Source organism: Rubellimicrobium thermophilum DSM 16684 (genome assembly GCF_000442315.1).
Taxonomy (GTDB): domain Bacteria; phylum Pseudomonadota; class Alphaproteobacteria; order Rhodobacterales; family Rhodobacteraceae; genus Rubellimicrobium; species Rubellimicrobium thermophilum.
Map to the genome: position 1 here is coordinate 212447 of NZ_KE557322.1, position 53745 is coordinate 266191.

Annotated in this window: 57 protein-coding genes and 3 pseudogenes (1 of these 60 running past the window's edge); 31 read left to right on the forward strand and 29 right to left on the reverse strand. The window is 71.2% G+C overall.

Annotated features, from left to right (window positions below; translation table 11 throughout):
* The coding region (infB, locus tag RUTHE_RS10600; RefSeq protein ID WP_021098409.1) for a translation initiation factor IF-2 at window positions 1-1953 on the forward strand (1953 nt) is incomplete at its 5' end.
* A 272-nt stretch (window positions 1954-2225) separates the two neighbouring features.
* Here infB and RUTHE_RS16815 read toward each other — a convergent pair.
* From RUTHE_RS16815 to RUTHE_RS10615, 4 genes are all read right to left on the reverse strand, one after another.
* Window positions 2226-2372, reverse strand: coding sequence for a hypothetical protein (locus tag RUTHE_RS16815; protein ID WP_021098410.1), 147 nt, complete (start codon window positions 2370-2372; stop codon window positions 2226-2228).
* A 105-nt stretch (window positions 2373-2477) separates the two neighbouring features.
* Entirely contained in the window at window positions 2478-2930 is a 453-nt protein-coding gene (mutT, locus tag RUTHE_RS10605; protein ID WP_021098411.1) for an 8-oxo-dGTP diphosphatase MutT, read from the reverse strand.
* Window positions 2911-4125, reverse strand: coding sequence for a bifunctional glutamate N-acetyltransferase/amino-acid acetyltransferase ArgJ (gene argJ / locus RUTHE_RS10610; protein WP_021098412.1), 1215 nt, complete (start codon window positions 4123-4125; stop codon window positions 2911-2913). The genes mutT and argJ overlap by 20 nt, the downstream gene beginning before the upstream one ends.
* Window positions 4125-5099: a peptidylprolyl isomerase gene (locus RUTHE_RS10615; RefSeq protein WP_021098413.1), complete on the reverse strand. Its 975-nt coding sequence runs from the start codon at window positions 5097-5099 to the stop codon at window positions 4125-4127. Before RUTHE_RS10615 ends, argJ begins: the two co-directional genes overlap by 1 nt.
* 214 nt (window positions 5100-5313) lie before the next feature.
* On the opposite strand from RUTHE_RS10615, the gene secA reads away from it, so the two are divergent.
* The 3 genes from secA (at window position 5314) to RUTHE_RS10630 (ending at window position 9343) form a co-directional block, all read left to right on the forward strand.
* Entirely contained in the window at window positions 5314-8112 is a 2799-nt protein-coding gene (gene secA, locus RUTHE_RS10620; RefSeq protein WP_021098414.1) for a preprotein translocase subunit SecA, read from the forward strand.
* 153 nt (window positions 8113-8265) lie between these two features.
* The gene (locus tag RUTHE_RS10625; protein ID WP_021098415.1) at window positions 8266-8634 is read left to right on the forward strand and encodes a hypothetical protein; all 369 of its coding nucleotides are present in this window, start codon (window positions 8266-8268) and stop codon (window positions 8632-8634) included.
* A gap of 19 nt (window positions 8635-8653) precedes the next feature.
* Window positions 8654-9343 carry a hypothetical protein gene (locus RUTHE_RS10630; RefSeq protein ID WP_021098416.1) on the forward strand — a complete coding sequence of 230 codons (690 nt, stop codon included), beginning with the start codon at window positions 8654-8656 and terminating at the stop codon, window positions 9341-9343.
* A 32-nt stretch (window positions 9344-9375) separates the two neighbouring features.
* On the opposite strand, the gene radC is transcribed toward RUTHE_RS10630, so the two are convergent.
* Window positions 9376-10146: a RadC family protein gene (radC, locus tag RUTHE_RS10635; protein WP_021098417.1), complete on the reverse strand. Its 771-nt coding sequence runs from the start codon at window positions 10144-10146 to the stop codon at window positions 9376-9378.
* A 183-nt stretch (window positions 10147-10329) separates the two neighbouring features.
* Between radC and RUTHE_RS10640 the strand changes: the two genes are divergently transcribed.
* The 4 genes from RUTHE_RS10640 to RUTHE_RS10660 all read left to right on the forward strand — a co-directional run bounded on the left by RUTHE_RS10640 (window position 10330) and on the right by RUTHE_RS10660 (window position 13724).
* Window positions 10330-10779 (forward strand): DUF1810 domain-containing protein, encoded by a 450-nt coding sequence (locus RUTHE_RS10640; RefSeq protein WP_021098418.1) that lies wholly within the window; start codon window positions 10330-10332, stop codon window positions 10777-10779.
* Window positions 10776-11699 (forward strand): SDR family oxidoreductase, encoded by a 924-nt coding sequence (locus tag RUTHE_RS10645; RefSeq protein ID WP_021098419.1) that lies wholly within the window; start codon window positions 10776-10778, stop codon window positions 11697-11699. Before RUTHE_RS10640 ends, RUTHE_RS10645 begins: the two co-directional genes overlap by 4 nt.
* 168 nt (window positions 11700-11867) lie before the next feature.
* On the forward strand, window positions 11868-12875 hold the full coding sequence (locus tag RUTHE_RS10655) for a TerC family protein (RefSeq protein WP_021098420.1): 1008 nt from the start codon (window positions 11868-11870) through the stop codon (window positions 12873-12875).
* Window positions 12876-12902: 27 nt separating this feature from the next.
* Window positions 12903-13724, forward strand: a complete 822-nt coding sequence (locus tag RUTHE_RS10660) for an ion transporter (protein ID WP_021098421.1) — start codon at window positions 12903-12905, stop codon at window positions 13722-13724.
* 32 nt (window positions 13725-13756) lie between these two features.
* On the opposite strand, the pseudogene dxs reads toward RUTHE_RS10660, so the two are convergent.
* The 4 genes and pseudogenes from dxs to RUTHE_RS10680 all read right to left on the reverse strand — a co-directional run bounded on the left by dxs (window position 13757) and on the right by RUTHE_RS10680 (window position 17755).
* Window positions 13757-15692, reverse strand: a pseudogene (gene dxs, locus RUTHE_RS10665) (1-deoxy-D-xylulose-5-phosphate synthase).
* A gap of 12 nt (window positions 15693-15704) precedes the next feature.
* Window positions 15705-16574, reverse strand: a complete 870-nt coding sequence (locus tag RUTHE_RS10670) for a polyprenyl synthetase family protein (RefSeq protein ID WP_021098423.1) — start codon at window positions 16572-16574, stop codon at window positions 15705-15707.
* 6 nt (window positions 16575-16580) lie between these two features.
* The gene (locus tag RUTHE_RS10675; RefSeq protein WP_021098424.1) at window positions 16581-16844 is read right to left on the reverse strand and encodes an exodeoxyribonuclease VII small subunit; all 264 of its coding nucleotides are present in this window, start codon (window positions 16842-16844) and stop codon (window positions 16581-16583) included.
* A complete protein-coding gene (locus tag RUTHE_RS10680; RefSeq protein ID WP_021098425.1) occupies window positions 16841-17755 on the reverse strand; it encodes a histone deacetylase family protein in 915 nt (304 codons plus the stop codon). Before RUTHE_RS10680 ends, RUTHE_RS10675 begins: the two co-directional genes overlap by 4 nt.
* A 182-nt stretch (window positions 17756-17937) precedes the next feature.
* Between RUTHE_RS10680 and RUTHE_RS10685 the strand changes: the two genes are divergently transcribed.
* Window positions 17938-19197, forward strand: a complete 1260-nt coding sequence (locus RUTHE_RS10685) for an argininosuccinate synthase (RefSeq protein WP_021098426.1) — start codon at window positions 17938-17940, stop codon at window positions 19195-19197.
* On the opposite strand, the gene RUTHE_RS10690 is transcribed toward RUTHE_RS10685, so the two are convergent.
* From RUTHE_RS10690 to RUTHE_RS10700, 3 genes are read right to left on the reverse strand one after another with little or no spacing between them, the layout of a single operon-like run.
* Complete coding sequence (locus tag RUTHE_RS10690; RefSeq protein ID WP_021098427.1) at window positions 19194-19910, reverse strand: sulfotransferase-like domain-containing protein; 717 nt, start codon at window positions 19908-19910, stop codon at window positions 19194-19196. The genes RUTHE_RS10685 and RUTHE_RS10690 overlap by 4 nt on opposite strands.
* Window positions 19907-20809, reverse strand: coding sequence for a D-amino acid aminotransferase (locus RUTHE_RS10695; protein WP_021098428.1), 903 nt, complete (start codon window positions 20807-20809; stop codon window positions 19907-19909). Before RUTHE_RS10695 ends, RUTHE_RS10690 begins: the two co-directional genes overlap by 4 nt.
* On the reverse strand, window positions 20802-21668 hold the full coding sequence (locus tag RUTHE_RS10700; RefSeq protein ID WP_021098429.1) for a ribokinase: 867 nt from the start codon (window positions 21666-21668) through the stop codon (window positions 20802-20804). The genes RUTHE_RS10695 and RUTHE_RS10700 overlap by 8 nt, the downstream gene beginning before the upstream one ends.
* Before the next feature lie 144 nt (window positions 21669-21812).
* Between RUTHE_RS10700 and mutS the strand changes: the two are divergent.
* Window positions 21813-24472: pseudogene (mutS, locus tag RUTHE_RS10705) on the forward strand (DNA mismatch repair protein MutS).
* Window positions 24473-24575: 103 nt separating this feature from the next.
* Here mutS and RUTHE_RS10710 read toward each other — a convergent pair.
* Both RUTHE_RS10710 and hrcA read right to left on the reverse strand, forming a co-directional pair.
* Window positions 24576-25142, reverse strand: a complete 567-nt coding sequence (locus RUTHE_RS10710; RefSeq protein ID WP_021098432.1) for a nucleotide exchange factor GrpE — start codon at window positions 25140-25142, stop codon at window positions 24576-24578.
* A gap of 10 nt (window positions 25143-25152) precedes the next feature.
* Entirely contained in the window at window positions 25153-26247 is a 1095-nt protein-coding gene (gene hrcA, locus RUTHE_RS10715; RefSeq protein WP_021098433.1) for a heat-inducible transcriptional repressor HrcA, read from the reverse strand.
* A 248-nt stretch (window positions 26248-26495) separates the two neighbouring features.
* Between hrcA and rph the strand changes: the two genes are divergently transcribed.
* From rph to hemW, 3 genes are all read left to right on the forward strand, one after another.
* Window positions 26496-27206 (forward strand): ribonuclease PH, encoded by a 711-nt coding sequence (rph, locus tag RUTHE_RS10720; RefSeq protein WP_021098434.1) that lies wholly within the window; start codon window positions 26496-26498, stop codon window positions 27204-27206.
* A complete protein-coding gene (gene rdgB / locus RUTHE_RS10725) occupies window positions 27203-27844 on the forward strand; it encodes an RdgB/HAM1 family non-canonical purine NTP pyrophosphatase (RefSeq protein ID WP_021098435.1) in 642 nt (213 codons plus the stop codon). Before rph ends, rdgB begins: the two co-directional genes overlap by 4 nt.
* A 126-nt stretch (window positions 27845-27970) precedes the next feature.
* Entirely contained in the window at window positions 27971-29173 is a 1203-nt protein-coding gene (gene hemW, locus RUTHE_RS10730; protein ID WP_021098436.1) for a radical SAM family heme chaperone HemW, read from the forward strand.
* Between the two features lie 27 nt (window positions 29174-29200).
* On the opposite strand, the gene RUTHE_RS10735 is transcribed toward hemW, so the two are convergent.
* The gene (locus RUTHE_RS10735) at window positions 29201-29866 is read right to left on the reverse strand and encodes a flagellar hook capping FlgD N-terminal domain-containing protein (RefSeq protein ID WP_021098437.1); all 666 of its coding nucleotides are present in this window, start codon (window positions 29864-29866) and stop codon (window positions 29201-29203) included.
* Window positions 29867-29875: 9 nt separating this feature from the next.
* Window positions 29876-30097, reverse strand: a complete 222-nt coding sequence (locus RUTHE_RS17055; protein ID WP_051150441.1) for a hypothetical protein — start codon at window positions 30095-30097, stop codon at window positions 29876-29878.
* A 1520-nt stretch (window positions 30098-31617) separates the two neighbouring features.
* Here RUTHE_RS17055 and RUTHE_RS10745 point away from each other — a divergent pair.
* The 6 genes from RUTHE_RS10745 (at window position 31618) to RUTHE_RS10770 (ending at window position 35369) form a co-directional block, all read left to right on the forward strand.
* Window positions 31618-31896: an asparagine synthetase A gene (locus RUTHE_RS10745; RefSeq protein ID WP_021098439.1), complete on the forward strand. Its 279-nt coding sequence runs from the start codon at window positions 31618-31620 to the stop codon at window positions 31894-31896.
* A gap of 30 nt (window positions 31897-31926) precedes the next feature.
* Entirely contained in the window at window positions 31927-32250 is a 324-nt protein-coding gene (locus RUTHE_RS15540) for a hypothetical protein (protein WP_021098440.1), read from the forward strand.
* A 225-nt stretch (window positions 32251-32475) separates the two neighbouring features.
* The gene (locus RUTHE_RS10755; protein WP_021098441.1) at window positions 32476-33675 is read left to right on the forward strand and encodes a flagellin N-terminal helical domain-containing protein; all 1200 of its coding nucleotides are present in this window, start codon (window positions 32476-32478) and stop codon (window positions 33673-33675) included.
* Window positions 33676-33778: 103 nt separating this feature from the next.
* Window positions 33779-34159 carry a flagellar biosynthesis regulator FlaF gene (gene flaF, locus RUTHE_RS10760; protein ID WP_245542230.1) on the forward strand — a complete coding sequence of 127 codons (381 nt, stop codon included), beginning with the start codon at window positions 33779-33781 and terminating at the stop codon, window positions 34157-34159.
* Window positions 34156-34596, forward strand: a complete 441-nt coding sequence (flbT, locus tag RUTHE_RS10765) for a flagellar biosynthesis repressor FlbT (protein ID WP_021098443.1) — start codon at window positions 34156-34158, stop codon at window positions 34594-34596. Before flaF ends, flbT begins: the two co-directional genes overlap by 4 nt.
* Before the next feature lie 71 nt (window positions 34597-34667).
* Complete coding sequence (locus RUTHE_RS10770; RefSeq protein ID WP_425413943.1) at window positions 34668-35369, forward strand: DUF1217 domain-containing protein; 702 nt, start codon at window positions 34668-34670, stop codon at window positions 35367-35369.
* Window positions 35370-35429: 60 nt separating this feature from the next.
* Here RUTHE_RS10770 and RUTHE_RS10775 read toward each other — a convergent pair whose 3' ends face one another.
* On the reverse strand, window positions 35430-36797 hold the full coding sequence (locus RUTHE_RS10775; RefSeq protein WP_021098445.1) for a FliI/YscN family ATPase: 1368 nt from the start codon (window positions 36795-36797) through the stop codon (window positions 35430-35432).
* Window positions 36798-36897: 100 nt separating this feature from the next.
* Here RUTHE_RS10775 and RUTHE_RS10780 point away from each other — a divergent pair, with 100 nt between their 5' ends.
* The 9 genes from RUTHE_RS10780 to RUTHE_RS10820 all read left to right on the forward strand — a co-directional run bounded on the left by RUTHE_RS10780 (window position 36898) and on the right by RUTHE_RS10820 (window position 41464).
* Window positions 36898-37281 carry a FlgB family protein gene (locus RUTHE_RS10780; protein WP_021098446.1) on the forward strand — a complete coding sequence of 128 codons (384 nt, stop codon included), beginning with the start codon at window positions 36898-36900 and terminating at the stop codon, window positions 37279-37281.
* 3 nt (window positions 37282-37284) lie between these two features.
* Window positions 37285-37665 carry a flagellar basal body rod protein FlgC gene (gene flgC / locus RUTHE_RS10785; protein ID WP_021098447.1) on the forward strand — a complete coding sequence of 127 codons (381 nt, stop codon included), beginning with the start codon at window positions 37285-37287 and terminating at the stop codon, window positions 37663-37665.
* 18 nt (window positions 37666-37683) lie between these two features.
* Window positions 37684-37962 (forward strand): flagellar hook-basal body complex protein FliE, encoded by a 279-nt coding sequence (fliE, locus tag RUTHE_RS10790; protein ID WP_021098448.1) that lies wholly within the window; start codon window positions 37684-37686, stop codon window positions 37960-37962.
* 4 nt (window positions 37963-37966) lie between these two features.
* A complete protein-coding gene (locus RUTHE_RS10795) occupies window positions 37967-38245 on the forward strand; it encodes a flagellar biosynthetic protein FliQ (protein WP_021098449.1) in 279 nt (92 codons plus the stop codon).
* A gap of 4 nt (window positions 38246-38249) precedes the next feature.
* Window positions 38250-38963 carry a flagellar hook-basal body complex protein gene (locus tag RUTHE_RS10800; protein ID WP_021098450.1) on the forward strand — a complete coding sequence of 238 codons (714 nt, stop codon included), beginning with the start codon at window positions 38250-38252 and terminating at the stop codon, window positions 38961-38963.
* 12 nt (window positions 38964-38975) lie between these two features.
* Entirely contained in the window at window positions 38976-39761 is a 786-nt protein-coding gene (gene flgG, locus RUTHE_RS10805; RefSeq protein WP_021098451.1) for a flagellar basal-body rod protein FlgG, read from the forward strand.
* Window positions 39762-40197: 436 nt separating this feature from the next.
* Window positions 40198-40473: a hypothetical protein gene (locus tag RUTHE_RS18645; RefSeq protein WP_021098453.1), complete on the forward strand. Its 276-nt coding sequence runs from the start codon at window positions 40198-40200 to the stop codon at window positions 40471-40473.
* On the forward strand, window positions 40457-40930 hold the full coding sequence (locus RUTHE_RS18650) for a flagellar basal body L-ring protein FlgH (protein ID WP_425413941.1): 474 nt from the start codon (window positions 40457-40459) through the stop codon (window positions 40928-40930). The genes RUTHE_RS18645 and RUTHE_RS18650 overlap by 17 nt, the downstream gene beginning before the upstream one ends.
* 12 nt (window positions 40931-40942) lie before the next feature.
* Window positions 40943-41464, forward strand: a complete 522-nt coding sequence (locus tag RUTHE_RS10820) for a flagellar basal body-associated FliL family protein (protein WP_021098455.1) — start codon at window positions 40943-40945, stop codon at window positions 41462-41464.
* 122 nt (window positions 41465-41586) lie between these two features.
* Here the strand turns inward: RUTHE_RS10820 and RUTHE_RS10825 are convergent, their stop codons facing one another.
* The 12 genes and pseudogenes from RUTHE_RS10825 to RUTHE_RS18360 all read right to left on the reverse strand — a co-directional run bounded on the left by RUTHE_RS10825 (window position 41587) and on the right by RUTHE_RS18360 (window position 51016).
* Window positions 41587-41970, reverse strand: a complete 384-nt coding sequence (locus RUTHE_RS10825) for a hypothetical protein (RefSeq protein ID WP_021098456.1) — start codon at window positions 41968-41970, stop codon at window positions 41587-41589.
* On the reverse strand, window positions 41967-43055 hold the full coding sequence (locus tag RUTHE_RS10830; protein WP_021098457.1) for an EscU/YscU/HrcU family type III secretion system export apparatus switch protein: 1089 nt from the start codon (window positions 43053-43055) through the stop codon (window positions 41967-41969). The genes RUTHE_RS10825 and RUTHE_RS10830 overlap by 4 nt, the downstream gene beginning before the upstream one ends.
* Complete coding sequence (locus RUTHE_RS18350) at window positions 43052-43297, reverse strand: flagellar biosynthetic protein FliR (RefSeq protein WP_342662235.1); 246 nt, start codon at window positions 43295-43297, stop codon at window positions 43052-43054. The genes RUTHE_RS10830 and RUTHE_RS18350 overlap by 4 nt, the downstream gene beginning before the upstream one ends.
* A gap of 97 nt (window positions 43298-43394) precedes the next feature.
* Window positions 43395-43844, reverse strand: a pseudogene (locus RUTHE_RS18355) (flagellar biosynthetic protein FliR); the annotation flags it as partial.
* Window positions 43841-45919, reverse strand: coding sequence for a flagellar biosynthesis protein FlhA (gene flhA / locus RUTHE_RS10840; RefSeq protein WP_021098459.1), 2079 nt, complete (start codon window positions 45917-45919; stop codon window positions 43841-43843). The pseudogene RUTHE_RS18355 and the gene flhA, both read right to left, overlap by 4 nt.
* Before the next feature lie 6 nt (window positions 45920-45925).
* Window positions 45926-46627 (reverse strand): lysozyme family protein, encoded by a 702-nt coding sequence (locus RUTHE_RS10845; protein ID WP_021098460.1) that lies wholly within the window; start codon window positions 46625-46627, stop codon window positions 45926-45928.
* Window positions 46628-47046: 419 nt separating this feature from the next.
* Window positions 47047-47499 (reverse strand): hypothetical protein, encoded by a 453-nt coding sequence (locus RUTHE_RS10850; protein ID WP_021098461.1) that lies wholly within the window; start codon window positions 47497-47499, stop codon window positions 47047-47049.
* Complete coding sequence (locus RUTHE_RS10855) at window positions 47439-48914, reverse strand: hypothetical protein (protein ID WP_211217749.1); 1476 nt, start codon at window positions 48912-48914, stop codon at window positions 47439-47441. Before RUTHE_RS10855 ends, RUTHE_RS10850 begins: the two co-directional genes overlap by 61 nt.
* 5 nt (window positions 48915-48919) lie before the next feature.
* Complete coding sequence (motA, locus tag RUTHE_RS10860; protein WP_021098463.1) at window positions 48920-49786, reverse strand: flagellar motor stator protein MotA; 867 nt, start codon at window positions 49784-49786, stop codon at window positions 48920-48922.
* A gap of 58 nt (window positions 49787-49844) precedes the next feature.
* A complete protein-coding gene (locus RUTHE_RS10865) occupies window positions 49845-50408 on the reverse strand; it encodes a MotE family protein (protein ID WP_021098464.1) in 564 nt (187 codons plus the stop codon).
* The gene (locus RUTHE_RS10870; protein ID WP_021098465.1) at window positions 50405-50785 is read right to left on the reverse strand and encodes a hypothetical protein; all 381 of its coding nucleotides are present in this window, start codon (window positions 50783-50785) and stop codon (window positions 50405-50407) included. The genes RUTHE_RS10865 and RUTHE_RS10870 overlap by 4 nt, the downstream gene beginning before the upstream one ends.
* A 15-nt stretch (window positions 50786-50800) precedes the next feature.
* A complete protein-coding gene (locus tag RUTHE_RS18360) occupies window positions 50801-51016 on the reverse strand; it encodes a flagellar basal body-associated FliL family protein (RefSeq protein ID WP_021098466.1) in 216 nt (71 codons plus the stop codon).
* A 529-nt stretch (window positions 51017-51545) separates the two neighbouring features.
* On the opposite strand from RUTHE_RS18360, the gene fliF reads away from it, so the two are divergent.
* The 3 genes in view from fliF to RUTHE_RS10890 are tightly spaced (at most 1 nt apart) and all read left to right on the forward strand, a layout consistent with a single transcriptional unit that may run on beyond the window.
* Window positions 51546-52961, forward strand: a complete 1416-nt coding sequence (gene fliF / locus RUTHE_RS10880) for a flagellar basal-body MS-ring/collar protein FliF (protein ID WP_021098467.1) — start codon at window positions 51546-51548, stop codon at window positions 52959-52961.
* Window position 52962: 1 nt separating this feature from the next.
* Entirely contained in the window at window positions 52963-53547 is a 585-nt protein-coding gene (locus RUTHE_RS15545; RefSeq protein WP_021098468.1) for a FliH/SctL family protein, read from the forward strand.
* Window positions 53540-53745 carry the 5' portion of a FliM/FliN family flagellar motor switch protein gene (locus tag RUTHE_RS10890; RefSeq protein ID WP_021098469.1) on the forward strand. Its footprint extends 61 nt past the window's final position, so the window shows 206 of its 267 coding nt (coding positions 1-206); it begins with the start codon at window positions 53540-53542; its stop codon lies beyond the right edge, outside the window. The genes RUTHE_RS15545 and RUTHE_RS10890 overlap by 8 nt, the downstream gene beginning before the upstream one ends.

Below are 53745 nucleotides of genomic sequence, written 5' to 3' on the forward strand. Positions count from 1 at the left end.
GAGAAGTCGGGTGGTCGCGACGCCGACAAGAAGGTCAAGCCTGTCCGCGAGCTCGAGGAGCGCCGGGGCGGCAAGCTCAGCCTGTCGCAGGTCCTCGATGCCGAAGGCCGTCAGCGCAGCCTGGCCGCGATCCGCCGCAAGCAGGAGCGCGCCCGCCAGAAGGGCATGGCCCAGTCCGGCGAGCGGGAGAAGGTCGTGCGGGATGTCCAGATCCCCGAGGCGATCACCGTGGGCGAACTGGCCAACCGCATGGCCGAGCGTGTCGCCGACGTCATCAAGGCGCTGATGCGCATGGGCGTCATGGCGACCCAGAACCAGACCATCGATGCCGACACCGCCGAGCTGATCGTCACCGAATTCGGCCATCGCGTCGTCCGCGTCTCGGACGCGGATGTGGAACATGCCATCGACACGGTGCCCGACCGGCCCGAGGATCTGCGCCCGCGTCCGCCCATCGTCACCATCATGGGCCATGTGGACCACGGCAAGACCTCGCTGCTCGATGCGATCCGCAAGACCAATGTGGCCGAGGGCGAGGCCGGGGGCATCACCCAGCATATCGGCGCCTATCAGGTGACCACCGAATCGGGGGCGGTGCTGACCTTCCTCGATACGCCGGGCCATGCCGCCTTCACCGCGATGCGCGCCCGCGGCGCGCAGGTGACGGATATCGTCGTGCTGGTGGTCGCCGCCGATGATTCGGTCATGCCCCAGACCGTGGAGGCCATCAATCACGCCAAGGCTGCCGGCGTGCCGCTGATCGTCGCCATCAACAAGATCGACAAGCCCGATGCCGATCCGCAGCGCGTGCGCACCGAACTTCTCCAGCACGAGGTCGTGGTCGAGAAGCTCTCGGGCGATGTCCAGGATGTGGAGGTCTCGGCCAAGACCGGACAGGGGCTTGACGACCTGCTCGAGGCGATTGCCCTGCAGGCCGAGATTCTCGAGCTCAAGGCCAATCCCGCGCGGGCCGCGATGGGCGCCGTGATCGAGGCCAAGCTCGATGTCGGGCGCGGGCCGGTGGCCACCGTGCTGGTCCAGAACGGCACGCTGCGCAAGGGCGATGTCTTTGTCGTGGGCGAGAAATGGGGCAAGGTGCGTGCCCTGATCAGCGACCGCGGCGAGACCGTGACCGAAGCCGGTCCCTCGGTCCCTGTCGAGGTGCTGGGCCTCAACGGCACGCCCGAGGCGGGCGATGTGCTCCATGTCGTGGAGACCGAAGCCCAGGCGCGCGAGATTGCCGCCTATCGCGAGAATCTCGCCCGCGAGAAGCGGGCCGCGGCCGGTGCGACGGCGACGCTCGAGCAGCTCATGGCCCGCGCCAAGGCCGACAAGGCCGTCGCCGAACTGCCGGTGGTGGTCAAGGCGGATGTGCAGGGCTCGGCCGAGGCGATCGTGCAGGCGCTCGAGAAGGTCGGCAACGAGGAGGTGCGTGTGCGCGTCCTCCATTCCGGCGTGGGTGCGATCACCGAATCCGATGTGGGCCTGGCCGAAGCCTCCAAGGCACCGGTGATCGGCTTCAATGTCCGCGCCAATGCCCCGGCCCGCGCCGCCGCCAACCAGAAGGGCGTGGAGATCCGCTACTACTCGATCATCTACGACCTGATCGACGACATCAAGGCGGCCGCCTCGGGCCTGCTCAAGGACGAGGTGCGCGAGAAGTTCATCGGCTATGCGAAGATCCTCGAGGTCTTCAAGGTGTCGAATGTCGGCAAGGTGGCCGGCTGCCTCGTCACCGAGGGGGTGGCGCGCAAATCTGCCGGGGTTCGTCTGCTGCGGGACAATGTCGTCGTCCACGAAGGCACGCTCAAGACGCTCCAGCGCTTCAAGGATCCGGTGCAGGAGGTCCAGTCCGGTCAGGAATGCGGCATGGCCTTCGACAATTACGACGATATCCGCCAGGGCGACGTCATCGAGATCTTCGAGCGCGAGACGGTCGAGCGCCGGCTGTAACCGCGGCCGGCCATCGCGCGCCCCATCGCCCGCCATGACAAAGGCCCCCCCTGCGGGGGCCTTTCGCATGGCCGGAGGGGGTTCGGACGGGGTGGCGCGGGCATTCGGGTCTCCTGTCTGGCGATGGGACCAGGATCCCGGACAGGAGTTAACAACGCGTAAACGCAACGCGCGCTGGTGTTGCGCTGCGCTGCGGCATCATAACATCATGGCAAACCGGAGGCTTGGCTGGAAAGCCCCCGCCAATCAGACCGAAAGCCCGAAAAAAGGGTTTACGCGGCGCGAATCAGCGCCCGTTCGACGGGCCAGCCTTCGTAGAGGCGTCCGTCCACGCGGATGACGATACGCCCCGCTTCGGCATCCCGGACATAGAGGCCCTGGACGAAGCTGCAGCTGCCGATCTGGATGGTGCGGAACATCGGATTCACCCCGGAAAGACTGCCGGGGGCGAGACTGCCACGAATCGAGGCAACAATGAACAGAAATGTGACGGGATTGTGGCGGATCCGGGTCCGCCCTTGGTATCAGAGCCAGTCGCGCAGGACGGGCAGCAGGGGCCGGTCCGCCGGGGGCATGGGATAGCGGGCCAGATCCCCCGGCCTCACCCAGGCCAGGTCCTGTCCTTCGCGCGGTTGCAGCACGCCCTGCCAGCGCCGACAGGCAAACAACGGCATGAGCAGGTGGAAATCGGGATAGGCATGGCTGGCGAAGGTCAGGGGGGCCAGACAGCTTTCCTGCGTGTCGATGCCGAGCTCCTCGCGCAGTTCGCGGATCAGGGCCGCTTCGGGCGTCTCGCCGGGCTCGACCTTGCCGCCGGGGAACTCCCACAGCCCGGCCATGGCCTTGCCTTCGGGACGGCGGGCCAGCAGCACGCGGCCGTCGCGGTCGATCAGCGCCACGGCCGCAACCAGGACGAGCCGGGGCGGATGCGCCCGCCCCGGATCCGCCGCGGCCGGTTCAGCTCCGGTAGTCGGCATTGATGGCGATGTAGCCATGGGTGAGATCGCAGGTCCACACGGTTGCCTGCCCCTCGCCGAGACCGAGATCGACGCCGAGCACCAGCTCCTGCCGTTTCATGTAGGCCGAGGCGGCCGCTTCGGAATAGTCGGGAACCCGTTCGCCATCGCGCGCGACCCAGAGATCGCCGAAGCGGATGGCAAGGCGGTCGCGGTCGGCCCGGGCGCCGGACTTGCCCACCGCCATGACGATGCGGCCCCAATTCGCGTCCTCGCCTGCACAGGCCGTCTTGACGAGCGGCGAATTGGCGATGGCAAAGGCCACGCGTGCCGCATCCGCCTCGGAGGCGGCCCCGGTCACCTGCACCTCGATGAGCTTGCTGGCGCCTTCCCCGTCGCGCACGACCTGCAGCGCCAGATCGCGGAAGACCGCCTCGAGCGCGGCGGCGAAGGCCGGTTCCCCGGCGGCATCCACGCCCGAAGCGCCCGTGGCCGCCACGAGCAGCGTGTCGGATGTCGAGGTGTCGCCATCCACGGTGATGCGGTTGAAGGTCCGCGCGCAGGCCGCCGAAACCAGCGTCTGCAGGGGCGCGCGGGCGATGCGGGCATCGGTCCAGACATAGACGAGCATGGTGGCCATGTCCGGCGCGATCATGCCCGACCCCTTGGCGATTCCGGCGATGTGCACCGTCCCGCCGGGGAGATCGACCACGGCCCCCGCTCCCTTGGGGAAGGTGTCGGTGGTCATGATGGCGCGGGCTGCCCCCTCGATATCCGGTCCGAGGCGATCCCGGAGCGTCGGCGGGACGGCGGCGATCCTCTCCCAGGGGAGGGGTTCGCCGATCACGCCGGTCGAGGCGGTGAAGATCCGTCCGCCCGGTATCCCGAGAAGGCCGGATGCGGCGGCGCAGAGGCCGGCCACGGCCGCCTCTCCCCGCCGTCCGGTGAAAGCATTGGAATTGCCCGAATTGACAAGGAAGGCGGCAGGGCCGCCTTCGGCGAGGGGCAGCTTGGCCTCGCAATCGCGCACGGGGGCCGATCGGGTGGCCGAACGGGTGAAGGTGCCCGCCACCGTGGCCTCCTCCATGACGGCGAGCATGACATCGGTGCGCCCCTTGTAGCGCACCCCGGCCTCGGCGGCGGCGAAGCGGACCCCCCGCACGGGCGGGAGATCCGGAAAGCGTGCCGGGGCAAGCGGCGAGACGGTCCCGGCCATCAGTCGTCGAGCAGGTCGGGATTCAGGGCCGTCGCCGGATCGAAGCTGCCCTCGGGGGCGCGTTCGACCGTGCCGGCTGCGGTCAGTTCGGCGATGCGCGCCTCGACCGCCTCGCGGCGGAGTTGCGCCTCGATCTCCTCGCGCACCTCCTCGAGGGTGGGGACGGGCTTGGGGCGCGTCTCCTCGAGCCGGATGACATGCCAGCCGAACTGGGACTGCACGGGGTCGGACAGCTCTCCCGGTTCGAGCGCGGCCACGCCCTGTTCGAATTCGGGGACCATCATGCCGGGGCCGAACCAGCCCAGATCGCCGCCCTGCGCGCCCGATCCGGTGTCGGTCGAGACCTCCTGCGCCACGGCGGCGAAATCCTCGCCGGCCTCGAGGCGGTCGAGAACGGCCTGGGCCTCCTCCTCGGTGGCCACGAGGATGTGCCGGGCGTGCCATTCCACGCCGGGTTCCTGCGAGCCGTATTGCGCATCATAGGCCGCCTGAACGGCCTCTTCGGAGAGGGGGGCGCTCATGAGGCTGTCGATCGCCTCGCCGGCGAGCAGGCTGCGCCGTTCCACCGCAAGGGCGAGGGCGGCGCGCGGGGTCAGTTCCGGTACGGTCTGGGCCAGCAGCTCCTGCTGGACGAGCTGATCGACGAGGCCGGGGAAGAGGATGTCGGGCGGCAGCATCTGATACTGTGCCGGCAGACGCGAAGCGGCGACCAGCACCTCGCCCAGGGTGATCGCCGTGCCGTTGACCGTCGCCACGACGCTGTCGCGCGTGGGGGCCGGCGCTTCGGCGGCGGCGTCCGCGGCAGGCGACTCGGCCGCGGGCGACTCGGCCGCGGGCGACTCGGCCGCGGGGGACTCGGGCGCGGGGGTCTCCGCAGCCTCCGGGGCCTCCTGGGGGGCCTCCTGGGCGGTCAGGGGCAGGGCAAGCGCCAGTGCGATCAGCGAGGCAGTCGTGGGAAGGAACCGTCGGGCCATGAAAACGAAGCCTTGATGAGGCGGGGCCGGATGGACCGGGGGCCTCCGCGTTGACAGCCGGTCCGCCCCCCCTTATCTCCGCGATCGGCCGGAGGGCGGCATGCGGCCCCCCCTTTAGGCCGCGCGCGCCCGGGCCACAAGGAACCTTCTCGGGAGCAGCCACGGGAAATGCGCGGGCGGGGCCGGCCGCCACCACGGGTTAAGGACGCGAAGCATGGGTCTCGGAACGCTGGCGCGCAAGGTCTTCGGCACCCCGAATGACCGCAAGATCAAGGCTGCGCGCCCCCTTGTCGCCGCCATCAATGCCAGGGAGGACTGGGCGAAGGCCCTGAGCGAGCAGGGCCTGAAGGACGAAACGGCCCGCCTTCGCGAACGCGCCCGGGCCGGCGAGCCGCTCGATGCGCTGCTGCCCGAATGCTTCGCCCTCGTGCGCGAGGCCGGGCGCCGCGCGCTCGGCCTGCGGGCCTTTGATGTTCAGCTCCTCGGCGGCATCTTCCTCCATCAGGGCAACATCGCCGAGATGAAGACCGGCGAGGGCAAGACGCTGGTCGCCACCTTCCCGGCCACGCTCAATGCGCTGGCGGGCAAGGGTGTGCATATCGTCACCGTCAACGATTATCTCGCCCGGCGCGATGCCGAATGGATGGGCAAGGTCTATGGCGCGCTGGGACTGACCACCGGCGTCGTTGTCCCCCATCAGCCCGAGGCCGAGAAGCGGGCCGCCTATCAGGCCGACATCACCTATGCCACCAACAACGAGCTGGGCTTCGACTATCTGCGCGACAACATGCGCTCGGACCTCGCCCAGATGGTCCAGCGCGGGCATCACTATGCCATCGTGGACGAGGTGGACTCGATTCTCATCGACGAGGCGCGCACCCCGCTCATCATCTCGGGGCCCTCGCAGGATCGGTCCCATCTCTACCGGGCGGTGGATGCCCTGATCCCCTCGCTGCCCGAGTCGGGCTACGAGGTGGACGAGAAGACCCGCAACGTCACCTTCACCGACGAGGGCAATGACGCGCTCGAGGCGGCGTTGCGTCAGGCCGGCCTGCTGCCCGAGGGGCAGTCGCTCTACGATCCCGAATCGACCACGCTCGTCCACCACGTCAACCAGGCGCTGCGGGCCCACAAGCTGTTCCACAGGGACAAGGAATACATCGTCCGCGACGGGCAGGTGGTCCTCATCGACGAGTTCACCGGGCGGATGATGATCGGTCGGCGACTGTCGGACGGCCTTCACCAGGCCATCGAGGCCAAGGAGGGCGTGGCCATCCAGCCGGAGAACGTCACCCTCGCCTCGATCACCTTCCAGAACTATTTCCGCCTCTATGAGAAGCTGGCCGGGATGACCGGCACCGCCCTGACCGAGGCCGACGAATTCCGCGAGATCTACGGCCTCGGCGTCGTCGAGATTCCCACCAACCGCCCCGTCGCCCGCATCGACGAGAACGATCAGGTCTATCGCACCGCGCGCGAGAAATATCAGGCCATCGTCGCCGCCATCCGCGACGCGCATGCCCGCGGCCAGCCGATCCTGGTGGGAACCACCTCGATCGAGAAGTCCGAGATGCTCTCGGCGCTGCTGCGCAAGGAGGGCATCCCGCACAATGTCCTCAATGCCCGCGAACATGCGCGCGAGGCGCAGATCGTGGCCGAGGCCGGCCAGCCCGGCGCCGTGACCATCGCCACCAACATGGCCGGACGGGGCACCGACATCCAGCTCGGCGGCAATGTGGAGATGCGCGTCCTCGAGGCGCTGTCCGCCGACCCGCAGGCCCATCCCGACGAGGTGCGCGCCCGCATCGAGGCCGAACATGCGGCCGACCGCCAGCGCGTGATCGAGGCGGGGGGGCTCTTCGTCCTGGCCACCGAACGCCACGAAAGCCGCCGCATCGACAACCAGCTGCGCGGCCGCTCGGGCCGGCAGGGAGATCCGGGCCGCTCGGCCTTCTTCCTGTCGCTCGAGGACGATCTCATGCGCATCTTCGGGTCTGAGCGGCTGGACAAGGTCCTCTCCACGCTCGGCATGAAGGAGGGGGAGGCGATCGTCCACCCCTGGGTCAACAAGTCGCTCGAACGCGCGCAGGCCAAGGTCGAGGCCCGCAACTTCGACATCCGCAAGCAGCTGCTGAAGTTCGACGATGTCATGAACGACCAGCGCAAGGTGATCTTCGCCCAGCGGCGCGAGATCATGGAGGCGCAGGATGTCACCGACATCGTCGCCGACATGCGCCATCAGGTCGTGGCCGACCTCGTGGACCGCTTCATGCCGCCCCGCAGCTATCCCGAACAATGGGATGTCGAGGGGCTGGCGCAGGCGGTGCGCACGACCCTGGGCCTTGATGCCGAGCGCGCCCCCGTGGCCGCCTGGGCCGCCGAGGAAGGCGTAGATCAGGACCGTCTGCGCGAGCGGCTCGAAGAGGCCGCGGACGCCCTCATGGCCGAGAAGGAGACGGCCTTCGGTCCCGAGGCGATGCGCTCGATCGAGAAGCAGCTCCTTCTGCAGACCATCGACGGCAAATGGCGCGAACATCTGTTGCGCCTCGAGCATCTGCGGTCGGTCGTGGGATTCCGCGGCTATGCCCAGCGCGATCCGCTCAACGAATACAAGACCGAGGCCTTCCAGCTCTTCGAGAGGCTGCTCGATGGCCTGCGCGAGGAGGTGACGCAGAAGCTCGCCCAGATCCGTCCCATGACCGCGGAGGAGAGCCAGGCGCTGCTCCAGCAGCTCCTGGCCCAGCGGCGCGCGCAGGGGGGCATGCAGGGGGGCGCGGCGATGCCCGCCGGGGCCATGCCGCCTGCGCCCGCGGGCGAGAGGACCGGCACGCCGGCACGGGTGGCGGCGCCCCTCCAGGTCACGGTCGGTGTGGAACAGCCCGCAGCCACGCCGGGAACCCCGCGCGAGGGGTTCCGCGAGGATGACCCCTCGACCTGGGGGAATCCGGGGCGCAACGATCCCTGTCCCTGCGGATCGGGCCGGAAGTTCAAGCACTGTCACGGCGCCTACTGAGGCGCGTCCGCCGCTCCCGGAGACGGCAGGAGCGGGGCAGGGCAGGCCGGCCTCGCCCCCAAGAGTTCATGCCGCCGCCGCCGGCCCGCCTCGGCAGGGCCGCAAATCCGGAGGAGGATGGCCTTCAGACCCCGATGGTCAGGAGGCTGCCCGATGTCCCGATCGCCATCCCGTCCGATTCCCCCGATCCGTCACGCCGTGGCGGCGCTGGGGGCCTTCGCCGTCACGCTGGCCGGTGGCCTGCTCTGGGAGAGTCGTGCGCGGCTGGCCGGATGGGCCGGGGACGCCATGCCCGTGCCGGTGACGGCTGCGCTGGCCGTGGTCGGGTTGCGTCCTGCCGTCCCGGCCGCCGAGGCTGCCGCCCCTGTCGTCCGGGGCGGCGCGATGCCGGCCGACGGGGCGACCCCCGCCGCCCTTGTCATGCCGGCCGCCCGCATCCTGCCGGGCGGGCCGGGGGGGCCTGCCGGGGGTGGGGCGTCGCTGGTCGCCCGGCTGACCGATGTCGCCCCGTGGCCTTCGTGATGCCCGAGGCGCGTCCCCCGTGGGCGGGGCGTGCGATCTGTCGCTCGGGCTGGAGGTCGAGCCGCTCGCCCTTGTCGCGGTGACGATCGAGGCGCCCTGTGCCGCCGGTGGGGCCGCCGTGCTGCATCATGAGGGGCTGGACGTCTCGGTGCTGCTCGATGCCGAGGGGCGGGCCGAGACGATCCTGCCGGCCCTGGCGGTGCAGGCGGCCATCCGGGCCGAGGCAGGGGGGCAGTCCGCCGCCGCGGCCGTGACCGTGCCCGAAGCGGCCCGGATCGACCGTGCGGTCCTGATGTGGCAGGGCGAGCGGGGGGCCGAGCTCCATGCGCGCGAGTTCGGGGCCGACTATGGCAGCCCCGGTCATGTCTGGGCCGGGGCGCCTGGCGATGTCGAGGCGGCTCTGCGCGGCGAGGGGGGCATGATGCTCTCGCTGGGCGATTCGCGCATTCCCGGTGCGCGGATGGCCGAGGTCTATACCTTCCCCACGGGGATGGCGGCGCGGTCCGGCGCGGTGGCCCTCAGCATCGAGACGCCGGTGGCCGCGACGACCTGTGGCCGCGTGATCGAGGCGCGGACGATCCAGATCTCGCCCGGCGTTCCGGCTCCTCTGACGCGCGATCTGTCCCTGCCCGTGCCGGGCTGCGAGATGGAGGGCGAATGGCTCGTGCTGTCGGACATGCTTCAGGGGCTGACGATCGCCGCGCGGTGATGTTTCACGTGAAACGCTCCCCCCCCCGCGCCTTACAGCAGGCCTTCGGCGCGGAAGCTGATCTCCCGTCCGCGGCCGATCACCAGGTGATCATGCAGCGAAAGGCCCAGCGCCTCGGCCCCTGTCTCGATCTGGCGGGTCATGGCGATGTCCGCCTCTGACGGGGTCGGGTCGCCCGAAGGATGGTTGTGCACGAGGATCAGGGCCGATGCCCCGAGCTCCAGCGCCCGGCGGAGAACCTCGCGCGGGTAGAGCGGAACATGGTCCACCGTGCCTTCGCCCTGTTCCTCGTCGGCGATGAGACGGTTCTTGCGGTCCAGATAGAGGACGCGAACCTGTTCGCGGTCGCGATGGGCCATGACGGTGCGGCAATATTCGAGAAGCTGCGCCCAGGAGGAGACCACGACCCGCCCCATGACACGCGCGCGCGCCATGCGATGGGCCACCGCCTCGGTGATCTTCAGCTCGAGCGCGATGGCGGGGCCGACGCCGGGAACCTCGACAAGGCGGGGAATCGGGGCCGCCAGCACCGAGGCGAGATCGCCGAAGGCATCAAGCAGGGCCCGCGCGACAGGCTTGACATCCTGCCGTTCCATGACGCGGAACAGCAGCAGTTCCAGCAGCTCGTAATCCGGCATCGCCTCTGCCCCGCCGTCCCGGAACCGCGCGCGCAGGCGGGCGCGATGGCCGGCAATGTAGGAAGGCAGCCGCCCCCCCGCCGGCAGCGGGACAGGGACGGCCTCATCCCCCGCCGGTTCTGGGGCAGGAAAGAGAGGAAGCGGTTCGGCAAGTTCCCGTGGCATGGGGGCAGTCTGCCAGGCGATGGTTAAGGAAACGTTAACGCCGGCGCGCTTCGCCACCGGATCCCGGGGGGACGATGCACCGGCGGCAAGGTCAGACGCCCTTCCCCCTGCCGGCGCAGGACGGCAGGATGGAGGGCACGGAGAGGGCCGGCCGGCCGGCCGCCGACGGAAGAAGGGGGCGGGATGGAACAGCGACCGCAGGAGCGGATGGAGGGGCTGGACCGCTTCGTCGCCGCACAGGAGAAGAGCTGGGAGACCGCGCTTGGAGAATTGCGCGCCGGGCAGAAGACAAGCCACTGGATGTGGTGGATCTTTCCCCAGCTCGCGGCGCTCGGCCGCTCGCCCACCGCGAAGGCCTTCGGCCTGACGGGGCTGGAGGAGGCACGGGAGTATCTGGCCCATCCGCTGCTGGGGCCGCGCCTTGTGGAGGCTGCGCGCGCCATGCTGGCCCATGCCGGCCGTCCGCCCGAGGCGATCCTGGGCGCGGTGGATGCGATGAAGCTGCGCTCCTCGGCGACGCTCTTTGCCGCCCTGCCGGACGCCCCGCCCGAGTTCCGCGCCCTGCTCGAGGCCTTCTGGGACGGACAGGGCGATCCGCTGACACGCGATCTGATCAGGCAGGCATCGTCATGACGGCGCCGGTCCTTCTCTCGCTCGGGCATGGCTATTCGGCCGCGGCGCTGGGGCGGCGGCTTCTGGCGCGGGGCTGGCGCGTGATCGGCACCGGGCGCAGCGCGGAGAGCCTGGCGCGGATCCGCGCGGCCGGGGCGGAGGCCGTGCCCTGGCCGGGCACGCCGCTGGGGCCGCTGCTGGCACAGGCCACGCATCTGCTGACCTCCATCGCCCCGGACGAGGAGGGTGATCCGGTGCTGCGCGCCGAAGGAGAGGCCGTCGCGCAGGCCGCGCCGCATCTGGCCTGGGCGGGCTATCTCTCCACCACCGGGGTCTATGGCGACCGCGGCGGCGGCTGGGTGGACGAGGAGAGCGAGCTGCGCCCCGCCACCGCCCGGGGGCGCGCGCGCGTCGCGGCCGAGGCCGCCTGGGCCGCGATCCCCGGCCTGCCGCTCCACATCTTCCGTCTGGCGGGCATCTACGGGCCGGGCCGCGGTCCCTTCGAGAAGGTCCGCCGCGGCACCGCCCGGCGCATCGTCAAGCCGGGGCAGGTCTTCTCGCGCATCCATGTGGAGGACATCGCCCAGGCGCTCGAGGCCTCGATCGCCCGGCCGCGGCCGGGGGCGATCTACAATCTCTGCGATGACGACCCCGCCCCGCCCGAAGCGGTGATCGCCCATGCCGCCCATCTGCTGGGGCTGCCCCCGCCGCCAGAGGAGGATTTCGAGACCGCTGCCATGACCCCCATGGCGCGCAGCTTCTATGCCGAATCGAAGAGGGTCTCGAATGCGCGGATGAAGGCGGAGCTGGGGGTGAGGCTGCTTTATCCGGGTTATCGCGAGGGGTTGGCCGCGCTTCTGGCCGCCGAGCGTGGCGCCGAGGCCACGGCGGCGCCGGGCGGGGACGGAAAAAGCCCGCCGACCGCTCACGGACAGGGTTGAAGCCCGCGCAGGAAGAGCCATATCGGGCCGTGCGGGACCGGGCCCCTCTGACGGTGCGCACAGCGCGTGCCGCCATGTCGGACCGCAACGAGTGCGCTCGATGCCCGGTCCGGGGCGTTGCCTCGCGGCCGTGCGGCGGGCGTTCCCCTGACGCCAAAGAGGCCTCGCATGGAATTCCTTCTCGCGCTGTGGCTGGGCAAGCCCGTCTGGATGTGGCTGCTCTTCCTTGCGCTCGTGCTTACGCTGCTGGTGCTCGATCTCGGCCTCCTCCACCGCGAGGACCGCGAGATCGGTGTCGCCCAGAGCCTGCGCATGTCGGCGATGTACATCCTGCTGGGCGTGGCCTTCGCGGGCTTCGTCTGGTGGCAGGTGGGGGCAGAGCCGGCCAAGCTCTATCTCACGGCCTTCGTCGTCGAGAAGACGCTGGCCATGGACAATGTCTTCGTCATCGCGCTGATCTTCAGCTATTTCGCCATCCCGCGGAAATACCAGCACCGGGTGCTGTTCTGGGGGATCCTGGGGGTCATCGTGCTGCGCGGGATCATGATCGGCCTCGGGGCCACGCTCGTCGCGCAGTATCACTGGGTGCTCTATCTCTTTGCGGTGTTCCTCATCTTCACCGGCATCAAGATGATGTTCGCCGGCGACGAGGAGATGGATGTCGCGCAGAACCCGGTCCTGCGGCTGCTCAAGCGGCGGCTGCGCGTCACCGAGGAGATGGAGGGCCATGCCTTCTTCGTGAAGCGCCCCGACGCCTCGGGGCGGCTGGTGCTCTTTGCCACGCCGCTCTTCCTGGCGCTGGTGCTGATCGAGATCGCCGATGTGATCTTCGCGGTCGATTCGGTTCCGGCAGTGTTCGCCATCACCACCGATCCCTACATCGTCTACACCTCGAACATCTTCGCCATCCTCGGGCTGCGGGCGCTCTACTTCGCGCTGGCGGCGATCATCCACCGCTTCCACTATCTCAAATACGCCCTGTCCATCCTGCTGATCTTCATCGGCTCCAAGATCTTCGTGGCCGATCTCATGGGCTGGGAGAAGTTCCCGGCGGGCTGGTCGCTGGGCATCACCTTCGCCATCCTCGGGGCCGGGGTGGCCTGGTCGCTGTGGATGACCCGCAAGACGCAGGAGCAAGCCGTTTCGGCGGAACAGCGCCTGCCCCTGCAGCCCTGAACGGAAGAGACGACCCGAGCAGACCCCATGACGTCCGATCCCGCCGCTGTCAGCCCGGTCCCCGGCCTGCGTGCCCGTCTGGCCCGGTGGATCGAAAGCCCCCCCGTTCGCCGGGCCATCATGGCCGTGATCCTGTTCAACGCAGGGCTTCTGGGGCTGGAGACCTCGCCGCGCGTCATGGCCGCGGCCGGGCCTCTGATCCTGGCGCTCGACCGGATCTGCCTGGCCATCTTCGTGGCCGAACTCGCGGTCAAGCTCTGCGCCTTTGGCGGGCGCTTCTTCCGGTCGGGCTGGAACCTGTTCGATGCCTTCGTGGTCGGGGTGTCGCTGGCGCCGGCGGGACAGGGGCTGTCGGTGTTGCGCGCGCTGCGCGTGTTGCGGGTGCTGCGGCTGATCTCGATCGCGCCCTCGCTGCGGCGCGTGGTGGACGGATTCGTGCGCGCTCTGCCGGGGATGGGGTCGGTCTTCCTGCTGATCCTGCTGATCTTCTATGTCGGCAGCGTGATGGCGACCAAGCTCTTTGCCGCGACCCATCCCGAATGGTTCGGCTCGATCGGCGCCTCGGCCTATACGCTGTTCCAGATCATGACGCTGGAGAGCTGGTCGATGGGCATCGTGCGCCCGGTGATGGAGGTGCATCCCTTCGCCTGGGCCTTCTTCCTGCCCTTCATCCTGGTGACGACCTTCGCGGTGCTCAACCTGCTCGTGGGTCTCGTCGTCAACGCCATGCAGGAGGCCGCGAGCGAGGAGAGCGCCGCCGCCGAGGACCGCTGGCGCGAGGAGGTGATCGAGCGGCTGCGTGCCATCGAGCGGCGGATGGAGACGCGCCAGGGAACAGAAGAGTCCTAGGGCCGCCCCCCGAGGGCGTTCTCGGCACCCCCTCAGGCCCGGCGGCTGATCGCCGTCACCCCCAGAAGCGTCAGCACCCGGGCCTCGATGCCGGCCGCGTCAAGCCCTGCCTCGGCATGCATCTCGGCCGGGCTGGCCTGCTCCTGGAAGCGGTCGGGGAGAGTGAGGCTGCGGAACTTCAGGCCGCCATCGAAGACCCCCTCTTCGGCCAGAAGATGCGCAACATGCGAGCCGAAGCCCCCCACCGCCCCTTCCTCGATCGTCAGCAGGGCCTCGTGCGTGGCGGCCAGATGCAGGATCAGATCGCGGTCGAGCGGCTTGGCAAAGCGGGCATCGGCGACCGTGGGCCGGATGCCGCGCGCGGCCAGCGCCTCGGCGGCCTGCAGCGCCGCCCCGAGCCGGGTGCCGTAGGACAAAAGGGCGACGCCCGACCCCTCGCGCACCACGCGGCCCCGCCCGATCTCGAGCGGGGGGGCGTCCCAGTCGATCTCGACCCCGACGCCTTCGCCGCGCGGAAAGCGGAAGGCGATGGGGCCGGCATCATGGGCGGCGGCCGTGGCGACCATCCGCGCCAGCTCGGCCTCGTCCGCGGCGGCCATGACCGTGAAGCCCGGCAGATTCGACAGATAGGCCACGTCGAAGGCGCCGGCATGCGTCGCCCCGTCCGCCCCCACCAGACCGGCCCGGTCGATGGCAAAGCGCACCGGCAGGCCCTGGATGGCCACGTCATGCACGACCTGGTCATAGCCGCGCTGCAGGAAGGTCGAATAGATCGCGCAGAAGGGGCGCAGCCCCCCCGCGGCCATGGCGGCGCAGAAGGTCACGGCATGCTGTTCGGCAATGCCGACATCGAAGCAGCGCCCCGGAAAGCGTTCGGCGAATTTCGACAGGCCCGTCCCGTCGGGCATGGCCGCGGTGACAGCGACGATGCGGGGGTCCCGCGCGGCGGCGCGGATCAGCGCCTCGGCGAAGACCGCCGTGTAGGACGGCGCATTGGAGGGCGCCTTGACCTGCTCCCCTGTCACCACATCGAAGCGGTTCACCCCATGGCCCTTGTCGCGGGCGCGTTCGGCGGGGGCATAGCCCTTGCCCTTCTTCGTCAGGACATGGATCAGCACCGGCCCGTCGGCGCGCGCCCGCACCGTGCGCAACACGGCCAGGAGACTGTCCATGTCATGCCCGTCGATCGGGCCGACATAGGAAAAGCCCAGCTCGTCGAAGAGCGTGCCATGCCCGATGGCAAGATGCTTGAGCGCGTCCTTGGCCCGCCGGGCCCCTTCGCGCAGGGGAGGGGGCAGAAGATGGGCCGCGGCCTTGGCGGCGGCCTTCAGGTCCTGGAAGGGCGCCCCCGCATAGAGGCGCGAGAGATAGGCCGACATCGCCCCCACCGGGGGGGCGATCGACATCTCGTTGTCGTTGAGGATCACGAAGAGCCGTCCGCCCCAGTGACCGGCATTGTTGAGCGCCTCATAGGCCTGGCCGGCGCTGATGGCGCCATCGCCGATCACCGCGATGCAGTCGCCGATGCCATGGCCGTCGGCCGGCTCTCCCCCCAGATCGCGTGCCGCCGCATAGCCCAGCGCCGCCGAGACAGAGGTCGAGGAATGGGCCGCGCCGAAGGGATCGTAGACGCTCTCGCTGCGCTTGGTGAAGCCGGACAGCCCCCCCTTCTGGCGCAGGGTGCGGATGCGGTCGCGTCGCCCGGTGAGGATCTTGTGGGGATAGGCCTGATGTCCGACATCCCAGATCAGCCGGTCGCGCGGCGTGTCGAACACGGCATGGAGCGCGACGGTCAGCTCCACCACGCCCAGGCCCGCCCCCAGACTGCCCCCCCGTGACCGAGACGGCCGAGATCGTCTCGGCCCGCAGCTCCTCCGCGAGCTGCTTCAGATCGACATCCGGCAGGCGGCGCAGGTCGGCTGGCTGGCGGATGCGGTCGAGCAGCGGGGTCGGGGGGGGTGTCGTCATCGGCTTGCGCCTCTACTTGCGGCGGCTGGCGGCGAAGCGGGCGGCCTCGCGCAGGGGATCGGCTTCGGGACCGAAGGCATCGAGGGCGGCCACGGCCTCTTCGGCAAGCAAGATGGCGCGCCGGCGCGCCGCCTCAAGACCCAGCAGCGCGACGAAGGTGGCCTTGCCGCGTGCCGCGTCCTTGCCGGTGGCCTTGCCGGTCTCGGCGGCGTCGCCTTCGGCATCGAGCAGATCATCGGCGATCTGGAAGGCCGCGCCCAGCGCCCGGCCATAGGCCAGGAAGGGGCGGACATCGCCCCCCGCCATGCGCGCCCCCGCCGCGGCCGACCATTCGAGCAGCGCGCCGGTCTTGCGGGCCTGAAGGCGCTCGATCTCGGCCAGGGTCAGGGGGTGTGGCGCCGTCTCGGCGGCCAGATCCGCAGCCTGCCCGCCGACCATCCCCGTCGCCCCGGCCGCGCGGGCCAGCGACAGGCCCAGATCCACCCGTGCCCGGGACGACAGATCCGCCGACAGCACCAGTTCGAAGGCGAGCGCCTGAAGCGCATCCCCGGCCAGGACGGCCGTCGCCTCGTCCCAGCGGCGATGCACCGTGGGCCGGCCCCGGCGCAGATCGTCGTCATCCATGCAGGGCAGATCGTCATGGACCAGCGAATAGGCATGCAGGGCCTCGATGGCGGCGGCGACGGGAAGCGCCGTCTCCTCCGGCAGGCCGTGGAGGCGCGCCGATTCGAGAACGAGGAAGGCGCGCAGCCCCTTGCCCCCCTCGACCGCCCAGGCCATCGCCTCGGCCAGCGGGCCTTCTGCCCCCCCGATCGCCAGCAGCAGACGGGCCTGCACCCGCGCCGAGGCCTGCGCCATGCGCCCGGCGAGATCGCCCCCCACCGCCGTCTACCTGTCCTCGAGGGGTTGCAGGCCCACGGGCTGTCCGTCCCGGAGCGTGATGCGCGAGACCCGCTCCTCGGCATCGGCGAGCTTCTTCTGGCAATGCGCCCGCAGGAGGGCCCCCCTCTCGTAGAGAGCGATGGACTCATCGAGGGCGACATCCCCGCGCTCCAGCCGTGTCACCACGGCTTCCAGCTCGGCCAGCGCCTCCTCGAAGCTGAGCGCCTCCACGGGGTTGCCGGCAGATGGGTCGGCGGGCGTGTCGGTCATGCCAGGGCCTCCAGATGTGCACGAACCCCTTCGCGCAGGGCATCGAGGTCATACCCCCCTTCGAGGCAGGAGACCACCCGTCCCTGGGCATGACGATCCGCCAGGAGGCGCAGCTCGCCCGTGATCCAGGCGAAATCCGATGTCTCCAGCCGCAGCCCGCCCAGCGGATCGTCGCGATGCGCATCGAATCCGGCCGAGATCAGGATCAGATCCGGGCGATGGGCGGCCACGCGCGGCAGGATCCGCTCGGCCACTGCGGCGCGGAAGCCGGCCCCGTCCGTGCCCGCCCGCAGGGGGACATTGACCACGGTGCCGTGCGGCCCCTCATGCGAGGCTGCGCCCGTGCCCGGCCAGAAGGGAAACTGATGGGTGGAGCAGAACAGGATGCGCGGGTCGTCCTCGACCAGCGCCTCGGTCCCGTTGCCGTGATGGACATCGAAATCGACGATGGCCACACGCCCCGCCCCGTGCCGGTCGAGCGCCGCCTTTGCGGCCAGGGCGATGTTGGCGAAGAGACAGAAGCCCATGGCCTGCGTGGCCAGCGCGTGATGCCCCGGCGGACGCATGGCGACAAAAGCCGCCCGCGTCCGACCCCCCATCACCGCGTCCACGGCGGCCAGCGCGCCCCCCGCGGCCCGCCGCGCCGCCTCCAGACTGCCGGGGGACAGCCAGGTGTCGGGATCGAGCGCCACCGCCCCCTGCGCCGGTTCGGCGGCCGTCAGCGCCTCGATCCAGGCCTGCGGATGGCAGGGGGCGAGATCGGCGTCCCCCGCTTCGGGCGCCTCGGTCACCGCAAGGCCCAGCCCCGTCACCGCGGCGAGGGCGGCCGCCTGCCGTTCGGGCCGTTCGGGATGGCCGGCCGGCGGGCGGTGGCGGGAGGCGGCAGGATGCGACAGCACGAGCAGGGACATGCGCCCAGCACATCCCGGATGGCCGTCGCATGCAAGGGGCCGGCGCATGCGAGCCGCCGCGGCCCTCTCGGCCTTTTCGGCCTTCCCGGTCCGCTCTCGGTCCGTTCCGTCCGCCGGCGCCGCCTTGCGGCAGGCGCCGGGCCGCGCTAGGCGGGCCGGGAATGCCCGCAGGGAGCCCGTCCATGCCTGCCAGACCCGCGCCGAAGAAGGTCGTCCTCGCCTATTCCGGGGGGCTCGACACCTCGATCATCCTCAAATGGCTGCAAACCGAATATGGCTGCGAGGTGGTGACCTTCACCGCCGATCTGGGCCAGGGAGAGGAGCTGGAGCCTGCGCGCGCCAAGGCGCAGATGCTCGGCATCCGCCCCGAGAACATCCGCATCGAGGACCTGCGCGAGACCTTCGTGCGCGACTATGTCTTTCCGATGTTCCGCGCCAATGCCGTCTATGAGGGGCTCTATCTGCTGGGCACCTCGATCGCCCGCCCTCTGATCGCCCGGCGCCTCGTGGAGATCGCCCGGGAGACGGGGGCGGACGCCGTGGCCCATGGCGCCACCGGCAAGGGTAATGACCAGGTCCGCTTCGAACTGTCCGTGGCGGCGCTCGACCCCTCGCTGCGGGTCATCGCGCCCTGGCGGCTGTGGGACCTGACGAGCCGCACGAAGCTTCTGGAATTCGCCGAGGCGCATCAGATCCCCGTGGCGAAGGACAAGCGCGGCGAAGCCCCCTTCTCGGTGGACGCCAACCTTTTGCACACCTCTTCGGAGGGCAAGGTGCTCGAGAACCCCGCCGAGCCGTTCCCCGATTACGTGCTTCAGCGCGTGACCCCGCCTGAACAGGCCCCCGACAGCCCCGAGATGGTCGAGATCACCTTCGAACGCGGCGATGCAGTGGCCGTGAACGGCGAGGCCCTCTCGCCCGCCACGCTGCTGGCGCGGCTCAACGAGCTGGGCAGCCGCCATGGCATCGGCATCCTCGATCTGGTGGAGAACCGCTTTGTCGGCATGAAGTCCCGCGGCGTCTACGAGACCCCCGGCGGCACGATCCTGCTTGAGGCGCATCGCGGCATCGAACAGATCACGCTGGATGCCGGGGCGGGCCATCTCAAGGACAGCCTGATGCCGCGCTATGCGGAGCTCATCTACAACGGCTTCTGGTTCTCGCCGGAGAGGGAGATGCTCCAGGCCCTGATCGACCGCAGCCAGGAACATGTCACCGGCACGGTGCGCCTGAAGCTCTACAAGGGCAGCGTCCGCACGGTGGCGCGCTGGTCGGATCATTCGCTCTACAGCGAACGGCATGTCACCTTCGAGGAGGATGCCGGCGCCTATGACCAGACCGATGCGCAGGGCTTCATCACGCTGAATGCCCTGCGGCTGCGGCTGATCGCGGCGCGGCGGGCCCGGCTGGGCGGGGGGCTGGGCGGGGGGCTGGGCGGTTAGATCGCCCGCGCCATCAGCCTCTCCCAGGGGGGCAGGCCTTCGGCCGCAAGCCGGGCATAGGCCCCCTCGAGCCGGGGGGGATCTCCCTCGGGCGGTTCGAAGCCCGTCGAGCGATGGACGGCGCCATACCAGTGCGGCGCCCAGACTCCGTCGAAGGGCTTCGGTCCGGCCGGCCAGGACAGCATCGCCTCGGTGAAGGGCAGGTCCAGCGCCGCGCAGAGACGCGACAGGGCGCCGCGCGGATCGGCCCGCACCGATTCGGCCGCAATGATCGGCGGAGGGCGGCCGGTCAGATCGGCGATCTCCTGCCACAGCCTCTCCTGCTGGAGAAAACCCAGATCGGCAGCGGTGGGGGATTCGCGCTTGCGGGCATAGCTGGCCACGACGCGGGCCGGATGACGGATCAGCAGCACGTGATCGCAGTCCCGCATCCAGCCGCGGGGGAAATGCGGCAGAAGATGCAGCACCATGTGCTTCTGATAGATCAGCGCCTCCGGCGCATCCGCGGCACAGGCCCGGGCGACGGCCTGCGGATCCGTGGGCTGGGAGGCCAGCACCGCCTCGCGCAGCGGATGATCAAGACCCGTGGCGGCGAGGTAGGCGGCATAGAAGGGCTCGTCCAGACAGGCGCAATCGCCCCGCGCGGCAAAGGCATACATCAGCGCCGTCGAGAGGTTGCGCGGCCCCGACCAGACGCAGAGCCGCCGGCTCATGCCCGCACCAGCGCCTGATAGAGCGCGCGCAGGCGCGCCGTCATCGGTCCCATGGCCCCCGTGCCGATCACCCGTCCGTCGATCATCCCCACCGGGGTCAGTCCCCCGAAGGTGCCGGTGAGGAAGGCTTCGTCGGCCGAATAGGTCTCCACCAGGGTGAAGTTCTTCTGGAAGACGGGGATGCCCTCGCGCCGGCAGAGCGCGATGACCTTGGCGCGGGTGATGCCGGGCATGCAGTAGTCGCCCGTGGAGGTCCAGACCTCGCCCTTGCGGACGATGAAGAAGTTGCAGGCATTGGTCGTGTTCACGAAGCCGTGGACATCGAGCATCAGCGCCTCGTCCGCGCCTGCCTTCTCGGCGGCGATGCAGGCGAGGATGCAGTTGAGCTTGCTGTGGGAGTTGAGCTTGGGATCCTGCGTCATCGGCAGGCCGCGCAGATGCGGCACGGTGGCGAGCCGGATGGGCCGCGGCGCGTTGGGACGCGAATGCTCCATGATGATGACCATGGTCGGCCCCGATCGCGACAGGCGCGGATGCTGGAAGGGGCGGGCCTTGACCCCGCGCGTGACCATCAGCCGCGCATGGACATCCGTCTGCATCCCGTTCGCGGCCTGGGTCTCGAACAGGGCAGCCTTCACCTCCTCGCGGCTGCGGCCGATCTCGAGATCGATCGCCTTCGCGGCCTCGAACAGACGGTCCAGGTGTTCGTCGAGAAAGGCCCAGCGCCCGTCGTGAAGGCGCAGGCCCTCCCATACGCCATCACCCAGCATGAAGCCCGAGTCATAGACCGAGACGACGGCCTCGGCCCGCGGCAGCAGGCGGCCGTTCACCCAGATGAGGATCGACGCGTTGCGGGGGTCCTCCTCGGCCTGATGGGTGCTCACAGGGGTGTCAGGCATCGAAGGCCTCCGCTTCGGCAAGGCTGGGGGTGGCGTCGGCAGCGCCCGGCCGCGTGACCTGAAGGGCGGCTGCCCGCAGCGCGAGCGACAGCGCATCCCCCATCGGCAGGCCGCGGTCGAGGCCGCCCAGCAGGAAACCGGTGAAGGCGTCGCCGGCCCCGGTCGTGTCCACCGCCTGCACGCGCGGCGCGGGCAGGCGCCGCTCTCCGTCGGCGCCGATCCACAGACAGCCCTCGGCCCCCAGCGTGACCACCACATCGGCAACCCCGAGCGCGCCCGGACCCCGTCCCGTGGCGGCGCGAAGCTGATCGGCCTCCACCGCATTGAGGATCAGCAGATCCGCAAAGGGGAGCATGGCCCGCACGGCCGCTGCCTCGAACGGGGCGGCGGCATAGGCGACGGACAGTCCTCGCTCGCGTGCCGCCCGGGCGGCCTCCTGTGTCCAGGCGGTCTCGTTCTGGGTCAGGAAGCGGTCGCCCGGCCGGGCGCGGGCCAGCGCCCCTTCGACCTTTGCCCAGGGCAGGGCACGATTGGCCCCGCCATGGATGACGATCAGGTTCTCGGCCGCATCGTCCACGAAGATGATGGCATGGCCGGTCGGGGCGTCCAGGACAGCCACCTCGGCGACATCGACGCCGAAGGCGGCCAGCCGGTCGCGGGCCCAGAGGCCGTCCGCCCCCACCGCCCCCACATGGCGCACATCGGCCCCGGCCCGGGCCAGTGCCGCAGACATGTTGGCCCCCTTGCCCCCGAGTCCCTGCGTGAGGCCCCGCGCGGCCAGCGTCTCGCCCGCCTGCGGCAGGCGGGGCAGTGCATAGACATGATCGATATTGATCGAGCCGAGATTCCAGACCGTCACGGGCTGCCCCCCCTGCACGCACGGATGCCCGCGGCACCATGCCCGGGCCAGGGCCGGCCTGCAACGGGGCCGGCCTGCAACGGGTCGTGACTCCGAGCGGCCAGGGGCTGGCCGGCAACCCGGCGGAGGGCTAGCCTGAGCGCCATGGCGGACGGATCGCAGCGGCGCGGAACACAGGGGCAGGGGGCAGGCGGGGACGGTGCGACCCCGATGATGGCGCAGTATCTGGCGCTCAAGGCCCGGCATCCCGATGCGCTCCTGTTCTATCGCATGGGCGACTTCTACGAGCTGTTCTTCGAGGATGCCGAACGGGCGGCGGCAGCGCTCGACATCGCGTTGACGAAGCGCGGTCAGCATCAGGGCCGCGATGTGCCGATGTGCGGGGTGCCCGTGGACCGGGCCGAGGGCTATCTGCTGTCCCTGATCCGGCAGGGCTTCCGCGTCGCGGTCGCCGAACAGATGGAGGATCCGGCCGAGGCCCGCCGCCGCGGCTCCCGGGCGTTGCTGCGGCGCGAGGTCGTCCGCCTTGTCACCCCCGGCACCCTGACCGAGGAGGGCCTGCTGGAGGCGCGCAGCGCCAACCGTCTGGCCGCCTGGGTGCGGGTGGGGGGCGATGGCGCGCTGGCCTGGGCCGACATTTCCACCGGCGAGTTCCGCGCCGCCCCCTGTGTGCCGGACGCGCTGCCGGCGCTGCTGGCCCGGCTGGCCCCGCGCGAGGTGCTGATGGCCGAGGAGGAGGAGCAGGGCAGCGCCGGCCGCACCGCGCGCGAGGCCGGGGCGGCCGTCACCCCGGTGACGATCGACCTGCGCGGAGCGGCGCGGCGGGTCTGCGACTGGTTCGGCCTGGCCACGCTCGATGGGCTGGGCGCCTTCGGCCGGGCCGAGACGGCCGCGCTGGCCGCGATCCTCTCCTATCTCGCTCTCACCCAGCGCGAGGCGCGGCCCCGTCTCGACCCCCCCTCGCGCGAGGCGACGGGCGAGACGATGATTCTCGATCCGGCGACCTGCGCCTCGCTCGAGATCCTGCGCGGATCGGGCGGCGGACGGGCCGGATCGCTGCTGGCCTGCATCGACCGCACCCTGACGCCGCCGGGGGGGCGTCTGCTGGAGGCGCGCCTCGCCGCCCCGTCCTGCCGGCTCGATCGCCTCGCCCGCCGTCACGAGGCGGTGGCCCATCTGCTCGAGGATGCCCCCCTGCGGCAGGCCCTGCGCGAGGCGCTGAAGGGGGCCGGCGATCCCGAGCGCGCCCTCGGGCGGCTGGCGCCGGGGCGGGGCGGGCCGCGCGATCTGGGGGCGCTGCGGGCCGCTTTGCGGGCGGGGGCGCGCCTGCGCGCCCTTCTGGGCGAGGGGGGGCTGCCCGCCGGGCTCGAGGCGGCGCGGGCCGCCCTGGAGGACCCGGATCTCGCCGCGCTGGCCGCCCGGCTCGAGGCGGCGCTGACCGAGGATCTCCCCCTCCAGGCCCGCGACGGGGGCTTCGTGCGGGGCGGCTTCGATCCCGATCTCGATGCCGCACGGGCCCTGCGCGACGACGGGCGGGCCGTGATCGCAGCGATGCAGGCGGATTACGTCCAGGCCACGGGAATCCCCTCGCTCAAGATCCGCCACAACGGCTCGCTGGGCTATGTCGTCGAGGTCACCCCTGCCCAGGCGGCCCGGCTCACCCGGCCGCCGCATGATGCCGTCTTCCGCCATCGCCAGACGACCGCCAGCGCGGTGCGGTTCGGCACCGATGCCCTGGCGCAGACCGAGGCGCGGATGCTCTCGGCCGCCGAGGAGGCGCTGTCGCGCGAGATGGCCATCTTTGCCGCCCTGCGCGAGGAGGCGCTGGCCGCGGCCCCTGCGCTGGCCCGCCTCGCCGGGGCGGTGGCGCGGATCGATGTCGCCGCCGCCTGGGCGGAGCTCGCCGCTGAAGGGGGCTGGACGCGGCCGCGCCTCGATGCCTCGCGCGGGTTCTGCGTTGCGGGGGCTGGCATCCCGTGGTGGCCGCCCATCGCCGCCGCGAGGGCCAGCCTTTCGTCGCCAATGACTGCGACCTCAGCGAGCGGCCGCTGCTGCTCGTGACGGGGCCCAACATGGGCGGCAAGAGCACCTATCTGCGCCAGCAGGGGCTGATCGCGGTGCTGGCACAGGCGGGCGGCTTCGTCCCCGCCGCCTCCTGCGAGATGGGCCTGGTCAGCCGCCTGTTCAGCCGCGTCGGCGCCGCCGACGACATTGGGCGTGGGCGGTCCACCTTCATGGTCGAGATGGTCGAGACCGCCGCCATCCTCAACGGCGCCGATGACCGCGCGCTGGTCCTGCTCGACGAGATCGGGCGCGGCACGGCGACCTGGGACGGGCTTGCGATCGCCTGGGCGACGCTCGAACATTTGGAAGGCGTGATCGGCTGCCGCACGCTCTTTGCGACGCATTATCACGAGCTGGCGGGTCTGGCCGCCCGCCTGCCCGGTGCGGGCAATGTCCATGTCGCGGCGACCGAATGGGAAGGCCGCCTCATCTTCCTGCACGAGGTCCGCGAAGGGGCGGCCGACCGCAGCTGGGGGGTTCAGGTGGCCCGTCTGGCCGGACTGCCACCGCGCGTGGTGGCCCGTGCGAAGGCGGTGCTGCGCGCTCTTGAGGCGCGGGCACGCGAAGGCGGACCCCGCGCGCTCGAGGATGAGCTGCCCCTCTTTGCCAGCGCCCCCCCGCCCGAGGCGCCTGTCCCCTCGGCGCTGGAGGAACGCCTGCGGGCCCTCGATCCCGATGCGCTCAGCCCGCGCGAGGCGCTCGAGGCACTTTATGCGCTGAAGGGGCTCCTGGACGGCTGAGGATGTTTCACGTGAAACAGCGCCCCTCCTTCATCCGACCCCAAATATCCCGCGGGGGTTCGGGGGCGCGAAGCCCCCGGCTGCCTTTCCGGGGTGCCTCTCCTCAGGATGCGGGCATCGAGGAGACACCGACCTGTGCCGGGCGCAGCAGGCGGTCATGCAGCAGGAATCCGTCCGCCGAGACCTGGATGATGTCGCCGGCCCGTGTTCCGGGGAGGGGGGCCTCGAACATCGCCTCGTGCAGGGCAGGGTCGAACCGGTCGCCCACCCGGGGACTGACCACCGTGATGCCGTGACGGCCGAAGACGTTCAGCAGCTCGCGCAGCGTCAGCTCGATCCCCTCGATCAGCGCCGCATTGGCCTCGCGCTGCTCTTCGGTCACCGACTCCATCGCGCGCTTGAGTGCGTCATGAACGGTCAGCAGGTCGCGGGCGAGGCGACTGCCCCCATACTGCTCGGCCTCGCGGCGCTCGCGCTCGGCCCGCTTGCGCAGGTTCTCGGTCTCGGCCAGGGCGCGCAGCAGGCGATCCTTCAGCTCGTCCCGCTCGGCCTCGAGCGCGGACAGGCGCGCCTCGAGTTCGGCCTGAGCCTGTTCGAGAGCGTCGCCCTCGGCGGCCAGCTCGTCAAGCGTCAGGGGTTCGCGGTCTTCCGGCTTGGGGGAGGAGGGCATGGGAAATCCTTCAGCTTCTCTCGGAAAGCAGGCGGCCCACCAGCTGGGCCGTGTAATCGACGATGGGCACGATGCGCCCGTAATTGAGCCGCGTCGGCCCGATCACGGCCACCGCACCGACGATGGTCCGTTCGGCATTGGTGTAGGGCGAGACGACAAGTGCCGATCCGGCCAGGGAAAACAGCGGGTTCTCCGATCCGATGAAGACGCGCACGCCCTCGGCCTGCTGGGCCAGCTCGAGGAAGCGGGCGATGTCGCTCTTGCGCTCCAGATCGTCCATCAGCCGGCGCAGCCGGTCCAGATCGGCCTGGGCCTCGGGATCGCCGAGCAGGTTGGCCGTCCCCCGCACCAGAAGCCGGCCTGTCACCGCATCGTCCCCGCTGTCGCGCTCATCGACCCAGACGGCAAGCCCCTGCTCGACCATCTCGCGGGCCAGCCCGTCGATCTCCTGCCGGCGGCGCGCCATCTCCGCGGCGATGGCCCGGGCCAGTTCGGCCAGCGTCCGGTCTCCGGCGAAGGCATTGATGAAATTCGCCGCCTCGCGCATGGAGGACGGCGTCTGACCGGGCGGGGGGACGAAGACGCGGTTCTCCACATGCCCGTCGGCGAAGACGAGCACGAGAAGCGCCCGATCCGGCGCCAGGGGAACGAACTCCACATGTCGCACCGGGGCATGGTCGCGCTTGGGCGCCAGCACCAGCGAGGCCCCGCGCGTCAGCCCCGACAGCGCCGCACCCACCCGGTCGAGCACCGCGGTGACATCCAGCCCGTTCCGCGAGGGGACGGAGGCCACGGTCTGCTCGAGCCGCTCTCGGTCCTCGCCCGCCATCGGTCCGACCTCGAGCAGACCGTCCACGAAAAGCCGCAGCCCGGCCTGTGTCGGCACGCGGCCGGCGCTGACATGGGGATGGCCCAGAAGGCCCATCTCCTCCAGATCCTGCATCACGTTGCGGATCGTCGCGGCCGAGATCGGCTCGGACATGCTGCGCGTGAGCGTGCGCGATCCGACGGGCTGTCCCGTCTCGAGATAGGCTTCAACCACACGGCGAAACACCTCGCGCGAGCGGTCGTTCATCTCCTCGATCAGCGGCAAACGGTCCGGCATGCGGCGGTCCGGCATCCTCGGTCTGGCATCCATGGCCCCAAATCCCCGTCGGGCCCAGATTCCCCCCTCGGGCACGCTCCCGGCAACCCCCGGGACCGACGCATGTAAGCACCGCATCGACGGGCGTCAATGCGCGGCAGGCCCGGGGTCCCATCCGGGGGGGCACGACGGGTTCCCTTTGATCGCGCCCTCGCGTAAGGGGCATGGCAAGCCCGCCTCCGGGACGGAACCCCCAAGGGAGATCCCTCATGCGCCCTTCCGGCCGCGCCCCCGACGCGCTCCGACCCCTTTCGATCGAGCCGCATGTCAACCTGCATGCCGAAGGGTCCTGCCTCATCCGGCTCGGGAATACCCATGTCCTGTGCACCGCCAGCGTCGAGGAGCGCGTGCCGCCCTTCCTGCGCAACAGCGGCAAGGGCTGGGTGACGGCCGAATACGGCATGCTGCCGCGCGCCACGGCGACGCGCATGCGCCGTGAGGCCAAGGAAGGCCTCTCGGGCCGCACGCAGGAGATCCAGCGCCTGATCGGGCGCAGCCTGCGGGCAGGTTGCGATCTCGTCGCGCTGGGCGAGCGGCAGGTCGTCGTGGACTGCGACGTGATCCAGGCCGATGGCGGCACGCGCTGCGCGGCGATCACGGGGGGCTGGGTGGCGCTGCGCCTCGCCTTCGACCGTCTTCTGAAAGCCGGCTCGATCCAGCGCGACCCGCTGGGCGATCCGGTCGCGGCCGTCTCGGTGGGGCTCTATGGCGGGGTGCCGGTGCTCGATCTCGATTACCCCGAGGACAGCGAGGCCGGCGTGGACGCCAATGTCGTCATGACCGGCGAACGGCTGATCGAGGTGCAGATGTCGGCCGAAGGCGCGACCTTCGGACGCGACCAGATGACGGCGCTGCTCGATCTGGCGGCGGCCGGAACAGCCGCCCTCGCGGCGGCACAGCGGCAGGCGACAGGGCGATGACGCGCCGCCTGGCCCCGGGGACGACGCTTCTCTTCGCCACGCATAATGCGGGCAAGGTCGAAGAGGTGCGCGCCCTCCTCGCCCCCCATGGGGTGCATGTCGAATCGGCCGCCGATCGCCGCCTGCCCGAACCGGCCGAGACCGAGGCCACTTTCCTCGGCAATGCCCGCCTGAAGGCCCGGGCCGCCGCGGCCGCAACCGGCCTGCCGGCCCTGGCCGACGATTCGGGGCTGGCGGTGGATGCGCTGGACGGGGCACCCGGCGTGCGCAGCGCCGACTGGGCCGAAACCCCTGCAGGGCGCGATTTCCTTCTGGCGATGACGCGTGTGCATGAGGCTCTGCGCGCCGCCGGCGCACCCGAACCCTGGACAGCGCGCTTCGTCTCGGTCCTCGTTCTGGCCTGGCCCGACGGAGAGGAGGCCGTCTTCGAAGGCGTGGTCGAAGGCCGCTTCGTCTGGCCCCCGCGCGGGGCACTCGGGCATGGCTATGATCCGGTCTTTCTCCCCCGGGGCGAGACGCGGACCTTTGCCGAGATGAGCGCCGAGGAGAAGAACGCCCGCAGCCATCGTGGCCGCTCGATCCGGGCCTTCGCGGCGGCCTGCCTCGGCGGGACCGCGGGAGAGGGAGACCGGGGCTGAGGTCGGGGGACCGAGACCGGGGGGTGAGGCCGGGGCTCTGCCCCGGACCCCGGGATATTTGAGGTCGGATGAGGGAGCCGGCCGGCGCGTCTTGCGGGACGGGGCCGCCGGGCCTAAGGGGCGCCGATGACCGCTGCCTCTGGCCCGAACCCTGTCGCCTCTGCCGCCGCCCCCGAGGACGGACGCGCAGGGGGGTTCGCACTCTATGTCCACTGGCCCTTCTGCCAGGCCAAATGCCCCTATTGCGACTTCAACTCCCATGTTGCCGGGCGGATCGATCAGGCCGCCTGGGCCGCCGCCTATGAAGCCGAGATCGCCCGCGCCGCGGCCGAGACGCCGGGCCGGCGGCTCGATTCGATCTTCTTCGGCGGCGGCACCCCATCGCTGATGGCGCCGGAGGTGGTCGAGACGGTGCTGGCGGCCGCGCGCTCTGCCTGGGGCTTTGCGAATGGCATCGAGATCACCATGGAGGCCAATCCCACCTCGGCCGAGGCGGCGCGCTTTCGCGCCTATCGCGCAGCCGGGGTGGAGAGGCTCTCGCTCGGGGTGCAGGCGCTCGATGACCGGGATCTGCGGGCGCTCGGGCGGCTCCACTCCGCCGAGGAGGCAGTGGCCGCCTATCGCCTGGCCCGCGACATCTTCGCCCGCACCAGCCTCGATCTGATCTATGCCCGGCAGGACCAGACCGAAGCCGCCTGGGAAGCCGAGCTGACACGGGCCCTGGCCCTGGTCGCGGGCGAGGGCGGGGGCCATCTGTCGCTCTATCAGCTGACCATCGAGGAGGGCACCGCCTTCGGCGAGCGCCTGCGCGCCGGGCGCCTGCGCGGCCTGCCCTCCGAGGACCGTGCGGTCGCGCTCTGGGAGGTGACGCAGCGCCTGACCGAGGCGGCCGGCCTGCCCGGCTACGAGATTTCCAACCATGCCGTCCCGGGGCAGGAAAGCCGCCACAATCTGATCTACTGGCGCGGCGGCGACTGGGTCGGCATCGGGCCCGGTGCCCATGGGCGGCTCACGCTTGGCGGCATCCGCTGGGCGACCGAGGCCGAACGCGCCCCGGCTGCCTGGCTGGCCCGTGTCACGCGCACGGGCAGCGGGGAAAGCCGGCGCGAGGCGCTCAGCCCGTGCGAGGCGGCTGAGGAGTGGCTGCTGATGGGGCTGCGGCTGGCCGAAGGGGTGGAGGAGGCGCGCCTGGCCGCCCTGACCGATCTGCCCGAGCGGGCCGCGGAGCTGGTGCAGATGGGTCTTCTGACACGCGGGGACGGGCGGCTCCGGGCGACCGCGGCGGGGCGCCCCCTGCTCGATGCGCTGCTGCGCAGGCTGCTGGCCTGACGGATCACAGGGGCCGTCGCAGGGCGGTTACGGTATCGGCCGGGACGGTTGCCCCCCCTCCATCACCAGCACGGCCTGACCGGCTTCGGAACGCACCTCGCGCACAAGGCCGTAGACCTCGGCCGGGTCGGTGCGGACCGGCTGCCCCGCGACGAGGCTCACCACCTCGAAGCGGTAGAGGCCGGTGGGCAGCGGATGACCGTCCGCCGTCACCCCGGCCCATTCGATCGGCGCCGCCGAGACGGGAATGCTCCGGCGCTCGATCTCCTGACCGCGATCGTCGCGGACGACAAGCTCGGCCGTCTCGGCCGTGGCCAGCGGATTGGGAGAGACGGTCACGGGGCTGCCCGAGAAGTAGGCGGGCATTGCCGCACGCACCTCCTGGCCGACCCAGCCCGCCAGCTGGCCCAGGCCCGAGACCCCCATCCGGGCCGACAGGGTGGTCAGAAGCTCATTGGTGCGGACCTGCTGCTCCACCCCTGCGAAGGTGGCGAGCTGGACGGCATAATCGGCCGAATCCATCGGATCGGTTGGATCCTGGTTGCGCAGCTGGGCGGTCAGCATGCGCAGGAAGGTGTCGAAATCGCCGAGCGTGCCGCGTCGCGCGGCCCCGGCAGCCCCGGCCGTGCCGGAGCCGGTGGCCGCGTTCGGGACAGCGGACGGGGCAGTGGCAGTTGCGGCGGTGATGTCCATGGGTCGTCCTCAGAGACGCAGATCGAGAGAACCCCGCCCCGCGGCACTGGCGGGCCCGGGCGGGGCAGACGGGAGGGCGGCGCTGTCCGGCGGGGCGGGCGAATCCCGGATCGGCGCCCCGTTGGGACCGGGGCGCCCCCCGCCGTCTGCCCGATCGCCGGTGCCGCTGTCCGTGCCGATGGTCACGGCAATCCCCGCAAGGCCTTCGGCGCGCAGGTCCTGACGCAGCATTTCGGCATGGCGGCGCAGCAGATCGGCGGTTTCGGGGCGCTGCGCCTCGATGATCAGATGCAGTGCCTCCTCCCCCCCCTCACGCGGAGCGACAGCAGGCCGAGCTCCCCGGAGGACAGGTGCAGGGCGCCGCCGCCTTCGGCCGGGGAAAGGCCGAAGGGCCCGGACGCAGGAAGGCGGGCCCCCTGGCCCGTTCCTCCCCCCCCTCCCCATGACCGCTGCCGGTCCCGCTGCCGCCGGTCGGGGACGAGGCGGACGGAAGCCCCGCGCCCGGCAGCAGGAGAGAGGACAAGCCCGTCGGGCCGGCGGCGTCCGGCTTCGGGTCGGATCCTCCGGTGGCCGGAAGCCGGGCGGAGGGATCGCCGGAACCGTCATCCGGATCCATCCTCGGAATCCCCGGCCGGGCAGGAGCGGCAGCGGATGCGGGGGCGATGCGGGGGGCCATGCGCTCCGCAGCGGGGGGGCGGGGCCGGCACCCCCACGGGCTGCCGCAGGGCAGGCCCGGTCGGCCTGGGGTCGGTCACGGGAGCCATCCCGCAGGGCGGGAAGGATCCGGCCGCCGTTGCAATACCCGGGGGACAATCGGCAGGGGACAGCGCAGGGATCCCTCCGGGGCGGGAAGACCCTGCGCTGTCCTGCCCCGCCTGTCCCGGCTGCGACCGGGACAGGAGGACCGGCAGGCCGGCGCCCCGAGCCGCCTGCCCTGCGGCTGCCGGGCGGGAAGGGCCTGCCGCATCCGTCAGGGGAGCAGCGTCCCGATCCCCGCAGGCCGCAGAGCCGGGGCCTGACGGTCCCGTGTGTGCCGGGCCGTCGGCCAGCGGCAGGGCGGATTCACGCAGGGCGGGCTCGGGCCCATCGTCCCCGGCAAGGCCGGCGCCCGGGAGGGCAGACGGCACGGGCGAAGCGACGGACATGCCCTGCGGCCGTCCGGCGCTGCGCCTGCCGGGGTGCGGCATGGCGGCCCTCTCTGCCGCCGGATCCGGGGGCGCATCGGCCCCTTCCCCATCAGACAGATCGCCCCATTCCGCATGGGACGGGAGGGCGTCCGGGAACGGCGGGGCCGCCCCCGCGACAGGCGCGGCGGTGTCCGTGCAGGCGGCGATGTCCGGCCCTTCCCCCGGAGGTGGGGACGGCTCCCCCCCGGATCCGGCGGGGGGCGGCGGTTCCCCCGCCGATCCGGCGCGATCCTGGCTGCTGCCCCCGCCGTTCTCTCCGGCGGCGGTCGGTCTGCCTTCCCCCCCCGCCGGTCCACAGGGGGGTGGCTCGTCCTCGGCTCCGGACCGGGGAGCGGGTGAAACAAGAAGGCGGGCGAATCCCGCCCCGTCGGCAACGGAACCGGGAAGGGGGCGTGCCTTGCGCGGGGGATGGGTCTCCGGTCCCCGGGGACCGGCGGCTGTCAGGGTCTCCATACGATTCGCCTCCGTTCGGAGAACGCAGCATGGCAGGGAAAACTTACGGAATGTTTACCGCCACCGGAGAGAATGGGCAGACGACAGTCCCATTTCGCCGGAGGTTCCGTCATGATGTCTGCCCCTGCCGTCCCTTCAGCCGTCTTCTCAACCGTTCGCCATGTTCCCCCGCCTGTCTCCCAGACCGCGCCTCTGCGCGAGGCGGCTGTGGCGATCGAGGCGAGTTTCCTGCGCGAGATGCTCGCTGCCGTGGGTCTGGGGCGCGTGCCGTCGGCCTTTGGCGGTGGCGAGGGGGAGGGGCAGTTCACGTCCTTCCTGCTTGAGGCTCAGGCCCGTCATCTGGCGGAGCCGGGGGGATCGGGCTGGCCGAATCGATCCTGCGCGGGCTGACCGCGGCGTCCTCGATGGGGGAGGGGGGCCATGCGCGCTGAGGCCCTTCTTGCCCTTCTGGAGGAGGAGCGGCGTCTGCTTCTTGCGGCCGACTGGGACGCGCTCGAGGGGCTGTGGCCCCGGAAGGCTGCGGCGCTTGGGGGGCTGGCGGGGGCCACGCCGGCCGAAGGCGCACGCCTGGCCGAGGGGCTTGCGCGCAATCAGGCCCTGCTGGCCGCGGCGGCGGAAGGGGTGCGCGAGGCGCTGCGCCGCCGGGCCGCCCTGCGCGAGGCGCAGCAGCTTGTCACCTATGACGCGACGGGTGTGCGCAGCCCCCGCGAAGCCTGCCCCCCCCGGCTGGAGCGGCGGGCATGAGCGGCTTGATTCAACTTGTGACTAGAAAACGGGCTGGCAACGGGCCGGAATTAGGACGGCGTTAAGACATGCCGCGCCAGGCTGCCCCTGCATCCCGGAACCGGGGTGGCGCGGGCGGCTCCCCTCCCGCAGCTGTCAGAAGGAGCGTTCCATGCCGCGCGCCAGAGGGGTGGCGCGGCGTCCCGAAACCCCGGCGCATAATGCGCCGCTCCAAGGACTGACGCGATGTCCAGCATTCTCACCAATACCAGCGCGATGGTCGCGCTCCAGACCCTCAAGGGGATCAATGCGAATCTGGCCAGGGTTCAGGACCAGATCTCGACCGGCAAGTCCGTCGCCACGGCCAAGGACAATGCGGCCGTCTGGTCGATCTCGAAGGTCATGGAAAGCGATGTCCAGAGCTTCAAGGGCATCTCCGATTCGCTCTCGCTCGGCCAGTCCACCGTAAGCGTGGCGCGCAAGGCGTCGGAAACGGTGACGGATCTGCTGACGCAGATGAAGACGAAGATCGTCGCCGCGCAGGAGGAGAATGTCGATCGCGCCAAGATCCAGGCGGATGTGGCGGCGCTGCGCGATCAGATCGCCTCGGTTGTGGGGGCGGCGCAGTTCAACGGGCTCAACCTTGTGAACGGCTCGCGCAGCTCGGTCGATTTCCTGTCCTCGCTGGATCGCTCGGGCAGCACGGTGACGGCCTCCTCGATCACCGTGGCGGCGCATGACCTGTCGATCGGGGCCTATGCGGCGAAGGCGGCCTTCTCTGCGGGGACCGGCGTGACCGCGGCGCAGGATGCCCAGGCCTTCAATCTCGATGCCGGGGCCTCTGAGACGATCACCATCGATGCCGGTGCCGGCTTTGTGGCGGGGGACAAGATCAGCATTCGCATCGGCAACCGTCAGGCGAGCTATACGATCACGGCGGAGGACGCCGCTTCGACGACGCCGGCCGACATCGTTGCGGTGGGCCTCAAATCGGCGATCGAGACGCTGGGCATCGACGGGCTGACGGTGGACTATGACAGCGGCACGCCGGGGCAGCTGACGCTCAACAATGGCGGCACGCGCGATCTGGCCGTGTCGGCCCAGTTCCAGAATGCCGGTTCGGGCGGTCTGGGCGCGCTGGGGGGCATCGATGTCTCGACCGGGGCCGGGGCGGCCGCGGCCCTCGGGGTCATCGATGGGCTGATCGACACGGCGGTTGCCGCGGCGGCGGATTTCGGTTCGGCCCAGGGGCGGATCGAAAGCCAGGCCGACTTCGTCAGCAAGCTCAGCGATGCGCTGCGCACCGGGATCGGCTCGATGGTGGACGCCGACATGGAGGAGGCCTCGGCCCGCCTCCAGGCGCTGCAGGTGCAACAGCAGCTCGGCGTGCAGGCCCTGTCGATCGCCAATCAGGCGCCGCAGTCGATCCTGTCGCTGTTCCGTTGAACGCGGCCCGGGCGGGGACGCAGGGCGCCCCCGCCCTTCCCCTTCGTCCGGCCGGCATCTTCGCCGGGTCCCTCCGTCCTGAAAGGACTGTTCCGTGAATGCCATGCATCAGGCGCAACAGGCCTATGCCGCCGCTGCCCCCGTCCGCACACCCCGTCAGGCCGAACATCAGATCGTCGCCGCGGTGACTGCGCGGCTTGCTGCCGCGCTCGCTGCGGGCGATGCGGCGCGTCTGGCGGCCGCCGTCCATGACAACAACCGCCTGTGGTCGGCCCTGGCTGCCGATCTGGCGTCTGCCGGCAATGCTCTTCCGGTGGATCTGCGCGCGCGTCTTCTGGGTCTTGCCGGCTTTGCCCTGCGCCAGGGGCATCGCCTGCTGCGCGGCGAGGGCGGCGGAGAGGCCCTTGTCGATCTCAACACGGCCGTGCTGCGCGGTCTGGCCGGCCAGCCCAACGCAGAGACTGCAAGCGGAGCTGCGGCATGACCGGACTTGTCCTCAAGCTGGGTCCTCATGAGCGGGTGCTCGTCAACGGTGCGGTGATCGAGAATGGGGACCGCCGTTCGCGGTTGTCGATCCTGACGCCGCATGCCCATATCCTGCGCCTGCGCGATGCGATCCGCCCGGGCGAGGCCAATACCCCCGTGCGTCGCGTCTGCTACATCGCTCAGCTGGCCCTGTCGGGCGACGCGCCCGAGGGCGAGGCCCGCCGCCAGCTTCTGCTGGGCATCGAACAGCTGTCCCAGGCCCTGCGCGATCCCGACAGCCGTCAGACCCTGGCCGAGGCGACGGCCGCTGTCGGTGCGGGAGACTTCTACCGCGCTCTCAAGCGGCTGCGCACGCTGCTGCCGCGGGAGGAGCGTCTGCTGGCCGCCGCGGCCGGCGGCGAGATGCCTCCCGCGCCGCCCCGGGTCGGCTCATGACCTTTCAGGCGATCGTTCCGCTGTCCGGCCATGCCGGCTGGCGCTATCTGACGCGCAGCACAGAGGTCCAGATGGCCCGCCTGCGCGAAAGCCCGGAGGTGAAACGCCTGACCGATCATTTCCGCGCCCATGTCGCCAAGGCGCAGACAGCCGCCGATCTGGTGTCCGATCGCCGTCTGCTCGAGGTGGCGCTGGGTGCCTTCGGTCTCAAGGCGGATCTGAACGCCCGTGCCTTCGTGCAGAAGGTGCTGGAGGGCGGGACGCTGCGGCCCGATTCCCTGGCGAACCGCCTTGCGGACAAGCGCTATGCGGCTCTGGCGCTTGAATTCGGCTATGGCGATCTGGGGGCGCGCACGGGCCTGCCCGGTTTTGCCGAACGGATCATTGCCCGCTACGAACGGCAGGTGTTCCAGGAGGCGGTGGGCGAGCGCGACGGGGCGATGAGGCTGGCGCTGAATCTCGCCCCGGCGCTGGCCGATCTGGCCGAACGGACAGGGAATGCCAATGCCCAGTGGTATTCGGTGATCGCCAGCGCCCCATTGCGCGAGGTGTTCCAGACTGCCTTCGGCTTTCCCGCCTCCTTTGCCACGATCGATCTGGACCGGCAGCTGGCCGGCTACAAGGCCCGTGCTGCTGCGATGGGGGCGAAGGCTCCGACGGATTTCGCCGATCCTGCCCTGCAGGATCGGCTGCTGCGTCTCTACTTTCTGCGCAGCGGGGCGCAGCAGGCTGCGACCTCTCCGGTTCTTGCGCTCCTGCGCCAGGGGGGATGAGGGGCCGCACCCTGCCGGCAGGGCCGCTGTCCTTCCCGCCCGGTTGCGCCTCAGCGGCCCTCAGCGCGCCCCCGGCCGGGCCGCCGCCAGAACCTGCCGGAGCGCGGCAAAGCTGGCCTGCGGGCTGGCCATTCCGGTCTGCGCCAGGAAACGGTCGAGGCCCGCCTGCACGGCGATGGCGGCATCCACCTCCGGATCGGTGCCCGGCTGATAGAGCCCGGCGCGGATCATCGGGGCGGCCCGCTCCCAGGCGCCCATCAGGGCGCGGGCCTCGGCAATCAGGGCATTCTCGGCCCGCCCCGCAACCTCCGGCAGCGAGCGCGAGACCGAGCGGAGGATGTCCACCGCCGGAAAGCGCCCCCGTTCGGCGATGGCGCGGTCGAGCACCACATGACCGTCAAGCACGCCGCGCAGCCAGTCTGCCACGGGTTCCTCCATGTCGGAGCCCTGCACCAGGACCGAATAGATGGCGGTGATGTCGCCTTGATCGCCCGCGCCCGGGCCCGCCCGTTCGCAGAGCGCGGCAATGGCGGGGACGGTCGATGCAGGAAAGCCACGCAGGACGGCCGGCTCTCCGGCGGCGGCGGCGATTTCGCGATGGGCTTCGGCAAAGCGCGTGACCGAATCGATGAGAAGGAGCACCTGGGCCCCCTCGTCGCGGAAATGCTCGGCCACGGCGGTGGCGGCCAGGGCGCAGCGCCGCCGGATCTGGGGGGCGCGGTCGGAGGTGGCGGCGACGACGACTGTCCGCGCCATCCCCCCCGCGCCGAGGACCGCTTCGACGAAATGGCGCAGCTCCCGCCCCCGTTCGCCCACAAGGCCGATGACGATGACATCCGCCGCCACCTGCCGCGCCAGCCCGCCCAGAAGCGTTGACTTGCCCACTCCGGATCCCGCGAAGAGCCCGATCCGCTGTCCGCGGGCGAGAGGCAGCAGCGTGTCGAAGACGGCATGGCCGGTGGCAAGGCGCGCCCCCATCGCGCGGCGGGCCCCGGCGGGGGGGGGATCGGCCCGCAGGGGACGGGCGCCCAGCCCCGGCAGAAGGGGTCGGCCATCAAGGGGGCGACCGTCGGGGTCCACGACCCGGCCGATCCAGGAGCGGTCCGGTGCGAATCGCGGGGGCGGTTCCAGCCGGACGGGATCGCCGAGCGAGACCCCCTCTGCCCCCTCCTCGGGCAGCAGATGCAGCTGCCCTTCACCGATGCGCACCACCTCGGCGCCGATCGAGCCGCCCCCCCGCGGATGAACGGTGGCGCGGTCGCCCAGACGGGCATGCTCCGACAGACCGCTGACGCAGAGCATGCCCCCGCTGGCCCCGGCGATGCGGCCCAAGGGGCGCAGCGGCGCCAGATCCCCCACCGCCGCCGCGATGCGGGCCAGGATCGGATCGGGGATCGGATCGGGGATCGGATCGGGTTGGGCGGTCATGGTCCCCCTCGCATGAACAGGCCGATTCGGCTTCGGCGTGAACCGAATCTTAAGGCTTGTCCCTTAAGGCTTCCTTTCGCCGATCGAGGGAGAAGCCCCGATGTTCGAATCACTCGAGCTGTTTCGCACTGCCGGCGCGCTCATGCGCCATGCCGCCGCGCGTCAGGCGCAGGCGGCCATCAACGTGGCCCAGGCCGATACGCCCGGCTATCGCGCGCGGATGCTGCCCTCCTTTGCCGAGACGCTGGCAGAGGGATCGCTGCGTGCCACCCGGCCCGGCCATTTCGGCGCGGCGTCGGATCCGACGGCGGCCAGCCGGCTCCGCGCTGTGGATGCCGGGGGGGAGGCCGCCCCCAACGGCAACACCGTCTCGCTCGAGCGGGAGATGTCCGCCTCGGTCCAGGCCTCGCGCGAGCATAATCAGGCTCTGGCGGTCTGGCGCCATGCGGTGACGGTGCTGCGCACCTCGCTGGGGGGGCGCTGAGCGATGAGCGATCTGCAGGATGCGCTTGGCGCGGCGCTGTCGGGAATGCGGGCCCAGTCGCTGCGCCTTCGGCTTTCGGCCGAGAACATCGCCAATGCCGACACGCCGGGTTACCGCCGCAAGCTCGTGTCGTTCGAGGGGATGGTCGATGGCGCGGGCGTGCAGACCGGGCCGGTCCGGCTCGATCCCGCGCCGCCTGCCCGCCGTTACGATCCGACCAGCCCCCTGGCCGATGCCGAAGGCTATGTGACGGGGTCCAATGTCAATCTCGTGCTGGAGATCGCCGATGCCCGCGAGGCGTCGCGCTCCTACGAGGCCAATCTCAAGATGTTCGAGCAGACCCGCGCCATGTCTCAGGCCCTGCTCGATCTGCTGCGCCGCTGACATCACAGGGAGTCCAGAATGGACCTGACCAGTCTTCGTGCCGCCCAGGGCGGCTATCTCGCTGCCCGCTCCGTGACCGAACCGGGCGAACCGGGGGGGGCTCTCGGGGCGCTGGGGGATTTCGCCCGCACCCTTGCCGAGGGGGAGCGCACGGCGATGGCCGCCATGACCGGGCAGGCCGATCCCCATGCCCTCGTGCAGGCCTTGAGCCAGGCGGAACTGGCTGTCGAAACGGCCGTGACACTGCGCAACAAGGTCGTCGAGGCCTATCAGGAACTGCTGCGGATGCCGGTGTGACGCCATGGCCGGACCGCTTTCCGAGGCTGTTCTTCACGATGTCATGCGCCAGGGGCTCTGGGCCGCAGCGGTGATGTCGCTGCCGATCCTGGCCGTGGCGCTGGCCGCGGGCCTTGTCATCGGGCTTTTGCAGGCGCTGACCTCCGTGCAGGAGGCGACGCTGACCTTCGTGCCGAAGCTAGCTGCCATTGCCGCGGTGTTCTGGGTCACGATGGGCTTCATGACCGGCACGCTGGTCTCCTTCCTGCGCGAGACGGTCGCGCCCCTGATCGCGGGGGGCTGAGGGGATGGAGAACGCCATCTATGCCACGCTGACGCGGCAGGCGGGTCTTATGGCCCAGATGCAGGTGGTGGCGAACAACATCGCCAATCTCTCCACCGTCGGCTTCAAGGCGGAGGGGGTGACCTTCACCGAATATGTCCGCCGCACGGGGACGGGCGAATCGCTCTCGATGGCGGCGGCCCATGGGCGCGAGACGGCCCTGGCCCAGGGGCCGCTCGAACGCACCGGCGGGTCCTTCGACCTGGCCATCGAGGGGGAGGGGTTCTTCCTCGTGGAGACGCCGCAGGGGCCGCGGCTGACGCGGGCGGGGGCCTTCACCCCCGATGCCGCAGGGAATCTCGTGACGGCCCAGGGTTATCGGCTGCTCGATGCAGGCGGGGCGCCGGTCTTCGTGCCGCTGGCTGAGGGGCCGGTGGGGATCGCGGCGGATGGCACGATCTCGGCCGGGGGGCGCCCTGTGGGGCAGATCGGACTTGTCGTCCCGCGCGATCCGCTGGCGCTGCGGCGCGAGGCCGGCACGCTCTTTTCTGCGCCCCAGACCGATCCTGCCCCCGCCGGTCGCATCCTCCAGGGCTTTCTCGAGAAGAGCAATGTCGATCCGGTGATGGAGGTGGCCCGCCTGATCGCGGTGAGCCGCGCCTATGAGGCGGGACAGGCCTTCCTCGACCGGGAGGACGAGCGGATCCGCAAGACCATCCAGGCCATCCAGACCCGATAAGGAGACTGTTCCATGCGCGCGCTCGAGATTGCGGCCGCCGGGATGGCGGCACAGGCGATGCGGGTCGAGGTGATCTCGCACAATCTCGCCAACATGAGCACGACGGGCTATTCGCCCCGGCGGGCGGAATTTGCGGATTTGCATTACCAGCAGATGGCCCGCCCCGGCACCGTGACGGCGGCGGATGGCAGCGTTCTGCCCACGGGCATCCAGCTCGGCCTCGGCGTGCGGCCCGCCGCCGTGTCCGTCATGCTGGCGCAGGGGGCCTTGCAGGCCACCGGCAACGATTTCGACCTGGCCATCGAGGGGGCGGGCTATCTCGAGGTGCAGATGCCCGACGGGCGTGCCGCCTTTACCCGCGATGGGGCGCTCAAGCTGACGGGGGACGGGCTTCTGGTCACCTCGGACGGGTTTCCGATTGCGCCGGGGATCACGATCCCGGCCGATGCCCGTTCCGTCTCGATCACGGCCGAAGGGGCAGTCTGGGCCTATTTCGCCGACCGGACCGAGCCGGAGCAGCTCGGCACGCTGACCCTTGCGGGCTTTACCAATCCCAAGGGGCTCGAGGCGATCGGCTCCAATCTCTATCTCGAGACGGCGGCCTCCGGCCCGCCGCTTGTCGCCGATCCGGGGCAGGAGGGGCTCGGCCTTCTGCGGCAGGGTTATCTCGAGGAATCCTCGGTCGATGCGGTGCGCGAGGTGACCGAGCTGATCGAGGCCCAACGCGGCTACGAGATGAACTCCAAGGTCATCACGGCCGCCGACCAGATGCTTGGCGCGACGGTGCAGATCCGATGAAGGCGCTGCTTCCCCTCCTGCTGATGATCATCGCCGGGGCCGGTCCGGCCGCGGCGCAGTCCCTTGTGCCTGTCCGGACGATTCCCCCGCGCACGGTGGTGACGGCCTCCGATCTTGCCATCGCGGAGACGGCCGTGCCCGGCGCCCTGACCGATCTGGCCGCTGCCGTGGGGATGGGAGGCGCGTGTGGCGCTCTATCCCGGCCGCCCGATCCGGGAGGGCGATCTCGGCCCGCCCGCCCTGGTGGAACGCAATGCCCGGGTGCCGCTCGTCTATCGTTCGGGCGGTCTTCTCATCGTGGTCGAGGGGGCGTGCCCTCGACCGTGCGGGCGTGGGCGAAACCGTCCGCGTCATGAATCTCGATTCGCGCGTGACCGTCACCGCCCGGATGGGCGCCGACGGCATGGCCCATGTCTCGCCCTGAAGGATGTCGCCGATGACCCGCTTCTTGTCTCCGCTCGCTGCCCTGATCGCACTGGCCGCCTGTTCCTCGACCCCGGTGGGCCGTCCGCCGGCCTTCACCTCGCCGGCGCCCTCGCCGGAAACCCAGGCGATGCTGGCCCCCACCCCGCGCGAGCCTGCTCCCCCGCCTGCCCAGCTCGCCCGGGCGGCCTCTGCGGCCTCGCTCTGGGCGGTGGGGGGGAAGGCGCTCTGCTGGGGGATGACCGGGCCATGCCCGGGGCGACCTGCTGACCGTGGTCATTTCCATTGATGATCGGGCCGCGATCTCCAACCGCACGGCCCGCTCTCGCCAGGCCTCGCAGGAGATGAGCGTGGGGGCCCTGTTCGGTCTGCCCGAATCGGTTGATCTGCCGGGGGGCGCGGGCTGGTCCCCGGCTGTCGAATTCGGGGGGGACTCGCAGTTTGCGGGCGACGGATCGGTGCGGCGCTCTGAGACGATTGCCCTGCGCATCGCCGCAACCGTGACCGATGTGCTGCCCAACGGGCTGCTTGCCATCGCCGGCTCTCAGGAAGTGCGCGTCAACAACGAGCTGCGCGAGCTGATGGTCACGGGCTATGTGCGCCCCTCCGACATCAACCGCCGCAACGAGGTGAGCTATGACCGCATTGCCCAGGCACGCATTTCCTATGGCGGACGCGGGCAGATCACCGACATGCAGCAGCCGCGCTGGGGCAACCAGATGCTCGAGGCGGCCCTGCCGTTCTGAGAGGGCAGCGCGATGAAGGCTCTGTTGCTGCCGATCGGGCTTCTGGCGCTCGGCACCGCGGGGGGGGTCGGGGCGGGCTATCTGCTCGCCCCTTCGGCCGATCCGGCCGGGGAGCATGCGCCGGAGGCGGTCTGCCCGTCACCGGGACAGCCCGTCGCGGCGGCGGCGCCCCCACCCCCCGCGCCGGAGGGGCATGGAGCGGCGCCCGGGGCGCGCGACTATGTGCGTCTGGCGAACCAGTTCGTCGTTCCTGTCGTCCATGAGGGGCGGGTGGCCGCGCTCGTGCTGCTGTCTCTGTCGGTCGAGACAGCCGCCGGGCAGGAGGAGGCCGTGCGCGCCATCGAGCCCCGGTTGCGGGACGGGCTGTTGCAGGTGCTGTTCGACCACGCGAACGCCGGGGGCTTCGAGGGCGTGTTCACCGCTGCTTCGGCGATGCGCAGCCTGCGTGCGGCGCTGCTGGCCGCCGCGCGGGAGCAGAGCGGGGGCCTCGTGACGGATGTGCTAGTCACGGATCTCGTGCGGCAGGATGTCTGATCCCTGCGGCGGGTCCGGCAATGTCGGGTTGCCGGTTCCCCTCCGCTCTTCTGGACCTGTCGGCCGGTCTGCCCCCCTGCGGGGGGATGGGGCGGCCCTGTTTCACGTGAAACAGAGAGGCCTTACCATCCCCGCTCTTGCTGTCGCTCGCGCCGGCGGATCCGTCCGAGGCGTTCCTCGCGTGCCAGGGCCTCTGCCGCCTGTGCCCGGCCCCAGGCGCGGGCCAGCGCGTCGCGGGCGATCTCGATCTCGACCAGGCAGCGGGCCAGATCGCTGCGCAAGGCCGCCGCCCGCGCCTCGACCCAGCCTTCCCACCGCAGATCGGCCCCGGCCAGAAGCGCCGGATCGTCCGCCCGGGCCCGCGCGGCCCGATCACGCCGCGCCGTCTCGAGCGCGGCCAGACGTGCCCGCAGATCCTGCTCCCGACGGCGCAAGGCCGCGCAGCGCGCCTCGGCCGCCGCGGAGGCGAGGGCCGCCACATGCGCGAGCGTCCCGGCCCCCTTCATGGCCCCTTTCCTTTCGCCCTGTTGCGCACACGCTCGGCAAAGCGGATCGCTGCGGCGACGGCCCGCCATTCGGGTCGAGCCACGGCTTCGCCCAGATCGACAGTGGCAAAGATCGCTCGCGCGGTGGGCGGATCGCGGCGGATCGGCACCCCCGCGGCAACCGCCCGTTCGCGGATGCGGGCCGCCATCTCATCCACCCCCTTGGCGACGCAGATCGGCGCGCCCCCTGCCGCCGGATCCCAGCGGAGCGCAACAGCATAATGGGTGGGATTGACGATGACGACCGTGGCCGTGGGCACCGCGTCGAGCATCCGGTTCATGGCGATGCTGCGGCCGCGGCTGCGCCGTTCCTGACGCATGTGCGGATCGCCCTCGCTCTCCTTCATCTCTTCGGTCATCTCGCGCCGGGTCATCATCAGCCGCCGGCGCTGACGCAGGCGCTGCCAGACGAGATCCGCGATCCCCAGCACACAGGCCACGAGAACCACCTTGGCCAGCAGATCCGTCAGCAGCGTCAGCATCCCCGTCATCGCCACCCGCGCGTCCTGGGCAGCCCCGCCGATCAGGCGGGGCGTGGCCGCGGCCAGGCTGTGGCCGAGGACCGTCGCATAGGCGGTGAGCTTCAGAAGAGCCTTGAGGAACTCTGCCAGACCTTCCGGGCCGAAGCGCTGCCGGGCCTGGGCCAGGGGCGACAGGCGCGATCCCCTGGGGCGCAGCCGTTCGGGCGCCACCACCAGCGCCCCCTGCGCCAGGAGCGTGAGCAGCGCCGCAATCGCCGGTAAGGCAAGCCAGGGGCCCAGCGCGCCGGCCACCCGCCCGAGCACTGCCCCCCCAAGCGGCTTTCCCGAAGCCCCGAAGGCCGCCTCCGAGAGGGGCCCCGCCTGGGCCAGCAGCGTCGTGAGAAGCCCGCCCAGCGTGACGAGCGATCCGGCCCCGAAGGCCAGAACAGCGAGGAGAAAGCCGCCATAGGCCGCCGCCGTGACAAGATCCGGGGACTGGGCCACATCGCCGCGGCGACGGGCCTCCTCGAGTCGCTTCTGCGTGGGCTCGAAACTCTTTTCGCCCTGATCGTTGCCGTCGCTCATGGCAGATCCCCACCGGGCAGGGCGAGTGCGGCCTCAAGCGCCGCGCCCCAGACATCGAGCAGGACCGGCAGGGCGATCGCCATCAGGACAAGGCCCCCGAAGGTCAGCGCCGGCGCCCCGACAAAGGTCACCATGAGCTGCGGCATCGCCCGGTTGATGACGCCCAGCACGACATTGTAGAGCAGGGCCGCCGCCACGAAGGGCACGGCCAGCGACACGGCAAGGGTGAAAGCCCGGGTCACCCCCCCCCAGACCGGCTTCGAGCATGAGCCCGGGGTCGAGAACCGCCCCCGCCGGAATCAGCGCATAGCCATCCACCATCCAGAGGGCGAGGCGGATATGCAGCCCCATCGCCGCGGCCAGCGCGAGCCCCCCCATGACCAGCAGATGCCCCATCGCCGGCGAAGGCTCTCCGCCCGGCCCTGCGCCGAAGAGCTGCGAAAGGGAGGTCGCCTGCCCTGCGATCGCCCCTGCCGTCTGGAGCGCGATCACCAGAAGCCGCAGCAGAAGCCCCAGGGCCAGACCTGCCGCGGCCTCGCCCAGCAGGAGGGCCAGGAACCGCCCCGGCCCGCCCGGATCAGGCAGTGAGGCGGCCACGGCCGGGGCGACGACCAGCGTGAAGGCAAATGCCAGGGCAAGACGGATGCGGACCGGCACCGCCTGTTCCCCGAAGAGCGGCAGCAGCGCCATCATCGTCCCCAGCCGCAGGAACACCACGAAACCGGCCCAGAACATGTCCTGTACCGGCGCCAGCAGCGGGGCCAGAGCGGAGGCGAGATCGACGCTCATGCCGGCACCAGACCGACCAGGGCGGGACGTGCATCCAGCCCGATCTCCTCGAAGGACAGGACCGGATTGGGGATGCCCCGCGCGGCCAGCACCGTCCGCAGGAAGCGGCGGCGGCGCATCGGGCAGACCAGGGCGGCCTGCGTGCCCCCTTCGGCCGCTTGCGCGACCTTGGCCGCCACAGCCTGAGCCAGGCGGTTGAATTCGTCCGGCGGCAGGGCAACATCGACCGGACCGGGGCCCGTGCCGATCTGATGGGCGGCAAAGATCTCCTCCCATTCGGGGGCAAGCTGGATCAGGGGCAGCGTGCCGTCAGGGCGGCGCAGCTCGGCCACGAGCTGAAATCCCAGACGCTGGCGGACATGTTCGGCGATCGCCTCGGGTGTGGGATGGACCGGGCGCGCCTCAGCGATCGATTCGAGGATCAGGGGCAGGTTCCGGATCGAGACCCGCTCCTCCAGCAGCAGGCGCAGAACGGCCAGCAGCAGATCCACCGGCACCCGGTCGGGGATCAGCTCGTCGAGCATGCGCCGGTTGGCCTCGGCCCGCGCGCTGTCGGACAGGGCCGTCATTTCGTCCAGCAGCCGGCGCAGCGCCCGCAGCGTCATCAGCCGCGGCAGGTTGCGCTTGATCACCTCAAGCAGATGGGTGGCCAGAACCTCGGCCGGCCAGACCGTCGTCAGACCGGCGAGCGCGGCCTCCTCCTGCGCGGCAGGAGAGAGCCAGCGGGCCGGGGCGCCATAGACGGGTTCGCGCACATCCTCGCCCGGCGGTGCCTCGACCCCGGCCGGAAGCAGCACGAGACAGTGACCCGGCCGCAGGCGGTCGCGCGCCTGTTCCACCCCCTGGATGAGGATGCGGTAATGGCCGGGCGGCAGGGCAGGGGCATCGGTCAGGCGGATCTCCGGCAGGATCATGCCAAAGCCCTGGGCGACATGCCGGCGCATGCTGCCGATGCGGGCATCGAGCCCGGTGCCGGGATCGAGCACCATCTCCACCAGGTCCGGGGCGAATTCGACATGGATTTCGTCGAGATCCAGCAGATCGCCCATGGAGGGGGCGCGTGCGGCCGGGGTGCTGCCGGCCGGGGCCGCATCCTCGGCCGGGACCGGGGCCCGGATCCCGCGCCAGGCCAGAAAGCCCAGGACCGCGGCGCCGGCCATGAACGGCAGGAACGGCATCCCCGGCACGAGCGCGAGCAGCGCCATCAGCCCGCCCACGGTGGCGAGCGCGGCCGGATGGCGGCCGAGCTGAGAGAGAACCGCCGCATCGGTGCGCTGGGTCGATCCGCCCCGCGACAGCAGGAGTGCCGTCGCCACCGCGATGATGACGGCCGGGATCTGGCTGACCAGCCCATCGCCCACGGTGAGGATCGCATAGGTCTCGAACGCCTTGCCGACCGGCATCCCATGGACCAGGATCCCCATCGCCAGGCCCACGACAAGGTTCAGCGCGGTGATCAGCAACCCCGCCACCGCGTCCCCCTTGACGAATTTCGAGGCCCCGTCGAGCGAGCCGAAGAAGGTGGTCTCCTGCCCCTCGCGTTCGCGCCGGGCCTTGGCCTCGGCATGGGTGATGGCCCCGGCGGCCAGATCCGCATCGATGGCCAGCTGCCGCCCCGGCATCGCATCGAGCGCGAAGCGCGCCCCCACCTCGGCCATGCGGGCCGCGCCCTTGTTGATGACCACGAAGCTCACGATCAGCAGCACGAGGAACACGACAAGCCCCACCAGCAGCTGCCCGCCCATGACGAACATGGCGAACCCCTCGATCACATGGCCGGCGGCGGCCGTGCCCGTATGCCCCTGACCGATGATCAGCTTGGTCGAGCTGACATTCAGCGAAAGCCGCAGCATCAGCGCCGCCAGCAGGATCGAGGGGAAGGCCGAGAAATCGAGCGGCCGTTCGATGAACAGCGTGAGCGTGAAGATCAGGATGGCCAAAGCAAAGCTGACCGCGAGCCCGATATCGAGCAGCCAGGCCGGCACGGGCAGGACCATCATCACGATGACTGCCATCAGGGCGAGAGCCAGCAGCACACGCGGCTGGAACAGGACAGAGGCAGACAGCGCAGGCATGGCGGATCAGCCGTCCAGCGGCACGAGCGAGCCGAGGCGTGGCGCGCCGGTGCCCGCCTGCAGCAGCGGATAGCTGTTGACGCGGGGGACGCCGCCGCCGGCCTCTGCCGCCCCGGCCAGGCGCAGCACAGCGCCCTCGCCCCCCAGGGCCGCAAGATGGGCATCGAAGCGGGCGCGGTAGGGCGCCGCCAGATCGGGCGTGCGGGAGTGATAGGCGCCCGCCGCCTCGGACCAGCTGGCCCCATCGGACCGCAGGGAGCGCAGGAAACCGGCAGCATAGCTCGCATTGGCAAGGGGATCGAACATCTGCGCGACGGAGACGAAATTCTCCCCATGCCAGTGCCAGTTGAGCTGGAAACAGCCGATGTCGAAACCTGTCCTCCCCTGGGCGAGGGCCGATTCGGCAAAGGCCTCGGCCTCGGCCCGGGTGGCGAACCAGTGCCCTTCCCCCTCCAGATTGACGGTCCAGGGCCAGGGGCGGGCAGGGCGGCCGCGGCCCGTTTCGGTCAGCGAGAGGGCAAGAAGGACCGTGGCCGGCACGCCGGACAGCCGCGCGGCATCCTGCGCCGCCTGTTCGCAGAGAGCGGCATCATCACCCCGCGCCGGCCCGGCCGGAAGCGCCGCCAGAAGCAGTGCCGCGATGCACAGGCCCCGCCCCGCCGGACGGAACAGGGCAAAAGGAGATGGCAGGGCGATTCTTCCGATCATGGCATGGCGCGTTCTGCTGCGTGCCGGGCCATGATCGCAGGCAAGGGTTGAGAAAAGGTAAATATTGGGATGGCTGCAGGGGGGCGGCGTCCGCGGACGCGAGGCCTGTCGCGATGTCCGGGCTGCGCCGGGCGGGGGGCGGTCGCTCCCCCCCCTGCCAGCGGAAGTGGTCGCTCCACCCCTGCCAGCGGAATCAGCCGTTGCGCTGGGCCAGCAGCGCGAGAGCGCGGGACCGTTCGGCCTCCGCCTCGTCCAGCAGGGCGCGGCGTGCCGCGAGGGGAGAGAGTGCGGGAGCCTCCGCTTCGGGAAGGGATGGCGGCGAAGGCCGTTCTGCGGGTTCGGGCGCCTGCAGGCGCTCTTGCAGCGCTGCGGCATCGGGGCCGACGAGCCCCGCCAGCGCCGCCTCGGCCCCGGCCCGGTCACCCAGGGCGGCCAGCGCCTCGGCCCGCAGCAGGCGTCGCGCGGCGCTTCCTCCTTCGGGGTCCGATCACGGCCAGCGCCTCGGGCGGGAAACCCATGGCGAGCAGACGGCGCGCGACGGCATTGGCGGCGGCCTCCGGCAGGCGCGCGGGCAGTGATTCGAGTGCGAGGGTCAGGAAGACGGGATCCGGGGCATCGCGGACAAGGGCCTGCACCACCTCGCCTGCGGCGGCTGCAAGACCGGGGAAGGGATCGCTCTGCTCCCCCTCGGCCAGACGGGCCAGCGCCTCTGCGTGCCGCCCGGTGGCGGACAGGGCCCGGATCTCGGCCAGCAGCAGTTCGCGCCCGGCGGGGCTGCTGCCGTGCTCGGCCCGCAGGGCGGCAGAGAGCGTCAGCAGATCCTCGGCCAGCGTGCCGCGCAGCTCGGCCGACAGGCGCAGAAGGAGGGCCATGGCCTCGGGCGGAAGGCGGGCATCCGATCGGGCAAGCGCCTCGAGCCGGGCCAGGCCATCCTGCGGATGCGGACCCTGCACGGCGACAAGAGCCTCGGCCAGGGCGGTGCCCGTCCCCCCGCCCCCGCCCCCGCGGCAAGCGGGAGCAGAGCCGCAGCGTCCTCGGCTTCGCCTTCGGCGAGGTGGATCTCGGCCAGGCGCAGGGCCAGGGATCCGCGCAGCGGCGTGGGCAGGGCCCGCAGTGCCACGAGGATGGCGCTGCGCTCCTGCGGACTGGTGCCGGCGACGCTCTGGCGTGCCAGGGCCCGCCAGAGCGCGACCGGGCCGAGACAGCCGGCCTGCCCCTCCAGCGCGTCAGGGTCCACCGCCTCGCCGTCCACGAGGCGGGCCAGCAGGCGCAGCCTGTCGCGCCCGGCAGAAGCCCCCCCATCCGCGGCCAGGGCGACAAGCGCCTCCCGCCCGAGGCCGAAGGCGACATAGGTCCGCGCCAGGGCTTCGGCCCCTTCGGGATCGACCCGGTCGCGGGCATCCGTGAAGGCGGCGAGACGGGGGGCGATCGCCGCCGCGAACCCCTCCTCCCCCGCCCAGGCCGCCAGATCGAAGGCCTCGGGCGGCAGACAGGATTCCCCGGTGGGACCGAGCGCCGGCGGGGCGGCCGGATCGGGGATTTGTGCGGCATCGTGCAGCGCCAGCCCGGGCAGGGCAGGCGGCAGCAGGGCCGGATCCGGATCGGGATCGGGCGGAAGCGCGACCGCCGTCGGGGGGCGACGGACCGGGCCGGGATCGGAGGGCGGGGGCAGACCGGGCACGGGCTCCAGCAGGCCCAGACTGGCCGCACGGGCGATCGCTTCGGCCAGCGTCTGCTCGTTCGGGCCCGCGGCGGGCAGAGCGGGAGCCGGACCGGCGGGAGGAGCCGCACCATCGGCGGCCCCCGCAGAGACCGGATCAGGCCGATCCTCGGCCCCCGCGGTTTCGGGAACGGGTTCGGCCGGCTGGCCGGGACGCAAGGCGCCCTCCGGACCGGGACCGTCATGCAGATCGATCACAAGCCACCTGTCGCGGTGAAGGAAGGTTTCGGCATGGCAGTCGCAGGGCACGGCCAGAGTCAGGACGCCCCCCTCCTCCTCCGTCAGGGCGGTCAGACGGCTGCGCGGGATGCGCGCGAAGACCTCGGACAGATCGAAGGAGACCGGCATGGACAGGCGCAGGGCGAATCCCCCCTCGGCGGGCGCAAATGTCCAGTCCACCCCGTCGGGCAGCGGCAGGACCAGACGGGTGAAATCCCCATGCTCCCCCCCGCGCAGCCTGACCGGTTGCTGGGCCAGGGCCGGCAGCCCGATCAGCACCGCCAGCAGCATGCCGGGACCGCCCCCCCGCAGGACGGCGCGGATCAAGCCAGGAAGAGAACGGCTCATGCGGCTCATGCGGCCTCCTTGGCGGCCTTCAGCGCCTCCTCCACCTCGGCAAAGCTCGGCCGGCGGGGGGCAGGGGTGGCCTGACGGCCGACCTCGATGCAGATGGCGGGGGGATGGGCGTGGAGATTGGCCACCAGGACGGCACGGATCAGCCCGTAGAACTGGGCCTCTTCCTCCAGAACCGCCTTCAGCCGCGCGGCAATCGGCCCGACAAGGCCGTAGGCCAGGAAGACCCCCAGAAAGGTGCCGACCAGCGCGCCGCCGATCATCTTGCCCAGCACCTCGGGCGGCTGATCGATCGAAGCCATCGTCTTGATGACGCCCAGCACCGCGGCGACGATGCCAAGCGCCGGCAGCGCATCGGCCACCGACTGCAGCGCATGGGGGCTGTGCATCGCATGCTGGCGCTGGGCCTCCACCCGCGCGTCGAGAACGGCCTCCACCTGATGGGGGTCGTCGTAGTTCATGCTCCCCGCGCGCAGCGTGTCGCAGATCATCGCGACGGCCTCCCTGTCGGCGCGGATGCGGGGGTAGCGGGCGAAGAGAGAGGATTCCTGCGGCTTCTCGATATGATCCTCGAGCGCGACGGGATTGGACCGGCTCACCCGGATCAGCGCGAAGAGAAGGCACAGCAGATCGCGGTAGTCGGCCGGCTTCCATTTGGGGCCCTTGAACACCTTGGCCATGTCCTTGAGCGCATGCTTCACCCCCGCCCCGTCATTGGCGAGCACGAAGGCCCCCAGCGCCGCCCCGCCGATCATCATGAATTCGAAGGGCAGGGCCTTGAGGATGATCGAAAGCTTGCCCCCGGCCAGGATATAGCCCCCGAAGACCATCGCGAAGATGATGACGATGCCGATGATGCCGATCATGGCCCCCTCCTGCTGCAGCCCCTCTTCGCAGACGCGGGTTAGGATCCGGTAAACGCGATCAGTCGCGAGGCGCGCGGGCGTTGCGCCCGGCAAGGACGGCGCTGATCGCATAGGCCGCGTCCGGCTCGAGCCCCGCCATCACGGCCGCCGCCGCCTCCGGCCGCATGAGACCCAGGAAACCCGCCGCAAAGGCCGGATCCATCGCCGCGAAAAGGGCTGCCGCCTCGCGCGGCTTCATCGCCTCGTAGATGCGGGCGAGACGGGCGAGATCATCCTGTGCCGCCGTCTCCGCCAGGGAGAGCGTCGCGGCCAGGCTCCGCTCGGCCTCTTCCAGCTCGGCGATCCGGGCGGAGAGGGCGGCTTCGGCCTCGGCCAGCGCGGCGGCGCGGGCCTCGATCTCCGCCTCGCGCGAATCGAGCCGCTCCTCGCGCCCCGCGAGGGCCGCCAGGACACTGCCGGGCCCCCCGGCCGGTGCCGCGGCCTGCGCGGCAGGGGGGGGGACGGCGCCCCCTTCGGCCAGCACGGCCCCCGTTCCCCCCGCCAGGCGCAACCCCGCCGAGGCGAAGAGCAGGCCCGCGACAAGAGGGAGGACCCGGCGCGGGCGCAGGGCGCGCGCGCTCATGCCCGCCCCCCGGCGCCGGACGCGCGCATCCGGGGATGCCGGACGAAGACCGGGGGCTGAGGGGCCCCCGCCTCGGCCGACTCCTCCGGCAGATCATGGAGCGAGGCCATCAGCAGTTCGAGCCGGCGCGCCGCAGCCTCGGCCCGGCCGGAGGCCGCCCCCAGCGTCGCGGCCGATTCGCGCGCCGCCCCCTCGGCCCGGGCGAGGGCCTGCGTCAGATCGTCCACCTGGGCCGACAGGACCGCGACGGCCCCGCCCAGACCCCGGTCGAGATCGGTGAAACGCCGCAACCGGCGGCTGAGGACAAGACAGTAGATGCCGGCGGCCACAGCCCCCGCGCCAAGAAGGACATCGCTCAGATCCCCGAGCAGGGTCATGGGGATTCTCCCGGATCAGTTCAGTACGAATTCCATGACGAGAAGGTCCCGCGCCCGCGTGCCCCCCGCCACAACCTGCACCCGCCGCAGCATCTGCGAACGCAGCCGCAGCAGCGCATCGGGCGCCGCCAGCTCCTCGGGCGAGACGGCGCGCAGATAGCCGTTGAGCACGTCCACGATGCGCGGGACGAGCGCGTTCACCGCCTCTGCATCGGCCGGCGCCGTCTCCACCTGGGCCGAAAAGCGCAGGAACCGGTCCGGCCCGCCCCCGGCAGGTTCACGACGATCGGCGGCAGGGGCACGAAAGCCGCCGCCGGCGAGGCCTCCGCGACATGCCCTTCGGAATCGGAGGTTGCATGCGAATCACCTGCAGCATGGCCAGCCCCGCCGATCCATCCCGCGCGCACGGCCAGAAACCCCCCCGCACCCCCTGCAAGAGCCAGCACAAGGCCCAGCACAAGCGGCAGACGCGCGCGGCGCGCAGGGGCCGGACTGGCAGGAGCATCGGCAGCAGTCATGGGGCGTTCTCCCTTCGGTCATGCCCCGTCCATAACGCGGAGATGCTAACCGAATCTTAAGAACGATCTGCGAAGAGGGGGCTGCGGACAGAAGGTCCGTCTCATCGCGGAGGGTTTCCCTTGAACAGTCTCGCGACGGTCTGGCAGCGGCTCGACGGGCGTCGGCGCATCGCGGTGATCGCTGCCACGCTGGCCATGTTCGCGGCCATTGCCCTTCTGGCACGCGGCCCGGGCGGGGAGAGATGGCGCTGCTCTATGCAGGCCTGGATCCGGCCGCCGCGGGAGAGGTCGTCGCCGCCCTGCAGGCCCGCGGCACCCCCTTCGAGGTGCGCGGCGATGCCGTCTGGGTTCCGGCCTCCGCGCGCGATCTCGAACGCGTGGCCCTGGCTGCGGAGGGGCTGCCTGCCCCTTCGGCCAGGGGATACGAGCTGCTCGATTCGCTGTCGGGGTTCGGCACGACGGCCCAGATGTTCGATGCCGCCTACTGGCGCGCGCGAGAGGGAGAGCTGGCCCGCACCATCATGGCGGTGCCGCGCGTGCAGGCGGTGCGGGTGCATATTGCCGCAGGGCCGGCCCGGCCCTTCCGCGATGGGGCGGCGCCCCGTGCGGCGGTGACGGTGACGATGGCGGGCGGACCTCTGGCCCCGGCCCAGGCCCAGGCCCTGCGTCATCTGGTGGCCTCGGCCGTGCCGGGCCTCGATCCCTCCGGCGTGGCGGTCATCGACGCGGCCGCGGGTCTGCTGCCCGATGCCGTGGAGGATGCCGCCATCCCCGATCAGCGGGCCGAGACGCTGCGGGAGAAGGCGCTCCGCCTCGTGGAGGCGCGTGTCGGCCCCGGCAATGCCGTGGTCGAGGTCGCCATCGAGACCGTGACGGAGAGCGAGCGGCTGACCGAGCGGCGGCTCGACCCCGAGAGCCGTGTCGCCATCGCGACCGAGACCGAGGAGAGCGAGCAGTCCTCCACCGGCGCCGGGGGGGCCGTCACCGTCGCCTCGAACCTGCCCGAAGGGGACGCGGCCCAAGGCGGCGGGGGGACGCGCTCGGAGGAGACGACATCGCGCACGCGGACCAATTTCGAACTCTCCGAAACCTCGCGCGAGGTGGTGCGCGGGCCGGGCGCGGTGCGGCGCCTGACGGTCGCGGTCCTTGTCAACGATCTGCCCGGCGAAGGGGGCGGGACGGTGCCGCGCCCGCCGGAGGAGCTTGCCGCGCTGTCCGAACTCGTGGCTTCGGCGGTGGGGCTCGATGTCGAACGGGGCGATGTCATCACCGTGCGATCGATGCCCTTCGAACCTCTGCCCTCTCTTGGGAGCGAGCCAGCCGAACCGACCGGGGCACCGCTCGATCTGGCGGGGCTGATTCGGCCCGTGCTGCTGGCGCTCGTGGCGCTGGGCCTGGGACTGTTCGTGCTGCGCCCGCTTCTGCGCCCTGCCGCGGCGCCCTCCGCCCCGCTGCCGGCGCTGGCCGCATCCGCGGCCGCACCGGCCCTGCCCGCGAACGGGGTGGCTTCGGCCGCGCTGGCGCCGCCGGCTGCCGAGGGCGAGGCGCCCCCCGATCCCGTCCAGCGTCTGCGCCGCCTGATCGAGGCCCGCCAGGCCGAATCGACCCGGCTCCTCCAGTCCTGGATCGAGGGGCCGGCCCGCAGCGAAGGGGTCTGAGATGGCCTTGCTGCTCGAGAGCTTCGATCCCCCGGAACAGACCGAATCGAGCGGTCCTTCGGCCGAATGGCTGGCCGGCCATGCCGCGGGCCTGGCCGAGGGGATCGCGCAGGAGGCCGCCCGCGCCGAGGCCGAAGGGACGCGGATCTCGCAGGAGCTGGCCGCAGCGCTGCAGGATGCCGCCTTCACCTTCGCCGAGGCGCGGGCACAGGTGATCGCTTCGCTCGGTCCGCTGATCGAGGTGATTGTGGCGCGTCTGCTTCCGGCTCTGGCCGCCGAGGCTCTGAGCCCATGGCTGCGCGCCGAAGTGGAACGGGCGGCGCGTGCCGATGCCGCCTGTCCGGTCACGATTCATGTCCACCCCTCGCGCCTGGATGCGGTGCGCGCCTGTCTTCCGCCGGGGGCGGCGCATCGTCTCTCGCCCGATCCGGCACTGGGCCCGCATGGGGCCCGCCTGTCCTGCGGCACGCGCGAGACGGCCCTCGATCTCGATGCCTGCGTCGCGGGGATCCGCGCCGCACTGTCCAACCTTGCCGAAACCCCTGTCCTTTCCGAACCCCAGGACCAGAAGGCCTGCCATGGATGATCCGATCACCGACCACCCGCTTCGTTCGCTGCCCATCGAGATCACGGTCTCGGTCGGCCGCGCCCGCCCCCTGCTGCGCGACCTGCTGGCCATGGGGCCGGGGGCTGTGCTGCCGCTCGATCGCCGGGTGGCCGATCCCGTCGAACTTTGGATCGGTGAACGCCTGATCGCCCGGGGCGAACTACAGGAGGCGGACGA

Bases quoted from the DNA above. Each gene is read 5' to 3' on its own strand.
- RUTHE_RS10735 (WP_021098437.1), bottom strand. From the start codon at position 29,866: ATGGACATCACCGCCGCAACTGCCACTGCCCCGTCCGCTGTCCCGAAC.
- secA (WP_021098414.1), top strand. From the start codon at position 5,314: ATGGGTCTCGGAACGCTGGCGCGCAAGGTCTTCGGCACCCCGAATGAC.
- RUTHE_RS15540 (WP_021098440.1), top strand. From the start codon at position 31,927: ATGCGCGCTGAGGCCCTTCTTGCCCTTCTGGAGGAGGAGCGGCGTCTG.
- RUTHE_RS10695 (WP_021098428.1), bottom strand. From the start codon at position 20,809: ATGCCTGACACCCCTGTGAGCACCCATCAGGCCGAGGAGGACCCCCGC.
- RUTHE_RS10820 (WP_021098455.1), top strand. From the start codon at position 40,943: ATGAAGGCTCTGTTGCTGCCGATCGGGCTTCTGGCGCTCGGCACCGCG.
- RUTHE_RS10855 (WP_211217749.1), bottom strand. From the start codon at position 48,914: ATGAGCCGTTCTCTTCCTGGCTTGATCCGCGCCGTCCTGCGGGGGGGC.
- RUTHE_RS10825 (WP_021098456.1), bottom strand. From the start codon at position 41,970: ATGAAGGGGGCCGGGACGCTCGCGCATGTGGCGGCCCTCGCCTCCGCG.
- RUTHE_RS10675 (WP_021098424.1), bottom strand. From the start codon at position 16,844: ATGACCGACACGCCCGCCGACCCATCTGCCGGCAACCCCGTGGAGGCG.
- RUTHE_RS18645 (WP_021098453.1), top strand. From the start codon at position 40,198: ATGACCCGCTTCTTGTCTCCGCTCGCTGCCCTGATCGCACTGGCCGCC.
- RUTHE_RS10685 (WP_021098426.1), top strand. From the start codon at position 17,938: ATGCCTGCCAGACCCGCGCCGAAGAAGGTCGTCCTCGCCTATTCCGGG.
- motA (WP_021098463.1), bottom strand. From the start codon at position 49,786: ATGATCGGCATCATCGGCATCGTCATCATCTTCGCGATGGTCTTCGGG.
- RUTHE_RS10745 (WP_021098439.1), top strand. From the start codon at position 31,618: ATGATGTCTGCCCCTGCCGTCCCTTCAGCCGTCTTCTCAACCGTTCGC.
- RUTHE_RS16815 (WP_021098410.1), bottom strand. From the start codon at position 2,372: ATGTTCCGCACCATCCAGATCGGCAGCTGCAGCTTCGTCCAGGGCCTC.
- fliF (WP_021098467.1), top strand. From the start codon at position 51,546: ATGGCGCTGCTCTATGCAGGCCTGGATCCGGCCGCCGCGGGAGAGGTC.
- flgG (WP_021098451.1), top strand. From the start codon at position 38,976: ATGCGCGCGCTCGAGATTGCGGCCGCCGGGATGGCGGCACAGGCGATG.
- RUTHE_RS15545 (WP_021098468.1), top strand. From the start codon at position 52,963: ATGGCCTTGCTGCTCGAGAGCTTCGATCCCCCGGAACAGACCGAATCG.
- RUTHE_RS10770 (WP_425413943.1), top strand. From the start codon at position 34,668: ATGGCCCGCCTGCGCGAAAGCCCGGAGGTGAAACGCCTGACCGATCAT.
- RUTHE_RS10680 (WP_021098425.1), bottom strand. From the start codon at position 17,755: ATGTCCCTGCTCGTGCTGTCGCATCCTGCCGCCTCCCGCCACCGCCCG.
- argJ (WP_021098412.1), bottom strand. From the start codon at position 4,125: ATGGCCGGGACCGTCTCGCCGCTTGCCCCGGCACGCTTTCCGGATCTC.
- flbT (WP_021098443.1), top strand. From the start codon at position 34,156: ATGACCGGACTTGTCCTCAAGCTGGGTCCTCATGAGCGGGTGCTCGTC.
- RUTHE_RS10795 (WP_021098449.1), top strand. From the start codon at position 37,967: ATGGCCGGACCGCTTTCCGAGGCTGTTCTTCACGATGTCATGCGCCAG.
- rph (WP_021098434.1), top strand. From the start codon at position 26,496: ATGCGCCCTTCCGGCCGCGCCCCCGACGCGCTCCGACCCCTTTCGATC.
- RUTHE_RS10625 (WP_021098415.1), top strand. From the start codon at position 8,266: ATGTCCCGATCGCCATCCCGTCCGATTCCCCCGATCCGTCACGCCGTG.
- RUTHE_RS10865 (WP_021098464.1), bottom strand. From the start codon at position 50,408: ATGAGCGCGCGCGCCCTGCGCCCGCGCCGGGTCCTCCCTCTTGTCGCG.
- mutT (WP_021098411.1), bottom strand. From the start codon at position 2,930: ATGCCGACTACCGGAGCTGAACCGGCCGCGGCGGATCCGGGGCGGGCG.
- flgC (WP_021098447.1), top strand. From the start codon at position 37,285: ATGAGCGATCTGCAGGATGCGCTTGGCGCGGCGCTGTCGGGAATGCGG.
- flaF (WP_245542230.1), top strand. From the start codon at position 33,779: ATGCATCAGGCGCAACAGGCCTATGCCGCCGCTGCCCCCGTCCGCACA.
- radC (WP_021098417.1), bottom strand. From the start codon at position 10,146: ATGCCACGGGAACTTGCCGAACCGCTTCCTCTCTTTCCTGCCCCAGAA.
- RUTHE_RS10645 (WP_021098419.1), top strand. From the start codon at position 10,776: ATGACGGCGCCGGTCCTTCTCTCGCTCGGGCATGGCTATTCGGCCGCG.
- RUTHE_RS10710 (WP_021098432.1), bottom strand. From the start codon at position 25,142: ATGCCCTCCTCCCCCAAGCCGGAAGACCGCGAACCCCTGACGCTTGAC.
- flhA (WP_021098459.1), bottom strand. From the start codon at position 45,919: ATGCCTGCGCTGTCTGCCTCTGTCCTGTTCCAGCCGCGTGTGCTGCTG.
- RUTHE_RS10660 (WP_021098421.1), top strand. From the start codon at position 12,903: ATGACGTCCGATCCCGCCGCTGTCAGCCCGGTCCCCGGCCTGCGTGCC.
- RUTHE_RS17055 (WP_051150441.1), bottom strand. From the start codon at position 30,097: ATGCTGCGTCAGGACCTGCGCGCCGAAGGCCTTGCGGGGATTGCCGTG.
- RUTHE_RS10690 (WP_021098427.1), bottom strand. From the start codon at position 19,910: ATGAGCCGGCGGCTCTGCGTCTGGTCGGGGCCGCGCAACCTCTCGACG.
- RUTHE_RS10870 (WP_021098465.1), bottom strand. From the start codon at position 50,785: ATGACCCTGCTCGGGGATCTGAGCGATGTCCTTCTTGGCGCGGGGGCT.
- RUTHE_RS10830 (WP_021098457.1), bottom strand. From the start codon at position 43,055: ATGAGCGACGGCAACGATCAGGGCGAAAAGAGTTTCGAGCCCACGCAG.
- RUTHE_RS10850 (WP_021098461.1), bottom strand. From the start codon at position 47,499: ATGGCCCTCCTTCTGCGCCTGTCGGCCGAGCTGCGCGGCACGCTGGCC.
- RUTHE_RS10845 (WP_021098460.1), bottom strand. From the start codon at position 46,627: ATGATCGGAAGAATCGCCCTGCCATCTCCTTTTGCCCTGTTCCGTCCG.
- RUTHE_RS10755 (WP_021098441.1), top strand. From the start codon at position 32,476: ATGTCCAGCATTCTCACCAATACCAGCGCGATGGTCGCGCTCCAGACC.
- hrcA (WP_021098433.1), bottom strand. From the start codon at position 26,247: ATGCCGGACCGTTTGCCGCTGATCGAGGAGATGAACGACCGCTCGCGC.
- RUTHE_RS10615 (WP_021098413.1), bottom strand. From the start codon at position 5,099: ATGGCCCGACGGTTCCTTCCCACGACTGCCTCGCTGATCGCACTGGCG.
- RUTHE_RS10775 (WP_021098445.1), bottom strand. From the start codon at position 36,797: ATGACCGCCCAACCCGATCCGATCCCCGATCCGATCCCCGATCCGATC.
- RUTHE_RS10640 (WP_021098418.1), top strand. From the start codon at position 10,330: ATGGAACAGCGACCGCAGGAGCGGATGGAGGGGCTGGACCGCTTCGTC.
- RUTHE_RS10800 (WP_021098450.1), top strand. From the start codon at position 38,250: ATGGAGAACGCCATCTATGCCACGCTGACGCGGCAGGCGGGTCTTATG.
- fliE (WP_021098448.1), top strand. From the start codon at position 37,684: ATGGACCTGACCAGTCTTCGTGCCGCCCAGGGCGGCTATCTCGCTGCC.
- RUTHE_RS10655 (WP_021098420.1), top strand. From the start codon at position 11,868: ATGGAATTCCTTCTCGCGCTGTGGCTGGGCAAGCCCGTCTGGATGTGG.
- rdgB (WP_021098435.1), top strand. From the start codon at position 27,203: ATGACGCGCCGCCTGGCCCCGGGGACGACGCTTCTCTTCGCCACGCAT.
- hemW (WP_021098436.1), top strand. From the start codon at position 27,971: ATGACCGCTGCCTCTGGCCCGAACCCTGTCGCCTCTGCCGCCGCCCCC.
- RUTHE_RS10780 (WP_021098446.1), top strand. From the start codon at position 36,898: ATGTTCGAATCACTCGAGCTGTTTCGCACTGCCGGCGCGCTCATGCGC.